The sequence below is a fragment of the Haloleucobacter ellipsoideus genome (assembly GCF_052491725.1).
This window is the reverse complement of sequence record NZ_JBQWAR010000011.1, coordinates 1-56,115: the sequence shown is the minus strand read 5'-3', so window position 1 is coordinate 56,115 and position 56,115 is coordinate 1. Positions and strand designations below refer to the sequence as shown.

53 protein-coding genes, 2 tRNA genes and 1 pseudogene (1 of these 56 only partly in view) are annotated in these 56,115 nt (G+C 62.0%); 28 read left to right on the top strand and 28 right to left on the bottom strand.

The window, feature by feature from the left end; all coding sequences use genetic code 11:
- Together ACT6QG_RS01460 and ruvX are read left to right on the top strand one after the other, a co-directional pair.
- Positions 1–414, top strand: partial view of a CinA family protein gene (locus tag ACT6QG_RS01460; protein ID WP_444975824.1) — the 3' portion only. The gene continues 96 nt to the left of window position 1, outside the view; only the last 414 of its 510 coding nucleotides appear in the window; its start codon lies beyond the left edge, outside the window; the stop codon is at positions 412–414.
- Positions 407–922 carry a Holliday junction resolvase RuvX gene (ruvX, locus tag ACT6QG_RS01455; RefSeq protein ID WP_444975823.1) on the top strand — a complete coding sequence of 172 codons (516 nt, stop codon included), beginning with the start codon at positions 407–409 and terminating at the stop codon, positions 920–922. The genes ACT6QG_RS01460 and ruvX overlap by 8 nt, the downstream gene beginning before the upstream one ends.
- Before the next feature lie 33 nt (positions 923–955).
- Here the strand turns inward: ruvX and ACT6QG_RS01450 are convergent, their stop codons facing one another.
- Complete coding sequence (locus ACT6QG_RS01450) at positions 956–1,300, bottom strand: hypothetical protein (RefSeq protein WP_444975822.1); 345 nt, start codon at positions 1,298–1,300, stop codon at positions 956–958.
- Positions 1,301–1,526: 226 nt separating this feature from the next.
- On the opposite strand from ACT6QG_RS01450, the gene ACT6QG_RS01445 reads away from it, so the two are divergent.
- The 4 genes from ACT6QG_RS01445 to dprA are packed head-to-tail and all read left to right on the top strand — an operon-like array spanning position 1,527 to position 5,580.
- Positions 1,527–2,474: an aspartate carbamoyltransferase catalytic subunit gene (locus ACT6QG_RS01445; protein WP_444975821.1), complete on the top strand. Its 948-nt coding sequence runs from the start codon at positions 1,527–1,529 to the stop codon at positions 2,472–2,474.
- Positions 2,467–3,762 carry a dihydroorotase gene (locus ACT6QG_RS01440; RefSeq protein ID WP_444975820.1) on the top strand — a complete coding sequence of 432 codons (1,296 nt, stop codon included), beginning with the start codon at positions 2,467–2,469 and terminating at the stop codon, positions 3,760–3,762. Before ACT6QG_RS01445 ends, ACT6QG_RS01440 begins: the two co-directional genes overlap by 8 nt.
- 25 nt (positions 3,763–3,787) lie before the next feature.
- Positions 3,788–4,396, top strand: a complete 609-nt coding sequence (gene plsY / locus ACT6QG_RS01435; RefSeq protein WP_444975819.1) for a glycerol-3-phosphate 1-O-acyltransferase PlsY — start codon at positions 3,788–3,790, stop codon at positions 4,394–4,396.
- A 26-nt stretch (positions 4,397–4,422) separates the two neighbouring features.
- Entirely contained in the window at positions 4,423–5,580 is a 1,158-nt protein-coding gene (gene dprA / locus ACT6QG_RS01430) for a DNA-processing protein DprA (RefSeq protein WP_444975818.1), read from the top strand.
- A 21-nt stretch (positions 5,581–5,601) separates the two neighbouring features.
- On the opposite strand, the gene ACT6QG_RS01425 is transcribed toward dprA, so the two are convergent.
- A complete protein-coding gene (locus ACT6QG_RS01425) occupies positions 5,602–5,817 on the bottom strand; it encodes a hypothetical protein (protein WP_444975817.1) in 216 nt (71 codons plus the stop codon).
- 343 nt (positions 5,818–6,160) lie between these two features.
- Here ACT6QG_RS01425 and topA point away from each other — a divergent pair, with 343 nt between their 5' ends.
- From topA to ACT6QG_RS01390, 7 genes are all read left to right on the top strand, one after another.
- Positions 6,161–8,899 carry a type I DNA topoisomerase gene (gene topA / locus ACT6QG_RS01420; protein ID WP_444975816.1) on the top strand — a complete coding sequence of 913 codons (2,739 nt, stop codon included), beginning with the start codon at positions 6,161–6,163 and terminating at the stop codon, positions 8,897–8,899.
- Positions 8,900–9,077: 178 nt separating this feature from the next.
- Entirely contained in the window at positions 9,078–9,518 is a 441-nt protein-coding gene (locus tag ACT6QG_RS01415; protein WP_444975815.1) for a hypothetical protein, read from the top strand.
- A 233-nt stretch (positions 9,519–9,751) separates the two neighbouring features.
- On the top strand, positions 9,752–10,789 hold the full coding sequence (gene hemB, locus ACT6QG_RS01410) for a porphobilinogen synthase (protein WP_444975814.1): 1,038 nt from the start codon (positions 9,752–9,754) through the stop codon (positions 10,787–10,789).
- Between the two features lie 33 nt (positions 10,790–10,822).
- Positions 10,823–12,070 carry a threonine ammonia-lyase gene (locus tag ACT6QG_RS01405; protein ID WP_444975813.1) on the top strand — a complete coding sequence of 416 codons (1,248 nt, stop codon included), beginning with the start codon at positions 10,823–10,825 and terminating at the stop codon, positions 12,068–12,070.
- Between the two features lie 92 nt (positions 12,071–12,162).
- The gene (locus ACT6QG_RS01400; RefSeq protein WP_444975812.1) at positions 12,163–12,708 is read left to right on the top strand and encodes an RDD family protein; all 546 of its coding nucleotides are present in this window, start codon (positions 12,163–12,165) and stop codon (positions 12,706–12,708) included.
- A 73-nt stretch (positions 12,709–12,781) separates the two neighbouring features.
- Entirely contained in the window at positions 12,782–13,543 is a 762-nt protein-coding gene (locus ACT6QG_RS01395; RefSeq protein WP_444975880.1) for an arginyltransferase, read from the top strand.
- A 133-nt stretch (positions 13,544–13,676) separates the two neighbouring features.
- Positions 13,677–14,357 carry a MarC family protein gene (locus ACT6QG_RS01390; protein ID WP_444975811.1) on the top strand — a complete coding sequence of 227 codons (681 nt, stop codon included), beginning with the start codon at positions 13,677–13,679 and terminating at the stop codon, positions 14,355–14,357.
- Between the two features lie 86 nt (positions 14,358–14,443).
- Here the strand turns inward: ACT6QG_RS01390 and eno are convergent, their stop codons facing one another.
- Positions 14,444–15,727, bottom strand: coding sequence for a phosphopyruvate hydratase (gene eno, locus ACT6QG_RS01385; RefSeq protein WP_444975810.1), 1,284 nt, complete (start codon positions 15,725–15,727; stop codon positions 14,444–14,446).
- A 259-nt stretch (positions 15,728–15,986) separates the two neighbouring features.
- Between eno and queF the strand changes: the two genes are divergently transcribed.
- A complete protein-coding gene (gene queF, locus ACT6QG_RS01380; protein ID WP_444975809.1) occupies positions 15,987–16,439 on the top strand; it encodes a preQ(1) synthase in 453 nt (150 codons plus the stop codon).
- Between the two features lie 101 nt (positions 16,440–16,540).
- Entirely contained in the window at positions 16,541–17,554 is a 1,014-nt protein-coding gene (locus ACT6QG_RS01375) for a hypothetical protein (RefSeq protein ID WP_444975808.1), read from the top strand.
- On the opposite strand, the gene recO is transcribed toward ACT6QG_RS01375, so the two are convergent.
- The 9 genes from recO to ACT6QG_RS01330 all read right to left on the bottom strand — a co-directional run bounded on the left by recO (position 17,543) and on the right by ACT6QG_RS01330 (position 26,552).
- A complete protein-coding gene (recO, locus tag ACT6QG_RS01370; protein ID WP_444975807.1) occupies positions 17,543–18,307 on the bottom strand; it encodes a DNA repair protein RecO in 765 nt (254 codons plus the stop codon). The genes ACT6QG_RS01375 and recO overlap by 12 nt on opposite strands.
- A 35-nt stretch (positions 18,308–18,342) precedes the next feature.
- Positions 18,343–19,284 (bottom strand): GTPase Era, encoded by a 942-nt coding sequence (era, locus tag ACT6QG_RS01365; protein WP_444975879.1) that lies wholly within the window; start codon positions 19,282–19,284, stop codon positions 18,343–18,345.
- Between the two features lie 182 nt (positions 19,285–19,466).
- Positions 19,467–20,204 carry a ribonuclease III gene (rnc, locus tag ACT6QG_RS01360; protein WP_444975806.1) on the bottom strand — a complete coding sequence of 246 codons (738 nt, stop codon included), beginning with the start codon at positions 20,202–20,204 and terminating at the stop codon, positions 19,467–19,469.
- Positions 20,174–20,929, bottom strand: a complete 756-nt coding sequence (gene lepB, locus ACT6QG_RS01355) for a signal peptidase I (RefSeq protein WP_444975805.1) — start codon at positions 20,927–20,929, stop codon at positions 20,174–20,176. The genes rnc and lepB overlap by 31 nt, the downstream gene beginning before the upstream one ends.
- A 151-nt stretch (positions 20,930–21,080) precedes the next feature.
- Complete coding sequence (gene acpS / locus ACT6QG_RS01350) at positions 21,081–21,482, bottom strand: holo-ACP synthase (protein WP_444975804.1); 402 nt, start codon at positions 21,480–21,482, stop codon at positions 21,081–21,083.
- Positions 21,479–22,252, bottom strand: coding sequence for a pyridoxine 5'-phosphate synthase (locus tag ACT6QG_RS01345; protein WP_444975803.1), 774 nt, complete (start codon positions 22,250–22,252; stop codon positions 21,479–21,481). Before ACT6QG_RS01345 ends, acpS begins: the two co-directional genes overlap by 4 nt.
- A gap of 45 nt (positions 22,253–22,297) precedes the next feature.
- A complete protein-coding gene (locus tag ACT6QG_RS01340) occupies positions 22,298–24,520 on the bottom strand; it encodes a RelA/SpoT family protein (protein ID WP_444975802.1) in 2,223 nt (740 codons plus the stop codon).
- Positions 24,521–24,691: 171 nt separating this feature from the next.
- Positions 24,692–25,666: a quinone oxidoreductase family protein gene (locus tag ACT6QG_RS01335; RefSeq protein WP_444975801.1), complete on the bottom strand. Its 975-nt coding sequence runs from the start codon at positions 25,664–25,666 to the stop codon at positions 24,692–24,694.
- Positions 25,667–25,787: 121 nt separating this feature from the next.
- Positions 25,788–26,552 carry a TerC family protein gene (locus tag ACT6QG_RS01330; protein ID WP_444975800.1) on the bottom strand — a complete coding sequence of 255 codons (765 nt, stop codon included), beginning with the start codon at positions 26,550–26,552 and terminating at the stop codon, positions 25,788–25,790.
- A gap of 233 nt (positions 26,553–26,785) precedes the next feature.
- Here ACT6QG_RS01330 and ACT6QG_RS01325 point away from each other — a divergent pair, with 233 nt between their 5' ends.
- From ACT6QG_RS01325 to hspQ, 3 genes are all read left to right on the top strand, one after another.
- The gene (locus ACT6QG_RS01325; RefSeq protein WP_444975799.1) at positions 26,786–27,964 is read left to right on the top strand and encodes a UbiH/UbiF family hydroxylase; all 1,179 of its coding nucleotides are present in this window, start codon (positions 26,786–26,788) and stop codon (positions 27,962–27,964) included.
- A gap of 126 nt (positions 27,965–28,090) precedes the next feature.
- Positions 28,091–29,131: an HpcH/HpaI aldolase/citrate lyase family protein gene (locus ACT6QG_RS01320; RefSeq protein ID WP_444975798.1), complete on the top strand. Its 1,041-nt coding sequence runs from the start codon at positions 28,091–28,093 to the stop codon at positions 29,129–29,131.
- Between the two features lie 445 nt (positions 29,132–29,576).
- Positions 29,577–29,879, top strand: a complete 303-nt coding sequence (hspQ, locus tag ACT6QG_RS01315; RefSeq protein WP_444975878.1) for a heat shock protein HspQ — start codon at positions 29,577–29,579, stop codon at positions 29,877–29,879.
- 186 nt (positions 29,880–30,065) lie between these two features.
- On the opposite strand, the gene ACT6QG_RS01310 is transcribed toward hspQ, so the two are convergent.
- Entirely contained in the window at positions 30,066–30,770 is a 705-nt protein-coding gene (locus ACT6QG_RS01310; protein WP_444975797.1) for an invasion associated locus B family protein, read from the bottom strand.
- A 227-nt stretch (positions 30,771–30,997) separates the two neighbouring features.
- Here ACT6QG_RS01310 and ACT6QG_RS01305 point away from each other — a divergent pair, with 227 nt between their 5' ends.
- From ACT6QG_RS01305 to ACT6QG_RS01295, 3 genes are all read left to right on the top strand, one after another.
- Positions 30,998–32,863, top strand: a complete 1,866-nt coding sequence (locus tag ACT6QG_RS01305) for an extracellular solute-binding protein (protein ID WP_444975796.1) — start codon at positions 30,998–31,000, stop codon at positions 32,861–32,863.
- A 220-nt stretch (positions 32,864–33,083) separates the two neighbouring features.
- Complete coding sequence (locus ACT6QG_RS01300; RefSeq protein WP_444975795.1) at positions 33,084–33,833, top strand: SH3 domain-containing protein; 750 nt, start codon at positions 33,084–33,086, stop codon at positions 33,831–33,833.
- 71 nt (positions 33,834–33,904) lie between these two features.
- The gene (locus tag ACT6QG_RS01295; RefSeq protein WP_444975794.1) at positions 33,905–34,258 is read left to right on the top strand and encodes a hypothetical protein; all 354 of its coding nucleotides are present in this window, start codon (positions 33,905–33,907) and stop codon (positions 34,256–34,258) included.
- Positions 34,259–34,704: 446 nt separating this feature from the next.
- On the opposite strand, the gene ACT6QG_RS01290 is transcribed toward ACT6QG_RS01295, so the two are convergent.
- A tRNA-Leu gene (locus ACT6QG_RS01290) sits at positions 34,705–34,789 on the bottom strand.
- A 200-nt stretch (positions 34,790–34,989) separates the two neighbouring features.
- Between ACT6QG_RS01290 and lipB the strand changes: the two genes are divergently transcribed.
- Positions 34,990–35,709 (top strand): lipoyl(octanoyl) transferase LipB, encoded by a 720-nt coding sequence (gene lipB, locus ACT6QG_RS01285; RefSeq protein ID WP_444975793.1) that lies wholly within the window; start codon positions 34,990–34,992, stop codon positions 35,707–35,709.
- 493 nt (positions 35,710–36,202) lie between these two features.
- Entirely contained in the window at positions 36,203–37,243 is a 1,041-nt protein-coding gene (locus tag ACT6QG_RS01280) for a tetratricopeptide repeat protein (RefSeq protein ID WP_444975792.1), read from the top strand.
- Positions 37,244–37,318: 75 nt separating this feature from the next.
- On the opposite strand, the gene ACT6QG_RS01275 is transcribed toward ACT6QG_RS01280, so the two are convergent.
- The 4 genes from ACT6QG_RS01275 to trxB form a co-directional block, all read right to left on the bottom strand.
- Positions 37,319–37,993 (bottom strand): M15 family metallopeptidase, encoded by a 675-nt coding sequence (locus tag ACT6QG_RS01275; protein WP_444975791.1) that lies wholly within the window; start codon positions 37,991–37,993, stop codon positions 37,319–37,321.
- Between the two features lie 73 nt (positions 37,994–38,066).
- Complete coding sequence (locus ACT6QG_RS01270) at positions 38,067–38,588, bottom strand: peptidoglycan-binding domain-containing protein (RefSeq protein WP_444975790.1); 522 nt, start codon at positions 38,586–38,588, stop codon at positions 38,067–38,069.
- Positions 38,589–38,773: 185 nt separating this feature from the next.
- Positions 38,774–39,664, bottom strand: a complete 891-nt coding sequence (locus ACT6QG_RS01265) for a LysR family transcriptional regulator (RefSeq protein WP_444975789.1) — start codon at positions 39,662–39,664, stop codon at positions 38,774–38,776.
- 134 nt (positions 39,665–39,798) lie between these two features.
- Positions 39,799–40,755 carry a thioredoxin-disulfide reductase gene (gene trxB, locus ACT6QG_RS01260; protein WP_444975788.1) on the bottom strand — a complete coding sequence of 319 codons (957 nt, stop codon included), beginning with the start codon at positions 40,753–40,755 and terminating at the stop codon, positions 39,799–39,801.
- Between the two features lie 235 nt (positions 40,756–40,990).
- Here trxB and ACT6QG_RS01255 point away from each other — a divergent pair, with 235 nt between their 5' ends.
- Positions 40,991–41,473, top strand: coding sequence for an Lrp/AsnC family transcriptional regulator (locus ACT6QG_RS01255; protein ID WP_444975787.1), 483 nt, complete (start codon positions 40,991–40,993; stop codon positions 41,471–41,473).
- Positions 41,474–41,483: 10 nt separating this feature from the next.
- Here ACT6QG_RS01255 and ACT6QG_RS01250 read toward each other — a convergent pair whose 3' ends face one another.
- The 3 genes from ACT6QG_RS01250 to ACT6QG_RS01240 form a co-directional block, all read right to left on the bottom strand.
- On the bottom strand, positions 41,484–42,797 hold the full coding sequence (locus tag ACT6QG_RS01250) for a replication-associated recombination protein A (protein ID WP_444975786.1): 1,314 nt from the start codon (positions 42,795–42,797) through the stop codon (positions 41,484–41,486).
- Between the two features lie 7 nt (positions 42,798–42,804).
- The gene (locus ACT6QG_RS01245) at positions 42,805–44,211 is read right to left on the bottom strand and encodes a DegQ family serine endoprotease (RefSeq protein ID WP_444975785.1); all 1,407 of its coding nucleotides are present in this window, start codon (positions 44,209–44,211) and stop codon (positions 42,805–42,807) included.
- A gap of 157 nt (positions 44,212–44,368) precedes the next feature.
- Complete coding sequence (locus ACT6QG_RS01240) at positions 44,369–46,858, bottom strand: hypothetical protein (RefSeq protein WP_444975784.1); 2,490 nt, start codon at positions 46,856–46,858, stop codon at positions 44,369–44,371.
- A 276-nt stretch (positions 46,859–47,134) separates the two neighbouring features.
- On the opposite strand from ACT6QG_RS01240, the gene ACT6QG_RS01235 reads away from it, so the two are divergent.
- Positions 47,135–47,211 (top strand) — tRNA-Met (locus ACT6QG_RS01235).
- 285 nt (positions 47,212–47,496) lie between these two features.
- Here ACT6QG_RS01235 and ACT6QG_RS01230 read toward each other — a convergent pair.
- On the bottom strand, positions 47,497–48,813 hold the full coding sequence (locus ACT6QG_RS01230; protein ID WP_444975783.1) for a recombinase family protein: 1,317 nt from the start codon (positions 48,811–48,813) through the stop codon (positions 47,497–47,499).
- A gap of 13 nt (positions 48,814–48,826) precedes the next feature.
- A complete protein-coding gene (locus tag ACT6QG_RS01225; protein WP_444975782.1) occupies positions 48,827–49,072 on the bottom strand; it encodes a hypothetical protein in 246 nt (81 codons plus the stop codon).
- A gap of 268 nt (positions 49,073–49,340) precedes the next feature.
- Here ACT6QG_RS01225 and ACT6QG_RS01220 point away from each other — a divergent pair, with 268 nt between their 5' ends.
- Positions 49,341–49,640: a type II toxin-antitoxin system TacA family antitoxin gene (locus ACT6QG_RS01220; RefSeq protein ID WP_444975781.1), complete on the top strand. Its 300-nt coding sequence runs from the start codon at positions 49,341–49,343 to the stop codon at positions 49,638–49,640.
- 3 nt (positions 49,641–49,643) lie between these two features.
- A complete protein-coding gene (locus ACT6QG_RS01215) occupies positions 49,644–50,156 on the top strand; it encodes a GNAT family N-acetyltransferase (RefSeq protein ID WP_444975780.1) in 513 nt (170 codons plus the stop codon).
- Between the two features lie 235 nt (positions 50,157–50,391).
- On the opposite strand, the gene ACT6QG_RS01210 is transcribed toward ACT6QG_RS01215, so the two are convergent.
- From ACT6QG_RS01210 to ACT6QG_RS01200, 3 genes are read right to left on the bottom strand one after another with little or no spacing between them, the layout of a single operon-like run.
- Positions 50,392–52,308, bottom strand: coding sequence for a hypothetical protein (locus tag ACT6QG_RS01210; protein WP_444975779.1), 1,917 nt, complete (start codon positions 52,306–52,308; stop codon positions 50,392–50,394).
- Positions 52,309–52,333: 25 nt separating this feature from the next.
- Positions 52,334–54,262, bottom strand: coding sequence for a coiled-coil domain-containing protein (locus ACT6QG_RS01205; protein ID WP_444975778.1), 1,929 nt, complete (start codon positions 54,260–54,262; stop codon positions 52,334–52,336).
- Positions 54,259–54,912 carry a hypothetical protein gene (locus tag ACT6QG_RS01200; protein ID WP_444975777.1) on the bottom strand — a complete coding sequence of 218 codons (654 nt, stop codon included), beginning with the start codon at positions 54,910–54,912 and terminating at the stop codon, positions 54,259–54,261. Before ACT6QG_RS01200 ends, ACT6QG_RS01205 begins: the two co-directional genes overlap by 4 nt.
- A 148-nt stretch (positions 54,913–55,060) precedes the next feature.
- Between ACT6QG_RS01200 and ACT6QG_RS01195 the strand changes: the two are divergent.
- A pseudogene (locus tag ACT6QG_RS01195) lies at positions 55,061–55,343 on the top strand (transposase); the annotation flags it as partial.
- Positions 55,344–55,607: 264 nt separating this feature from the next.
- On the opposite strand, the gene ACT6QG_RS01190 reads toward ACT6QG_RS01195, so the two are convergent.
- On the bottom strand, positions 55,608–55,850 hold the full coding sequence (locus ACT6QG_RS01190) for a transposase (RefSeq protein ID WP_444975776.1): 243 nt from the start codon (positions 55,848–55,850) through the stop codon (positions 55,608–55,610).
- Between the two features lie 41 nt (positions 55,851–55,891).
- Positions 55,892–56,115: transposase (locus ACT6QG_RS01185; protein ID WP_444975775.1), on the bottom strand; the 224-nt coding region annotated here is incomplete at its 5' end.

Genomic DNA, 56,115 nt, shown 5'->3' with positions numbered 1-56,115 from the left:
GGGCTGGTTGCCGGCGCGCTGACAGCCATTGCCGGCTCTTCCGATGTGGTGGACCGGGGATTTGTCACCTATTCCAATGCCGCCAAGATGGCGATGCTGGGGGTGGAGAGCGCCACTCTGGACGCATATGGCGCCGTAAGCGAGCAGACGGCCCGGCAGATGGCGCAGGGCGCATGCAGGGCGGCGGGTGTCGATGCCGCGGTTTCCATCACCGGCATTGCCGGACCGGGCGGCGGATCGGACCAGAAGCCCGTGGGCCTTGTGCACTTTGCCTGCGCGCGCAGGGATGGAAAAATCATGCACCGGGAAAAGCGGTTTGGCGATATCGGCCGGGATGCCGTGCGCCATGCCTCCGTTCTCGTGGCGCTGGATATGCTGGCGGAAGCGGCATTGGGAGAGATCACCCATGGCTGATGCCGCCCCTGCCATCGTCGCCCCATTGAGGGAGATTGCCCCTCTCCTCCCCGCGCGCGGCGCGTTGCTGGGGCTGGACCCCGGCACCAAGACCATCGGCGTTGCCTGCTGTGACCCGGAGCGGCGCCTCGCCACCACTGTGGAAACAGTGAAACGCACGAAATTCACGGCGGATGCCGAGCGCCTGCTCCTTCTTGCGACGGAGCGCAGGGCCTGCGGCTTCGTTCTGGGCCTGCCACTGAACATGGATGGCACGGAAGGGCCGCGCGCTCAGGCCAGCCGCGCCTTTGCCCGCAATCTTGCCAGACTCACATCGCTGCCCATTGCCCTGTGGGATGAACGCCTCTCCACCGCTGCGGTGGAACGCGCGCTCATTTCAGCAGATGTCAGCCGCGCCAAGCGCGCTGCGGTGGTGGACCAGCATGCCGCCGCCTATATCCTGCAAGGCGCGCTGGACTTTCTGGACCGCCAGATGGAGGGCGGGAACGGCCTGGATTTTCCGGACTGATTCGCCAGCTCTCCCCTCCCCCTGCCTGCCCGTTCAGGGGCAGCGCGCCCAATATCCCTTCTGCCCCGCCCCGGCCTCCACCCAGCAGTTCATGCCCTGTGGCGGCGGCTGGTCAAACAGTTCCGGCGGCGGGGCCACGGGCGCGCGGGCAAATGGTGCAAGCACAGCGCCAAACATCCCGGCGGCGGCATCCGCCAGCCCCTGCCCCACCTGCTCTCCAGCCATAACCCCGGTTCCACTCGGGCAGTTCACACAGGCGCCCACACCATAGGCCCGCGACCAGCCCCGGGCCTCCTCCCGCGCATTCTCTGAAAATGCTGCCGGAACCATGCCCAGCATCACCCCCGCGAAAGCCAATGTCGCCAGTGGTGCTCTCATCGCCTCCTCCAGAACCCTCGGATCAGACCAAAATCCGGCCCTTTCAGCGTGATGCCGAAAACGGGCAGAATATGTGCGCCCTGCCGCGGACATCACCATTCCATGGAAAGCAAGGTTCCACCTGCTTTTGTGGCGAGCGCCCGGTTTGGGCCGGATCAAAATAACCACACCACCGGCCCATACAGCTTGCCGGATCACGACGCGGGCTTTATGCCTGCGGCTTGCCATGCCAGCTGCTCCCGCATTCACATTTTCGGGCCGAGACCTTCTCGGTATCGAAAGCCTCGCCGCCAGTGAAATCACCGGCCTGCTTGACCTTGCCGAAGAGTTCGTGGAACTCAACAGGCAGGTTGAGAAAAAGCGTTCCACTCTGCGTGGCCGCACGCAGATCAACCTGTTCTTCGAGAACTCCACCCGCACGCAATCCTCGTTCGAGATCGCCGGAAAGCGACTCGGTGCGGATGTGATGAACATGTCGGTCGGCTCCTCTTCCGTGAAGAAGGGCGAGACACTGGTGGACACCGCCATCACGCTGAATGCGATGCACCCGGATATTCTGGTCGTGCGCCATCAGTCCTCCGGCGCCGTGGCGCTGCTGGCGCGCAAGGTGGATTGCTGCGTCATCAATGCCGGCGACGGCTCGCACGAGCATCCCACACAGGCGCTGCTGGATGCGCTCACCATTCGCCGCAACAAGGGCCGTCTGGAGGAGCTGACCGTCGCCATTTGCGGCGATGTCCTGCACTCCCGCGTCGCCCGCTCCAACATGCTGCTGCTGGCGAAAATGGGCGCACGGGTGAGGGTCGTCGCGCCCTCCACCCTGCTGCCGGCCGGGATAGACAATTTCGGCGTCGAGGTTTTCCATAATATGGAAGAGGGACTGGCAGGAGCCGACATCGTCATGATGCTGCGCCTTCAGCGTGAGCGCATGAGCGGCTCCTTCATTCCCTCCATCCGCGAATATTTCCACTTCTACGGGCTGGATGAGGCCAAGCTGCGCCATGCCAAGCCTGATGTGCTGGTGATGCACCCCGGCCCCATGAACCGGGGTGTGGAAATCAGTTCCAATGTCGCCGATGGTCCGCGCTCGCTCATTCGCGAGCAGGTGGAAATGGGCGTGGCCGTTCGCATGGCCGTGCTCGACACCCTTGCCCGGAAGTTGCCCAATGCGTAATCCGCGCCCCCTGCTGCTGACCAATGCCCGTGTCATCGACCCTGCCCGCGGGTCGGATTTTCACGGTGATGTCTTTCTGGCCGAAGGTGTTGTGAAGGATGCCGCCACCGGCCTTGCCGCCGCCGGCATTCCCGAGGGTGCCGAGGTGATCGACTGCCGTGGCTGCATTGTCGCGCCCGGCCTTGTCGATATGCGCGCCTTTGTCGGCGAACCGGGCTTCGAGCATCTGGAAACCCTTGCCAGCGCCAGCCATGCGGCGGCTGCGGGCGGGGTCACCACGCTGGTCTGCCAGCCGGATACGGCCCCGGTGGTGGATGAGCCGGCGATGGTGGATTTCATCATGCGCCGGGCCCGCGATACCGCTGTTGTGCGCATCCACCCCATGGCCTCCATCACCAAGGGGCTGAAGGGGGAGGAGATGACAGAGATGGGCCTGCTGAAGGCGGCCGGTGCTGTTGCCTTCACGGATGCCCACCGTTCGGTGATGAATGCCCGGGTGCTGCGCCGCGCCCTTGCCTATGCGCGTGATTTCGACGCCCTCATCGTCCACCATACGGAAGATGTCACGCTCTCCGGCGGAGACATGAACCAGGGCGAGTTTGCCTCGCGCCTTGGCCTGTCCGGCGTGCCGAAATCTGCCGAAACCATTATTCTGGAGCGCGATGTCCGCCTCGTGGGGGATGCGCGCGGCCGCTATCATGCAGCGGCCCTCACCTGTGCCGAGTCCCTTGAGGTGCTCCAGCGGGCCAAGGAAGCCGGCCTGCCGATTACCGCTTCAGCCACCATCAATCATCTCAGCTTCAACGAGCTCGATATTGCCGGCTACCGCAGCTATTTCAAGGTCCGCCCCCCTCTGCGGGCGGATGCGGACCGGCAGGCCCTGATCCAGGCTGTGGCCTCCGGCCTGATTGATGTCGTGGTTTCCGATCACACCCCGCAGGATGTGGAAGGCAAGCGTCTGCCCTTCTCCGAGGCGGAGCATGGGGCTATCGGCATAGAAACCCTGCTTTCCGCCGGTTTGCGGCTTGTGCATGCGGGCGCTCTGGATCTCATCACCCTGCTGCGCGCTCTTTCCACCCGGCCGGCCGAGCTGCTGGGGCTGGATGCCGGCTCCCTGCGTCCCGGGGCACCAGCGGATGTCATCATATTCGATCCGGATCTGCCCTATGTTCTGGATCTGACCACGCTCAAATCCCGCTCACGCAACACCCCCTTCGATGATGCCCGCATGACTGGCCGCGTCTTGCGGACCATCGTTGCAGGTGATGTCGTCTACCATTACGCTTGAGCCTTTCAGGGGGTGAAGGACACTCATGCTTGCTGATCTCTCGCCCTTGCTGATTTGGCCGCTCGCGCTGGTATTCGGCTATCTGCTGGGCTCCATCCCATTCGGCCTGCTTCTGACCCGCTCGGCCGGGACGGCAGATATCCGGGGTATCGGCTCCGGCAATATCGGCGCAACCAATGTGTTGCGCACGGGCCGGAAGGATCTGGCCGCGGCAACCCTGCTGGGCGATGCCCTGAAGGGCACGGTTGCCGTGCTGGTCGCCCTCTCGGTCTTTGGTCAGGCGGGGGGAATAGCCGCCGGGCTTGGCGCCTTTGTCGGGCATATTTTTCCGGTGTGGCTCAATTTCCGGGGCGGGAAAGGTGTCGCCACATTTCTGGGCGTGACACTCGGGCTGGTCTGGCAGGGGGCGGTAGCCTTCGCCATTGCATGGCTTCTCGTGGCCTTCCTCACCCGCTATTCCTCCCTTTCCGCGCTGGTGGCCTCTGTTGTCACGGTCATCATAGTGGGGCTGCGCGGCGAGACGGACATCATGCTGCTCCTGCTGTTCCTCACCGCGCTGCTGTGGGCCAAGCACCACCAGAATATTCGTCGCCTGCTGAATGGCACTGAAGGCAAGATCGGCGCGAAAGGGTGAAGTCATCCACGCCTGAGGGGGCCGAGGTGCAAACCTCCCCGCACATCCTTCTCACCCCGGCCCAGCGCGTGGACTGGCTGCGCCTGATCCGCACGGAGAATGTCGGCCCACGCACATTCCGTGCGCTGATCCATCAATTTGGCAATGCCGCAGCCGCGCTTGAGGCGCTACCGACCCTTTCGCGACGAGGTGGACGACTGCTGCCGCCCCGCAGCCCCACCCGCGCAGAGATTGAAGACGAACTCTCCGCCCTGGAGGCCATGAATGCCTCCCTCGTGGCGCTTGGAGAGGCGGATTATCCCCTGCCGCTGGGCATGCTGGATGATGCCCCGCCCCTGCTGGCCGTGCGTGGCCGCAAGGAGATGCTGCGCGCACCCATGATTGCGCTTGTCGGCTCACGCAACGCCTCGGCCGCGGGTCGCACCATGACAGGCCATCTGGCGCGGGATCTGGGAGCAGCCGGATGGTGTGTTGTCTCCGGCCTTGCGCGCGGGATCGATACCGTTGCGCATGAGGCAAGCCTGTCCTCTGGCACGGTTGGGGTTTTCGCCGGGGGACTGGCCAGACCCTATCCGGCCGAAAATATCCGGCTGATGGAGAAAATTACCCAGTCCGGCGTTCTGGTTTCGGAAATGCCGGTGAAGTGGGAACCGCGTGCACGGGATTTTCCGCGGCGCAACCGGCTCGTATCCGGCATGTCCTACGGGGTGGTTGTCGTGGAGGCCGCCCTGCGCTCCGGCTCACTGATCACGGCGCGGCTGGCTGCGGAACAGGGGCGTGAGGTTTTCGCGGTCCCCGGCTCCCCCCTCGATCCACGCGCAGCCGGAGGAAACCGACTCATCAAGCAGGGCGCAACCCTTGTGTGCGAGGCGCAGGATATTCTCGAAGTGCTGAACCCGATGGTGGACATGCGAGGGTTTTCGCGGTCCGGGAGCCCTGCCCCCATGCCGCGACAGGCGGACATGTTCCTTGCGGAAGAGTCGCATTCCATATCGCCTCCGGGCTCACCGGCGGAGGATGTGCGGGCAAGGGTCAATGCCCTTCTTGGCCCCACGCCCATTGCGATCGATGATCTTGTTCGTCATGCTGAATGCACGGCAGCAGAGGTTCAGGCCCTTCTGCTGGAACTCGATCTTGCCGGGCGACTGGACAGGCCGGGGACCGGACTTGTCGCCCTGGTCTGACCCGGCCTCGTCAGATTGTACTTATCCATGCATGGCAGAGCGCTGTGCCTGCTGAACGGTTTCAGACTCTTTCAAAGACATGTTTCGCGCTTCAAGGCGCGCCATCTCAAGGATATAGGCCAGAGTTGGCAGTCCGTTTTCGCGAGACAGCCGCGCAAGCTCACCGCTGATCGATGCCACATAAGAGGCAAAGGCAGCGGGATCGTCCGAAGGCTGGGGCGTCGGGATTTTTTCCATGGAACGATCCTGTCGGCTACAACTGATGGATAACAAGCTAACTTCTTATAGGTTGTCATTCATTATGAAACATACCAAAGGTTGTATAATCTAGGAACCCCCGCCGGTCCTCCGGTGAGATCTCATTTGACAGGCGCGGCGCGCCTGACCATGTTGCCCCGGCCCTTCGAAACCCAAGCCGGAGCCTTGGCTCACTCCTTTGAAGAGTCTCCATCACCGGAGAACCCCTCGCTGGAAGAGCATGAAGGTCTTGTCGCCGCTGGGCTGACAGGCTGGCGATGGAGCGGGGCGTTCATGAAAACAGACCGTGCCGCGGCAGGGTCTATGAAGAGACAGAGACGCTATGCAGGTCGTCATCGTCGAATCGCCGGCTAAAGCGAAGACGATCAACAAGTATCTGGGTCCGGGCTATGAGGTCATCGCCTCCTATGGCCATGTGCGGGACCTGCCCTCCAAGGATGGATCGGTCGATCCGGACGCGGACTTCCGCATGCTTTGGGAGGTGGACCCCAAGGCGCAGAAGCGTCTCAGCGAAATCGCCAGCGCCGTGAAGGGCTCCGATGGCCTGATCCTCGCCACCGACCCGGATCGCGAGGGTGAGGCGATTTCCTGGCACGTGCTGGAAGTGATGCGTCAGAAAAAGGCGCTCAAGGACCAGAAGGTCTCGCGGGTGGTGTTCAATGCCATCACCAAGCAGGCCGTGCTCGACGCGATGAAGGCCCCGCGCGATATCGACGTCTCGCTGGTGGATGCCTATCTGGCCCGTCGTGCGCTGGACTATCTGGTCGGCTTCAATCTTTCCCCCGTTCTGTGGCGCAAGCTGCCGGGCGCGCGTTCGGCCGGGCGCGTGCAATCCGTGGCGCTGCGTCTGGTCTGTGACCGGGAGAGCGAGATCGAGAACTTCGTTGCGCGCGAATACTGGTCCATTGTCGCCCGGCTGGCGACACCGCGCGCCGAGGAGTTCGAGGCCCGGCTTTCCGGCGCCGATGGCAAGAAGATCACCCGCCTCACCGTGGGCAATGGTGAGGAGGCCGCGGCCTTCCGGGCCGCGCTGGAAAGCGCCAGCTTCCGCGTGCGCGGCATCGAGGCAAAGCCGGTCAAGCGCCATCCGCAACCGCCCTTCACCACCTCCACCCTTCAGCAGGAAGCCAGCCGCAAGCTGGGCCTTGCCCCGGCCCGCACCATGCAGATCGCCCAAAGACTGTATGAGGGCATTGATCTGGGTGGCGAGACTGTCGGCCTCATCACCTATATGCGAACCGATGGCGTCGACATGGCTCCTGAAGCCATCGCCGCCACGCGCGGCGCCATTTCCAAGCAGTTTGGCGAGCGTTATCTGCCGGGCGTGCCGCGCAAATATTCCGTGAAGGCCAAGAATGCGCAGGAAGCGCATGAAGCCATTCGCCCCACGGACCCCAACCGCCATCCGCGTGACATGGCCCGGCATCTGGATGCCGAGCAGGCCCGGCTCTATGAGCTGATCTGGATCCGCACCGTCGCCAGCCAGATGGAATCGGCCCTGCTCGAACGCACCACAGCCGATATCGAGGCAAAGGCCGGCCCCCGCACGCTGGACCTGACCGCCACCGGCACGGTGGTGAAGTTCGACGGCTTCCTCACCCTCTACCGTGAGGGCAAGGATGATGAGGACGAGGACGAGGAAGGCCGCCGCCTGCCCGCCATGAGCCCGAATGAGGCGCTCGACCGTCGCGACATCACCACCACCCAGCACTTCACCGAGCCGCCGCCGCGCTATTCGGAAGCCTCCCTTGTGAAGCGCATGGAAGAGCTGGGTATTGGCCGCCCTTCCACCTATGCCGCCGTTCTCGCCGTTCTGCGCGAGCGCGAATATGTGAAGCTGGAAAAGAAGCGGCTTGTGCCGGAGGACAAGGGCCGGCTCGTCACCGCCTTTCTCTCCAGCTTCTTCAAGCGCTATGTGGAATATGACTTCACGGCAGGGCTTGAGGAAAAGCTGGATGAGGTCTCCGCCGGCGAGATCGACTGGAAGGACGTGCTGCGCGCCTTCTGGGAGGATTTTCACGCCGCCATCGAGGCGACCAAGGAACTGCGCGTTTCCCAGGTTCTGGATGCGCTGGACGAGATGCTCACCGCGCATGTCTTCCCGCCGCGAGAGGATGGAACGGACCCGCGTCTGTGCCCCACCTGTGGCGCTGGCCGCCTGTCCCTGAAGATGGGCAAGTTCGGCGCGTTCATCGGCTGCTCCAACTATCCCGAATGCCGCCACACCCAGCCGCTTTCCGCCAGTGACGATGCTCCGCAGGGTGATGGCAAGCGCGTGCTGGGCACTGATCCGGAGACGGGCGAGGAGGTCACCGTTCGGGTTGGCCGCTTCGGTGCCTATCTCCAGCTGGGAGAGGCGAAGGACAAGGAGAAGCCCAAGCGCTCATCCCTGCCCAAGGGGCTGGCTCCGGCGGATGTGGACCTTGAAACGGCCCTCAAGCTGCTGGCCCTCCCGCGCGAGATCGGCCTGCATCCCGAAGATGGCACACCCATTCTTGCGGGTATCGGGCGCTACGGTCCTTATGTGCAGCACGGGCGCACCTACGCCAATCTTGAGGACGCGGATGACGTTCTCACGCTTGGTCTCAACCGGGCGGTGGTGCTGATTGCCGAGAAGGCCAGCAAGGGCCGCGGCGGACGTGGCGCGGCAGCCCCCGGGCGCACTTTGGGTGATCACCCGGTTCATGGCGGCCCCATCACCGTGCGTGCCGGGCGGTTCGGCCCCTATGTCAACCATGGCAAGGTGAATGCCACCCTGCCCAAGGCGACAGACCCGGAAGCGCTGACGCTGGACGAGGCCGTGCAGCTCATCGACGCCAAGGCCGCGAGTGCGCCGGCAAAGGCGCGCAAGGCTCCGGCCAAGAGCACGGCCAAGGCCAAGGCAAGCACCAAGGCCGCGGCGGAGGATGGCGAGAGCGCGCCCAAAAAGGCCCCGGCCAAGAAAACGGCCACCAAAACCACAACCAAGACGGCCGCGACCAAAAAGACCACCGCCTCCGCGGAAAAGAAGGCTCCGGCAAAAAAGGCCGCCACGAAGAAGGCCGCGCCCCCGGAGTCGTGACGGTCTGAAGCCATCTGTAAAATGATGAAACACGCAGCCCATGAAAGGCCGCGTGTTTCATCAATCCTTCGTGGACAGGGCGTATCAGCCCTCAGGAGCATGCCTCATCCCGCTTCGGGAAGAGCTCCAATGTCGTGCATTTCTCCACGCTCTTATTCACACGGCCTGAAGGCTCACCATGAAAATCTCTCTCGGTGCTCTTGGGGCCATCGCCCTTCTCGTTGGCCTTTCATCTGCCGCGCAGGCGCAGGGGCATTCCTGCATGCTGGATACAAGAAAGGCTCTGGAGGCAACGATTGCGGGCCTGCCCATGAGCAAGGAAATCCTTGAATCCATGAAGGGTGAGCCAGAGCAGACCTGCTATGAATATGGCGGCGCCCTGAGCACAGAAGATCTCAAGGACGCGCTGGAAAGCTGCCAGACCATATCCGGCACGCGCGTCGCCAAATGCTCGCCCGATTACAAGGCCGCGTGCCAGGGCATCTATGGCAAGCCTGTCAATATTTACTATTATGGTGCCTCCGCCAGCACGTTCGGCACCCATAAGGCGGCCTGCCTGAACCCTCCCGCAAATGACGGTGAAGGCGAGGCCACGCCCGGCAAGTGGATTGAAAAATAGGCATTCTTGGATTGCTGGCCGGTAGCGCGGCACGGGGCCACATGACAGGGTCTCCGGGCGGCCCCGGCAAGGCCGGAAACATTCCAACCTGTTGTAATTCTGAATATATTTCCCCATTCGCGGTAATTTTTACCGGGAATGGGGCTCGCCTCCACCCCATACACGTTATATGAAGGGCATCTCTCATGCCGGGCTGGCCCCTATTGCGCCAGCCTTAGCGATTCGAGTGTGCCATGACCTTATCTTCGTCCGACCGTTCCACCCGCTCCGGCGTTTCCCCTACGCTTGATCTGGTTCACCGCCCCCGCCGCAACCGCAAGAATGACTGGGCGCGACGGCTGGTGCGCGAGAACACGCTGACGGTGGATGACCTGATCTGGCCCGTCTTCGTGATGGAAGGCGAAAAGACCCGGACCGAGATCCCCTCCATGCCGGGCGTCGAGCGCCACACGGTGGATGAGCTGGTGCGCTCGGCGGAGCAGGCCGCAAAGCTGGGCATTCCGGCCCTTGCCCTTTTCCCCTATGTGGACCCGAACCTGCGGGACCCTGACGGTTCTGAAGCCCTCAAATCGAACAATCTCATCTGCCGCGCCCTGCGCGCCATAAAGGCGGAAGTGCCGGATATCGGCCTGATCACCGATGTCGCCCTCGATCCCTATACCAGCCATGGCCATGATGGTCTGCTGGAGGACGGGCGCATCCTGAATGATGAAACGGTGGATGTTCTGGTGCGGCAGGCGCTGGTTCAGGCCGAGGCGGGTGCCGATGTCATCGCCCCCTCGGACATGATGGATGGCCGCGTGGGCGCAATCCGTGCCGGGCTGGACGATGCCGGCTTCCAGGATGTGCAGATCATGTCCTACGCCGCGAAATATGCCTCGGCCTTCTATGGCCCCTTCCGCGATGCCATCGGCACGGCCAAGACCCTTTCCGGCGACAAGCGCACCTATCAGATGGACCCGGCCAATGGCCTTGAGGCCCTGCGTGAAGCCGAGCTGGATGTGAATGAAGGCGCGGACATGCTGATGGTGAAGCCCGGCCTGCCCTATCTGGATATTGTCTGGCGCCTGAAGGAGACCTTCGGCCTGCCCACTTTCGCCTATCAGGTCTCCGGCGAATACGCGATGATCGAGGGTGCGGCCCGCAATGGCTGGGTGGATGGCGAGCGGCTGATGCTGGAAAGCCTCACGGCCTTCAAGCGTGCGGGCGCCGATGGCATCCTCACCTATTTCGCCCCCCGCGTGGCGGCACTTCTCAACTCCGGCCGCTGAACCTCTCGCGCCCTCCGACGACAAGGATCGATCATGACCCAAGCCGCCAAAGGCGAGCTGCCATTGACCCTTGCGGATGTGGAGGGCGCGCGAGCCCTGCTGGAAGGGGCCATTCTGCGCACCCCGACCCTGCCCGCCCCGCGCCTCTCGGCGCTGACGGGCGCGAATATCTGGGTGAAATATGAGAATTTCCAGGTCACCGCCTCCTTCAAGGAGCGCGGCGCCCTGGCCAAGCTCGCACGCCTGACCCCGGAGGAAAGAAAGCGTGGCGTTGTCGCCATGTCTGCCGGCAACCATGCGCAGGCTGTAGCCTATCATGGCCGCCGCCTCGGCATTTCCACTCTCATCGTCATGCCTGTCACCACCCCTCAGGTGAAGGTGATGGCGACAGAGGCCCATGGGGCCAAGGTGGTGCTGTATGGCGATACTGTCGCGGATGCCTTTCTGGAGGCCGAACGGATCACCCATCTTGAAGGCCGCGTCTTCGTTCACCCCTATGATGACCCGGATGTGATTGCGGGACAGGGTTCCATTGCCCTTGAGATGATCGAGGACGGCCCGCAGTTCGATCAGGTTGTGGTGCAGATTGGCGGTGGCGGCCTCATCTCCGGCATGGCTCTGGCGTTTGCCGGGCTTTCTCCCCGAACCGAGGTGATCGGGGCCGAGGCCGAACTTTATCCTTCCATGTGGAATGCCCTCAACAATGTCGCCCGCCCCAGTGGCGGGCCAACTCTGGCAGAGGGAATTGCCGTTTCCACAGCAGGTGGCCTGACAGCACAAATCGTCCGCAAGCTGGTTCCCAGCATCATGCTGGCGAGTGAAACCGCGCTGGAGCGCAGCGTGAATGCCCTGCTGATGCACCAGAAGACGCTGGCCGAAGGGGCCGGTGCTGCGGGTCTTGCTGTCATTCTTGCCCATCCCGAGCATTTTCGCGGGAAAACGGTTGGGCTGGTGGTCTCCGGCGGAAATATCGACGAGCGCGTTCTGGCTGGTATCCTGTTGCGGGAGCTGGAGCGGGAATCACGCATCGTCTCCTTCCGATTCACCATTCTGGACCGGCCTGGCATGCTCGGCCGCATCTCCACCGTGTTGGGTCAGCTGGGGGGCAACATTCTGGATGTCCATCACAGCCGCACCTTCCTGGATGTGCCGGCGAAGGGCGCAAGGCTGGACCTGACCGTGGAAACCCGGGACCGTATTCATGCCGATACGATTCTGGCGGCGCTAAAGGATCTGGGCCTTGAAGTGGAGCGGTTGAACGAGGCCGGGCTGGACTGGTAAAATCATCGGCATCTGAGCCCCCGGGCGGGAACCCGCCCTTGCGTCACGCGTTGCAACACCTACTTTCATGATGGGGCAAAGGAGGATTGAGCGTGACCTATGATGCCAATGGAGCATCCCGCGAACGGCCATACGGCAGCTATCCGGATGGCGTGCGCCCGCATGCCTATGACCCGCTCACCCAGCCCGAATATTTCGAGGGCGTGCTTTCCCGCCGCATCATGGCCTTCCTTGTGGATGCGCTGATGATCATTGGCCCGATCATTCTGCTGGCCATTTTCATCTTCATTTTCGGCATCGTCACGCTCAGCTTCGGATGGATGCTGTTTCCGCTGCTGGGGCCGGCTTTCGTGGTCTGGGCCATTCTTTATTATGCCATCACCCTCGGCTCCCCCGCCTCGGCGACCCTTGGCATGCGCCTGATGGATATCGAGTTGCGCACCTGGTATGGCGCGCCTTGCTACAGCGTGCTGGGGGCGGTGCATGCGGTGTGTTTCTGGGTTTCGGTGAGCGCGCTCACCCCCCTCATCCTTCTGGTCGCCCTGTTCAATGATCGCCGCCGCCTCGCCCATGATTTCCTGCTGGGCACGGTCATGGTCAATACTGAAAGCCGGGCCGCCATGTTGCGCCGGCCCTGAGCCACGGTGAACAGAAGGGCGTATCCGCGCGCCCCTGATGATGACCTCCAAGGGAGACGAGGACAGGAACAAGGTGAGTGAGCACCCCCGCGATACGCCGCAATTCTATCTGACGGCGCCTTCCCCCTGCCCCTATTTGCCCGGGCGGGAAGAGCGGAAGGTTTTCACCCATCTGGTGGGGGAAAAAGCGCGTGCCCTGAATGATGTGCTCAGCGAGGGCGGGTTTCGTCGCAGCCAGTCCATTGCCTATCGCCCGGCTTGTGAGGGCTGCAAGGCGTGCATCTCCGTGCGCATTTGTGTCGATGATTTTCGCGAGGGGCGAAGCTTCAGGCGTGTCCTCTCGGCCAATGCCGATCTGCTGGGAAGCTTCCGCCCGCCCACCCCGACATCAGAGCAATATGCCCTGTTCCAGTCCTATATCAGCAGCCGGCATGGCTCGGGCGGCATGGTCGACATGAGCGCGCTTGATTATGCGATGATGGTTGAGGACACCCACGTCAAAACCTATCTGGTGGAGTATCGCAAGCGCGTTCCTCCGGGCGCGGAGCCGGGGCAGCTTCGCGCACGCGGAGACCTGTTTGCCGTGGCGCTGACGGATATTCTCAGCGATGGCCTTTCCATGGTCTATTCCTTCTTCAACCCTAACATTCCGCATCGCTCCCTTGGCACGCATATCATTCTGGATCACATCGCCAAGGCCCGCTCCATGCAGTTGCCCTATGTGTATCTGGGCTATTGGGTGAAGGGTTCACGGAAGATGGATTACAAGCAGCGCTTCATGCCACAGGAACGCCTCTCCCCCCAGGGCTGGGAGCGCGTGGATAGCGCCAGTTGAAATTTGCTGTTTCAAAGCATTTTTCTGCCCTGAATGCTTGAACTCAACTTCCTGTCCATGCCCTATGGGTCCAACCGGCCGTCTGCACCTGCAATCGGTCACGCTTCTCCATTGTGTGAACGGACCCGACAGGATGAGCTCCTCATTTCTGCATATTTTTCTAACCGTCTATGCAGCGCTGTTTCCCATTGTGAACCCGCTGGGCGGTGCTCCCATCTTTCTCTCCTTCGTACGGGGAAGCTCCACTAAAATTCAGGAGCAGATGGCACGCAAGATCGCCATCTATGGGTTCACCATCCTGATGTGCGCCATGCTGTTCGGCGCGCAGATCCTGATGTTCTTTGGGGTTTCCATCCCTGTGCTGAATGTTGCGGGCGGGCTGGTCGTCGCCTCTCTGGGCTGGAACCTGCTTCATCAGGGCGGCGACCCGGACAAGAAGGAAGATGCCAAGGAGCTGCGTGAGGAAGACATCATGGGCAGCGCCTTCTATCCGCTGACCATGCCCCTCACTGTCGGACCCGGCTCCATTGCAACCGCCATCGCCCTTTCGGCCGGCCACACCATTCAGCCGGGCGCATCATGGGCCAATCTGGCCATCTCCTTTGGTGGTGCCGCCTGCGGTTTGCTGGCGATGAGTCTCACAATCTATTTCGCCTTCCGGGAAGCGAACACCATTGAGCGCGTTCTGGGGAAGACCGGCACCAATGTGCTGGTGCGTCTGTTCGCCTTCATCCTGCTTGCCATCGGCCTGCAGATGTTGTGGGGCGGCATTCATGAGCTGATCGATCAGGTGGCCAAGCAGCATCTGGGCTGATCCGTGGCTCCAGACCGGCTGGCTCTGAAAACAAAACGCCCGGCTCTCGCCGGGCGTTTTTTCATTCCAGACTGAAAGGCTGAGGATCAGGCCAGAGCCTTCAGGGCAGCCTTGCCGGCATAACGGGCCTGATCGCCCAGTTCCTGCTCGATACGCAGAAGCTGGTTATATTTCGCAGTGCGGTCCGCACGGGCCAGAGAGCCGGTCTTGATCTGCCCGCAATTGGTCGCCACCGCGAGGTCGGCAATGGTCGAATCCTCGGTCTCACCGGAGCGATGGGACATCACGGCGCGATAGCCGGCCTCGTGGGCCATTTCCACCGCATCCAGCGTCTCAGTCAGGGAGCCGATCTGGTTCACCTTCACGAGAATGGCATTGCCAACGCCCTCACGGATGCCGCGGGACAGACGCTCCACATTGGTCACGAAGAGATCATCGCCCACCAGCTGGCACTTGTTGCCAATCGCGTCGGTCAGCTTCTTCCAGCCGGCCCAGTCATCCTCACCCATGCCGTCTTCAATGGTGACGATGGGGTAGCGCGAGACGAGATCCGCCAGATAGGCAACCTGCTCATCAATATCGCGCACCTTGCCCTCACCCTCATAGTGGTAGGCGCCATTCTTGAAGAACTCGGTGGAAGCGCAATCAAGGCCCAGATACACATCCTCACCCGGCTTGAAGCCCGCCTTTTCAATGGCGGTCATCACGAAGTCCAGAGCGGCATCGGCGGAAGGCAGGTTCGGGGCAAAACCGCCCTCGTCGCCCACATTGGTGTTGTGGCCGGCAGCGTGCAGCGACTTCTTCAGCGTGTGGAAAATCTCCGCACCCCAGCGCAGACCCTCGGAGAAGGTTTCAGCACCCGCGGGCAGGATCATGAATTCCTGGAAGTCGATCGGGTTATCGGCATGCGCGCCGCCATTGATGATGTTCATCATCGGCACCGGCAGCACGCGCGCATTCACGCCGCCCACATAGCGATACAGCGGCAGGCCGGATGCCTGTGCGGCAGCCTTGGCCACGGCCAGAGAGACGCCCAGAATCGCATTCGCGCCGATACGGCCCTTGTTCGCCGTGCCATCCAGCGCGATCAGGGCGCTGTCGATAGCCGGCTGGTCTTCTGCATCGAAGCCGCCAATGGCGTCGAAAATCTCATCATTCACGGCATCGACCGCCCGGCCGACACCCTTGCCGAGATAGCGTGCGGCATCATTGTCGCGCAGTTCAACAGCCTCATGGGCACCGGTTGAAGCGCCGGAGGGCACCGCTGCACGGCCCAGAGAGCCATCTTCCAGCACCACATCCACTTCGACCGTCGGGTTGCCGCGGCTGTCGAGAATCTCGCGGCCGATAATATCGACGATGGCGGTCATGAACGGTCCTTCCCTGTTCTTCCAATGGCGCGGAGGCCGCAGCGCGGACAATTCCGCAAGCTGTCCTGCCATCCTGTAAGCGTGCGATACATGGCCTTTGCAGGCTGCTCGCTTCTAGCGCGATCCATAGCGCATGCGAAGGGGAAAGCGGCAATTTGGCTCCATTATGGTTGAAGAAGCCGGACGGGGAGGCTATGCCCCATCCGGGCCGGCCTCTTCCGTTTTCTCCTTCCGGCCCGCAAGCTCCCCGAGGCCCGACATGACAGACAGCACGCTACAGCTCGGCGTCAATTCACCCATGCCAGACTCCCCGGAGAAGGCCGTGCTGGACAGGGTGCCGAATCCGCATAGCGATACGGATTATGTGGCCCGTTTCACCTGCCCGGAATTCACCTCCCTGTGCCCTGTCACCGGCCAGCCGGATTTCGCGCATCTGGTGATCGATTATGTGCCGGACAGGTTTCTGGTCGAATCCAAGTCCCTGAAACTGTATCTCGCCAGCTTCCGCAATCACGGGGCTTTCCATGAGGATTGCACCGTGGCCATCGGCAAGCGGCTGGTGGGCCTGCTGGAGCCGCGTTTTCTGCGTATTGCAGGTTATTGGTATCCGCGCGGCGGTATTCCCATCGACGTTTTCTGGCAAACTGGTACGCTGGCCGAAGGCGTTTGGCTGCCCGAGACGGGCGTCGCGCCATATCGCGGCCGCGGCTGAGTCTGCCTCGCACCCCAGGCAGGCCCTTTCGTGCCAACAGCCCATGACGAAGGCTGGAGCCGCACTCCCGGAAATGTGGAATGCTGCTGGAGACAAGGGATATGCCGAAGCTCATCGTCACCAACGGGGATGTCGCGGTTGAACGCCTGAAGGAAGCGGACATGTCAGGGCAAATCCTGCCCTGGCAGGATATGCTCCATGACGGCCCCGTGCCGTCCAGTGATGTGCTGGATGAGGTTTCGGATATTCGCGCGACCTTTCTTTCCGAGGCGCTGGGCCTGCCGCTGGATGAGGTGCGCGCCAATTTCGCCCGGCGTGACGGTGTGCTGGACATCCATCCGGCCTATGCCGAGGTTGAGCTCTGGTTCGAGCATGATCTCTATGACCAGCTCCAGCTCATCCAGCTTCTGCATTATTTCTCCAACCAGCCCGAGCGGATGGGACTCTTTCTGGTTCAGGCGCAAGACTATCTGGGCCTGCTGGAGGTTTCCGATATCCGCGCTCTTGGCAAGAGCCGCAAACCTGTCAGCCAGATCCAGCTCGAAACGGGCCGCAGCGCATGGGAGGCCTTTACAGCGCCCACCCCCACGGCCCTTGCCGGCTTCGCCACCACACCCCATGCCTGCCTGCCCTATCTGGCGCCCGCTTTTCGTCGCCTGCTGGCGGAATTGCCGGCCCCGCATTCCGGCCTCTCCCTGACGGAAGAGCGCATTCTCCAGCAGCTGCTGGAAGGCCCACGCAAGGTGGCGCATGTGTTTGCCGCCGTGAATGCGATGGATGAAGATGCGCAGTTTCTTGCCGATCTTCCTTTTTTCCTCCGTCTTGACGGACTGGCCTTCACGCACGAGCCTCTGGTCACCGGCCTGCCCTTCAGCTGCAATGAGTGTGGCAGCATGGCGTTTGAGCAAGGTGAGAAAAGTCAGGCGGAAATGGCGTATCGCGCCTATGCGGGTGCGGAAATCTCCCTCACTGAGGCGGGGCTTGCCGCATTGCGGGGCAAGTTCGATCATGCCTGCCAGAACAGCATAGAACGGGCGATTGGTGGCTTCAGGCTGATGCCGGGCGCCATGTGGCGCTATGATCGCGCCCGTTCGGAGCTGGTTTCACCGAACTGAGAGCATGGCGGGGCGGGCGGATGGAGCGGACTGCACCTGCCGCCAGCGCTTCCAGGCGGCAATGAAGCTTGAGCGGGCCTCGGAGAAGCTTGTCCCGCGCGGCTCCATCACCCGGTTGGAGAGAAAATATCCCGTGAGGCGAAATGCCTCCTCCACATCCATCATTTGTGGAGAACGACTCGTATCAACCAGAAAGGGCGGCAGGCCAAACAGGCGGTCAGCATAGGGTGCCCCTGCCATGCGGCTGACAGCACGGCCGCTGCGTGGCGAGACATAGATCAGGTCATCACGCTGGCCTGTGGCCGCGCAGCATTCCAGCTCCAGTCCGAAACCGAGTTCGCGCAGTACGGCCAATTCAAAGCGCGCCAGCAATATTCCTGCCGCCTCAACATCGCCAAAGGCATCCAGAATGGCGCTGAAGGCCTGATAAAGGCCCGGTTGCGGGTCCCGCTCCGGCAACAGGCGCAGAAGCTGGCTCATATGGGTGATGCCGAAAACGGCATGCGGCAGCCCCATCATCGCCTCTGTACGCAGGGCCACCGCCTCCAGCGTATAATTGCCCATATGCTCTTCCAGCCGCGCCCGCCAATGGGCCGAGAGCGTATTGCCCGGCTGAAGAAGGGGCGCAAGACGACGTGAACCGCGCACCATGCCCAGATGACGCCCCCGCTGGCGGGTGAGCAGTTCCACAATGGCACTGCCCTCGCCATGGCGGCGCACCCCGATCACGATGCCTTCATCGCTCCATTCCATGGCGATGCGTCACCCTCATCCTGTCTGAACGGGCCTTATCCGCCGCGCGGAAACTCCAGCCCCATTTCCCGGTAGCGTTCCGGGTCATCCGCCCAGTTCTCGCGCACCTTGACGAACAGGAACAGATGCACCTTCGCCTCGATGATCTCCGAGATTTCGGCGCGGGCCTCGGATGAGATCATCTTGATGGCCTGCCCGCCCTTGCCCAGCACGATTTTGCGCTGGCTGTCACGTTCCACGAAAATGGTCTGCTCGATGCGGACAGAACCATCCCGCAGTTCCTTCCAGCTGTCCGTCTCCACGGTGGAGCGGTAAGGCAGCTCGTCATGCAGGCGCAGGAACATCTTCTCGCGGGTGATTTCAGCCGCCAGCGTGCGCATGGGCGCATCGGAAACCTGATCTTCCGGATAGAGCCAGGGGCCGGGCTGCACGGTCTGCGAGAACCAGTTGCGCACATCATCCACGCCGGAGCCGGTCAGGGCCGAGATCATGAACACCTTGTCGAAAGGCATGAGCTCATTGATCTTGGCCGCCAGAGCCAGAAGCTTGTCGCGGCGGATCAGGTCGATCTTGGTGAGGATGAGGGCGCGTGGGCGGCGAATATCAGCCAGCGGCTTGAGCAGCGCCTCGATATCGGCATCCAGCCCGCGCTTGGCATCCACCAGCAGCGCCAGAACATCGGCATCGGCGGCATGGGTCCATGCGCTTGTCACCATCGCCCGCTCGAGCCGGCGCTTGGGTGCGAAAATGCCGGGGGTGTCGACGAGGATCACCTGCGCCGGCCCATCCATCACAATGCCGCGCATGATCGCGCGGGTCGTCTGCACCTTGTGGGAGACGATCGAAACCTTGGTGCCGACCAGCGCATTGGTCAGTGTGGACTTGCCAGCATTGGGCGCCCCCAGAAGAGCGACGAAACCGCAGCGGGTCGGGCCATCCGGGGTCTGGGAGGGGGCGAAGACAGAGGCGGGGTCCATCCCCTCCCCATCCTCATCCTCAAAGTCATCTTCATCGAGATCTTCATCAAGATCATCGTCGAAGTCGTCTGCCAATTCGTCCGTCAGCAGGGCGGGGTCCTTTTCCAGCTCGCTCCCGGGAGCGCCGGTCTGCGGCGTCGCGGCATCAGGGTTCGCGCCAGCCGTTTCCTGTGGCTTCTTGCTCATATCTCAGTTCCGTTCCACACACCTTCCCGTACCAGGAAGGCTGCCGCCGCCGCTTTCTGGGCGGCCTGTTTCGATGGGCCATCGGCCTCAGCCGGGATCTGGCCGGGCAAATCCACAGCCATGGTAAAATGCGGAGCATGGTCCGGCCCGCTTCGCGCCACCTCCCGGTAGGAAGGAGGCGGAAGGCCGCGCGCCTGTGCCCATTCCTGAAGCACCGTCTTGGCATCACGCAAGGGCCGGCGCGGGGCTTCCAGCCGCGGACGCCAGAAGCGCTCCACCAGCTCATTGGCCGCCGCATAGCCTCCATCCAGAAAAACGGCGGCAACCACGGCTTCCGCCACATCCGCCAGAATCGCTCGGCGCTTATGGGTGCCGGACTGCGCCTCGCCGGAGCCGAGGCGAATATGCGGGCCAAGATCCATATCCGCCGCGACATCGGCACAAGCTTCTTCCCGCACCAGCTCGGCAAGGCGGCGGGAAAGCTCCCCCTCCTCCGCCTTGGGGAAGGCTGTATAGAGCATGTCGGAGACCACGGCACCGAGCACATGATCGCCCAGAAACTCAAGCCTCTGATAGGAGCGGATGCGGGGCGAGGGCCCCTTCACCGCACTGATATGCGAGAGCGCCAGCACCAGATGGGAGCGGTCCTTGAACCGATAGCCGATCCGCTCCTCGACAACGGAAAGATCTGTGACACGCACCTTCAGTTCACCGTCATGAACAAGCGATCCCATCGCACGGTCCAGGGCCAGTTCCATACCTGCCAGGCAGAGGCACCCTCGTCTATGGAGAAGAAGATGACCTGCGCCTTGCCGATAAAGTTCTCGTACGGAATATAGCCAACCTGGCTCAGAACGCGGCTATCGGCCGAATTGTCGCGATTATCTCCCATCATGAAGTAATGACCAAGCGGCACTTCATAGACAGGCGTATTATCGTAGAAACCGTTATCGACCATATCGAGCGTGGTATAGGAAACGCCGTTCGGCAGCGTCTCGCGCCAGCGTTTCACCTTCACCATCTGGCCGGTGCCGTCATCCTGCTCGATATCGGAGAGGCGCTCGCGCTTGACCGGCTGGCCATTGATATGCAGCCAGCCATCAATCATCTGGATCTTGTCACCCGGCAGGCCGATGACCCGCTTGATATAATCCGTCTCATTATCGCGCGGCAGCTTGAACACGGCCACATCGCCCTGCTGCGGCGGCGCACCCCAGATACGGCCGGAGAACAGGTCTGGCGACAGCGGCAGCGAGAAACGCGAATAGCCATAGGTATATTTGGAGACGAACAGATAATCGCCGATCAGCAGCGTATCCTTCATCGATCCGGAGGGAATGTTGAAAGGCTGGAACAGGAAGGTGCGGATCAAGAGCGCAATCAGCAGCGCCTGCACGACCACCTGGACGGTTTCCATGAAACCGCCGTTCTTTTTCTTTGAATCGCTGCTTGCGGTCATTCGGGGTCCGAAAATCACGATGATGGCGCAGGAAACAAGAGACTGCGCCAAAACTGAGGTGCAGAACGCATGCGCGCCACCTCATACTCATCGCTTCCTATAAAGACTTCAGGCGCAGACAGCAACGCGGCCCTGCGCCCTGCCCTTCGGGTTACGCACGCGGAATGGCTGAAATCACGACATAAGCGGCGCAAAGAGGGCCTTCATCCGTTATGGAAAGATGGATCACCGCATCATGGCCCGGCGGGGTCATCTGCGCCAGCCGCTCGGCGGCACCGCCTGTCAGCCTCATGGTCGGCGCACCGGAAGGCAGGTTCACGACTCCCATGTCACGCCAGAAGACGCCATGGCTCAGCCCCGTTCCCAGCGCCTTGGAGCAGGCCTCCTTTGCGGCGAAGCGCTTGGCATAGGTTTCAGCCCGTCGGGCGCGTGCATCCGCTTTTACCCGCTCCTCCGGCGTAAAGACACGCTCCAGAAACCGCTCGCCATAGCGCTCGATTGAACGGGCGATGCGCCGCGCATCGGAAAAGTCCGAACCGATTCCCAGAATCATGCGCCATTCTCCTGTGCGAGCCGGGCGCGACCGCGCTCAATGGCGGCGCGCATGGTGGCGATGGCCGCTTCAAGGCCCACAAATATGGCCTCCCCCATCAGGAAGTGGCCGATATTGAGCTCGGCAATCTGCGGCAGCATCGCCATCTGCTCGGCGGTTGCATAATCGAGCCCGTGGCCGCCATGCACCTCCAGCCCCAGTCCGGCGGCCTGCGCCGCGCCTGTACGCAAACGCTCGAATTCGGCTGCGGCTTCATCAAGCCGGCCTTCCGCCAGCGCATCACACCATGCGCCGGTATGCAGTTCCACCACCTCGGCGCCAAGGGCATGGGCTGCGGCGATCTGCCGGTCATCGGCCGCGATAAAGAGGGAGACGCGGATCCCTGATTCTTTCAACCGGGCAATGCGCGGGCGCAGGTCATGGCTCTGCCCGGCCACATCCAGCCCGCCTTCCGTCGTCCGTTCCTCGCGCCGCTCGGGCACCAGACAGCAGGCATGGGGGAGAATACGCAGCGCAATGGCCACCATTTCCTCCGTTGCCGCCATCTCGAAATTCAGCGGCACCTGAAGCTCTGCCTTCAGGCGCTCCATGTCCCGATCGCGAATATGGCGGCGATCCTCCCGCAGATGGGCGGTAATGCCATCCGCCCCGGCGCTCTGCGCCAGAAGAGCCGCGCGCACCGGGTCCGGCAATGCACCACCGCGCGCATTTCGTACGGTCGCCACATGGTCGATATTGACCCCAAGCCGCACCGTTCGCTCATGTGCCATGTGTCACTCCCAAGGCGGGGGAACCCTCAGCGCGGGGCCGTCCGCTCACCCATTCACGCGTTCAACGGCCGAGACCATTTCCCGCGACTTCAGTTCTGAAATGATGCTGGTGAGGTGACGCAGGTCGAACACCTCCACATCGATCATCATCTCGGTAAAATCGGCCGAACGCGACCGCATGGTCAGCCCCTCGATATTACCGCCATGGTCGCCCACCGCACTGGCCACCTGCGCCAGAGCGCCGGGCTCGTTGCGCGCGGTGACGATGATGCGGGCGGGGAAGCGGACATCAGACAGCTCGTCCAGATCCCAGCGCACATCCAGCCAGTGTTCGGGGGCATCCTCGAAGCTCTGGAGCGCCGGGGACTGGATCGGGTAAATCGTGATTCCCACCCCCGGCGAGAGGATGCCCACAATCCGGTCTCCCGGCACCGCCCCTCCATCCGGGGCAAAACGCACCGGCAGGTCTGTATTGATGCCGCGAATGGGGAGTGCGCCCTCATTCTCATTCGGATCATCCGGGGAATCCGGGATCTTGAACTTGAGATTGTGACCGCGCTTGAGCTCGAACCACCCCTCGCCATTGGGGGCCCGCCCTCCTTGCAGCCGGTCTTCCGGGCGCGGCGGCAGCCATTCGGGATAGGCGGCGCGGATCACGTCATCCGTCTTGATCTCCCCCCGGCCAATGGCGGCGAAGACATCCTCCGGTGCAATACGGGCCAGCCGCGGGGTCGCCCGCGCCATCACCTCATCCGAGAAGGACTTGCCCGCCTTCGCAAAGGCCCGCTCCGCGATCTTGCGGCCCAGCCCGGCATATTGGGCGCGCACGGCCGCCCGCGTTGCCCGCCGCACGGCCGCCCGGGCCTTGCCGGTCACGGCAATGGTTTCCCATGCTCCGGGCGGGGTCTGCGCCTTGGAGGTGATGATTTCCACCTCATCGCCGCTTTTCAGCTCCGACACCAGAGGTGCAATGGAGCCGTTGATCTTGCAGCCCACCGCCGTATTGCCAACGTCGGTGTGCACCGCATAGGCGAAGTCGATCGGCGTGGCCTTGCGCGGAAGGGTGATGAGGCGCCCTTTCGGGGTGAAGCAGAAGACCTGATCCTGAAACAGCTCAAGCTTGGTGTGCTCCAGAAACTCTTCGGGGGAGAGGCCCTGAGAGAGGTTCTCGATGGTCTTGCGCAGCCAGGCATAGGCGCGGCTCTCGCTGGAAAGGGTCGCCCCCGGTGCGCCGGAGGCATCCTTGTAGAGCGCGTGGGCGGCGATACCATATTCGGCGATCTCGTCCATATCCCGTGTGCGGATCTGCAGTTCCACACGCTGGCGGCGCGGGCCGATCAGCGTTGTATGCAGGGAGCGATAATCGTTCGGCTTGGGAGTGGAGATATAATCCTTGAAGCGCCCGGGCACGATGGGCCACTTGGTATGCACGGCCCCCAGGGCGCGATAACAGTCATCAATCGAGTTCACGATGATGCGGAAACCATAAATATCCGAGAGCTGCTCGAAGCCGATGGCCTTGCGCTCCATCTTGCGCCAGATGGAATAAGGACGCTTCTCACGGCCCTTCACCTCTGCCGGGATATCCCGCACGGACAACTCCGCTCCCACCTCGCGCTCAATATCCTCCACCAGCGGCCCATTGCGCTGGCGCAACGCGGCGACGCGATCGGCAATCGACTGGTACGCCTCCGGCGAAAGCTGGCGGAAGGAGAGATCCTCCAGCTCCTCGCGCATGTCCTGCATACCCATACGGGCTGCGAGGGGGGAGTAGATATCCAGCGTTTCCTGCGCGATGCGGCTGCGCTTTTCCGGCGGCACCCATTTCAGGGTGCGCATATTGTGCAGCCTGTCCGCCAGCTTCACCAGCAGCACGCGCACATCATCGGCAATGGCCAGCAGCAGCTTGCGCAGGTTTTCCGCCTGCTTGGCCTGCTTGGACACCAGATCGAGCTTCTTGATCTTGGTCAGGCCCTCCACCAGCGTGGCGATCTGCGCCCCGAACAGGCGCTCGATCTCGGCCCTGGTGGCGTCCGTATCCTCGATCGTGTCATGCAGAAGCGCGGCGACAATGGTCGCATCATCCAGCTTCAGGTCGGTCAGGATCGCGGCGACTTCCAGCGGATGGGAAAAATAGGGATCCCCTGATGCGCGCACCTGATTGCCGTGCGCCATCATGGCGTAGACATAGGCGCGGTCCAGCAGCGCCTCGTCGGTGTTCGGGTTATATCGTCGAACGCGCTCGACGAGTTCGTATTGGCGCATCATGCCGGGAACGATCCGTCACAGCACGGTGGAGCGTGTGTGCTCCATCCTTCTTGTTCATTGAAATATCATCGAAAAACAGGTGGGGCGCAAGGTGTGGATGCCACATGGCCATTGCACTGTGGAAGTGTTCCACCGCGCAATGGCCTTTTTGCGACACAGGCCCCGCAAGCCTCAGGGCAGCAGCAGGGTCGAGCCCGTGGTTCTGCGCCCTTCAAGATCCTCGTGGGCAGTCCTTGCATCCTTCAGGGCATAGGTCTGGTGAACGGGGATTTTCACCGCCCCGGAAATCACCACCTCGAACAGCTCATTCGCCGCCCCCACCAGTTCCTCACGTTTGGCGACGAAGGTGTTGAGGGTTGGACGCGTGGCATAGAGAGACCCCTTCTGCGAGAGCAGAAGCAGGTCGAAATCCTTCACCGCCCCGGAGGCATTGCCGAAACTGACCCAGAGACCGAGTGGACGCAGGCAATCCAGCGAGGCGGGATAGGTTGCCTGCCCCACCCCGTCATAGACCACATCGCACAGCTTCCCGGACGTGATCTCCCGCACCTTCTTCGCGAAGTCCTCTTCCCGGTAGAGGATGACATGGTCCGCGCCATTGGCCCGCGCCATCTCGGCCTTCTCCCGCGAGCCGACCGTGCCGATCACCGTTGCGCCCAGATGCTTGGCCCACTGGGTGAGAATGGCGCCAACCCCGCCAGCCGCCGCATGCAGCAGAATGGTGTCTCCAGGCTTCAGCACATGGGTGCGTCGCACCAGATAACGGACGGTCAGCCCCTTCAGCATCATGGCCGCGGCGGTATTGTCATCAATCGCATCGGGCACATGCACCAGCATGGCGGCCGGCACGTTGCGCACCTCGCTATATGCGCCAATAGCGCTGGCATAGGCGACCCTGTCCCCCTCATGGAAGCCTTCCACGCCGGGGCCGACAGCCACCACCTCCCCCGCCCCCTCATTGCCGGGAATGAAGGGCAGGCTCGCCGCCTTGTAGAGGCCGGAGCGGAAATAGGTGTCGATGAAATTGACGCCAATCGCCCTATGGCGAATCTGCACCTCGCCCGGCCCGGGGGCTGGTACGGAAACCTCTTCCCAGGTCAGAACCTGCGGCCCGCCCGTGCGGTGAACCCGAATTGCATGCACCATGATCCGGCCCTCTGGCTGTGTGTGTCAGATCTGGCGGATCTCTGCCGCCTGCGGCCATGATCATATGATGAGGCCACGGCCCGCAAGCACCCTGCCAAAAGGGGGAGCGGAACGCCCGGCACTATTTGCCTTTTCGCTCCATCCGCAACCGCGCGCGGCGGCCCGAGGCCACCACATTCAGCACCTCCACCCCCACGGCAAAGGCCATGGCGGCGTAAATATAGCCCTTGGGAATTTCCACCCCGAACGCCTCCGCCACCAGCGTGACGCCGATAAGCAGCAGGAAGGCAAGGGCCAGCATCTTGGTGGTGGGATGGCTGGCGATGAAGGCGGCAAGCGGGCCGGAAGCCACGAACATGATGCATACGGCAATGATGACAGCCGCGATCATCACTTCCAGATGCTGCGCCATGCCGATGGCCGTGAGGATGGAATCCACCGAGAAGACCAGATCCAGAATCACCACCTGCCCAATGATCCATGCAAAGGCGCGCCCGGCATGATGGCGCATTTGCCCCGATTTATCGGCTCTGCCATCTTCTTCCGGCGCATCCTCCATCGCCATGTGCATCTCGTGGGTGGCCTTGGCGATGAGAAACAGACCGCCACAGGCGAGTATGATGTCGCGCCAGGACCAGTCATGGCCGAAAGCGGAAAACAGCGTCTGCCGCATCCCGATCAGGGATGTGAGGGCAAACAGCAGGCCGATGCGCAGCACAAGCGCAAGGGACAGGCCGATCTGTCGGGCTCTGAGCGCCTCCCGTGCGGGCAGCCGCTGCACCACGAGCGAGATGAACACGACATTATCAATGCCGAGCACGATCTCCATGGCGGTGAGGGTGACAAGCGCCGCCCATGCTTCCGGAGACGTGAACACTTCCAGCATCTGTCATCCCCCCTGCGGTGACCGGTTCATTTCTTGCGCCGTTGAGCTACAGCTTCAAGCCTCCGGCCGTGCACGTCTGCCATGCTGAGGCAAGAGACCGCGCGCAAAAGTATCGAACCTTGTCTAGAATGGCGCGCATGCACCGGCCCGGAGCCGCAGGCCCGTGGAACAGCCATTGCCAAGAGGCATGGGCTCCGGCTATCGGCTGTGCAGCCAGAGCGTGGGAGGATGAAATGACAGCGCGGAAGATCCATGATGTCGCGGTTGTCGGCGCAGGCCCGGCCGGCCTTGCCACCGCGCTTGGCCTGCTGGCACAAGGCATTTCCACGGCCCTCATCACCGGCCCCGAACGCAGGGCGGACCACCGCACCACGGCCCTGCTGGATGGCTCCGTAAGGATTCTCGAGGGGTTTGGCGTCTGGGACAAGCTGGTCCAGGAGGCCGCTCCCCTACGCGACATGCGCATTGCCGATGCCACCAAAAGGCTGGTCCGCGCGCCGGAGGTCACCTTCCGTTCCGCCGAGATCGGGCTGGAGGCTTTCGGATACAATCTGGAGAATGACAAGCTCCGCAATGTTCTGCTGGAGGCGGCACAGGGCTATGAGACCCTCACCTTGCTGCGCACCTCGGTCACCAGCCTTGAAGTGGGGCCGGATGCGGCAACCCTTCATCTGGAAGAGGGCGAGCCGGTTCTTGCGCGTCTGGTGGTCGGCGCAGACGGGCGCTCTTCCATCGTGCGGAAAACCGCCGGCATTTCACTGCGCAGCCACGCCTACCCGCAAGTGGCCTTCACGGCGACGGTTGCCCATACTCGCCCCCATGAAGATACCTCCACGGAATTTCACACGCCCACCGGCCCCTTCACGCTCGTCCCCCTTTCGGGTGATCGCTCCGGCATCGTGTGCGTGGTGAAGGAAAGTGATGCCCACCACCTGATGAGCCTTGATGACACCGCCCTTGCACAGGAGATGGAGCGGCGGGCCTCTTCCATTCTGGGCGCCTTCACCATGCTGCCGGGTCGCGGCAGCTTCCCTCTTGGGGCAGAGACGGCCGTTTCCCTCCATGCGCCGCGCATTGCGCTGGTGGGCGAGGCGGCCCACATCATGCCGCCAATCGGGGCGCAGGGGCTCAATCTCGGCCTGCGTGATGCGGATGTTCTCGTTCGCCTCGTCTCACAGGCCGCCCGCAAGGGGCAGGATGTCGGCGCGGTGGACCTGCTGAGCCAGTATGAGCGCGAGCGGCGCGGCGATATTGAAGGCCGCATGCGCGCGGTGGATCTGCTCAATCGCTCTCTGCTCTCGGATTTCCTGCCCCTTCAGGGCGCGCGCGGGTTTGGCATGTATATGCTCGACCGCGTCGGCCCGCTGCGCCGCTTCCTGATGCGCATGGGCGTGGGCGAGCGTGCGGCCTGAACCGGCGAAGGTATGAGGCCGGGGAGCATTTCTGCGGATTGCGCAATGCGGCAAGCTATGCTGCACTGCCACCATAACCATCCGCGATAATGGGCGCAGCCCACACGGGGAGATCAGGGGAAACGCATGAAGCTTCCACGTCAATTCTTCAAGCCGCTGGCCATCGGCGCACCGGCACCCTACCGCGAACTGCCCGTGCGGCTGGAGCGCATGATTCACTTCGTGCCCCCGCATGTCGAGAAAATGCGCGCCAAGGTGCCGGACATCGCCCGGCAGGTGGATGTGGTTCTGGGCAATCTCGAAGATGCCATCCCCATGGATGCCAAGGAAGCCGCGCGCAAGGGCTTCATCGAGATGGCGAACGCCACAGATTTCGGCACCACCGGCCTGTGGACCCGCATCAACTGCCTCAACAGCCCGTGGGTGCTGGACGACATTACCGAAATTGTGGGCGCTGTCGGCGCCAAGCTGGATGTCATCATGCTGCCCAAGGTGGATGGGCCGTGGGACATCCACTATCTCGACCAGCTTCTCGCCCAGCTTGAGGCGAGGCATGCCATTGGCAAGCCGATCCTCATCCATGCGATTCTGGAAACCGCCGAGGGCATGAACAATGTGGAGGCGATTGCCTCCGCCTCCCCGCGCATGCATGGCATGAGCCTTGGCCCGGCAGACCTTGCCGCCTCCCGCGCCATGAAAACCACCCGTGTGGGTGGCGGACATCCCGATTATCAGGTGCTTGCCGACCCCGACGGCGACAAGGCCCGCGCCGCCTATCAGCAGGATCTGTGGCACTACACCATTGGCCGCATGGTGGATGCCTGCATGGCCAATGGCATCAAGCCCTTCTATGGCCCCTTCGGTGATTTTGCCGATCTTGCCGCATGCGAAAGCCAGTTCCGCAATGCCTTCCTGCAAGGCTGCGTGGGTGCATGGTCCCTGCACCCGACACAGATCGAGATTGCCAAGCGGGTCTTCTCCCCCGATCCGGCCGAGGTCGCATTTGCCCTGCGCATCCTCGAAGCCATGCCCAATGGTGCCGGCGCGGTGATGATCGACGGCAAGATGCAGGATGACGCCACATGGAAGCAGGCAAAGGTCATTGTCGACCTGGCCCGTATCGTGGCCGCGAAGGATGCGGATCTGGCGAAGGTCTACAATCTCTGAAGCCATGACTTTTCCCGGCCCATAGCGGAAATGATATGGGCCGGGCACGTCTTTTATTTGCCATCGCCCGGCATGAGAGGCTGAGGGCAAGCAGACTTCAGCTGCACATATATGTTCTGAAATCCATGCGGGCTTTCATGCCGCTTTTTTGCATTTCCGCCTTCCGGATTGATCTGGAAAAACCATCATCGGAATGGGCCGCGCAGTTTTCCATTTCGCATATGCAGAAAAATGGTTATTTTGCCGACATCCATCACACTCACACCTGCTGGCACTTCAGTGCACCATCAGGATTGCACGAGAGGAGGCGGCCATGGGGATCTACAGGACGGGAACGAGCCCTCTCGTGACCAATGAGCGCGATGCGCTGAGCGAGGCTCTAGTTTCTCCCGCAGAGGAAGACCTTGGTCTTGAGCGCCCTCTCGTCCGGCAGGCCCAGTTCAATGTGGGCGATGTTGTGCGCCACAAGCACTTCCCCTTCAGGGGCGTGGTGTTTGATGTTGATCCGGTGTTTGGCAATACCGAGGAATGGTGGCTCTCGATTCCCGAACATATCCGCCCGCAGAAGGACCAGCCCTTCTATCACCTGTACGCAGAAAATGCGGAGCAGGAATATGTGGCCTATGTTTCCGAGCAGAATCTGGAGCGGGATATTTCAGGTGAACCTGTCCGTCACCCCAAGGTGGCCGAAACCCTGCGCGAGGATGCCGCGGGAATGTGGCGCATTCACCCGATTCGCCTGAACTGACGCTTTCAGGCACTTTCAACATCATCTGAAAAACAAATGGCGTGCCTTCCAAGGCACGCCATTTCTGTTCATATCGCTCAAAAGCCGGGGCAGCCACAGCATTGAAACCGCACAGCGCCCGTGCAGATGACTGACGGGGCGAACCCGCGCCAGCCATCTCACAGCAAGATCACGTCTTGAGAAGGATCACTTGCCGGACTGGGCCCGCTCAAGCTCCTGGCCCTTCTTCATCAGGGCGGCCTTGTTCTGCTCTTCCAGGGCCTGCTGCTTGGCGCGGGCCTCTTCCATGCGCTTCTGCTCCTGCTCCATGGCAACCTTGGCATCCACGCCGGGGCTGTCATAAGCCTTGCCGAAATCGCCGTTGGAAATCGGCAGGCTCAGGGTGCGGCCCGGGCCGTTCACCATCTGCAGATAGACCGCATTGGCCTTCTTGAGCTTGGCCACAAAATCATTGGTGACTTCCACATCACCCAGGCAGGTCGCGCCGCCGCCCTGAATGGGCTGGCAGATCACGAACGGAATGGCGATCGGATCCTTGTCGAGCGTGATGCGCATGCCAGGCTGAAGACGCATGCCGAGCGGCACGGAAACATTCAGGCGCTTCTTGGGCTCACCTTCCATTTCGACAAGGTCAACCTTGGCGATGGCCTGATCCTCGACGCCCAGGATCTGGCTGAGCACGCAGACCTTCTTCTTGTTCTGCGGATTTTCCTGACAGATCTTCTGCCAGGGAGAAGCCGTGAAGTTCACCTTCTCTTCTTCAGCATTTCCCTGAGCTGCGCCCTGGGCCGCCGGCGCTGTCTGGGAAAAGGCCGGCCCCGCAAGCGCTACCGAGAACAGCGTTGCAATGAACCCCAGCTTGAGCTGCGCGATGGAATGGGTCTTGGTCATTGTGGCCTTTCCTGTGGTGCTTTCCGCTGCCCGCATATCCTGTCACGGCAGTGCGTCAGCCCCGATTCAACTTCGGCTCTCTCATCATCAATTGAGGCGGAACGGAGGCATTTCCCGTAACCGTGATCCTCTAAACATGCAAGGCGTGTTATTTGCCGATAAATGAGGCCAATACACGACATTCTCTCGATTCGCGCGAAAGAAGCATGATCCGGACGAGGGCTCTGATGAAATATGGTTTCAAGGCTCTGATGATCGCCCTGCTTGCCCTTTCGGCAGGCGGCATGCCTTCGGCCAGCCAGAGCGTTCATGCCGAAGAGGCCAGGCCGCCAGCCGCCGAGACGCATGAAGCGCCCGGAAATGGCATCTTCACCTCCTTCGCCATTTCCATGCATGGCCAGCCGGCCCTGACGCCGGATTTCCGCTCTTTTCCCTATGCCGACCCTGATGCCATCAAGGGCGGGACCCTGACCCTGTCCCAGCTCGGCACATTCGACAGCCTCAATCCGTTCATCGTGAAGGGCACGGCCCCCTCCTCCCTCGGCAAGTTCGTGTATGAACCGCTGATGGTGCGCAGTTATGATGAGCCCTTCACGCTCTATCCCCTGCTGGCCGAAAGCGTGACTACAGACGCGGTGCGCAGCTTCGTTGAGTTCAGGCTGAACCCCAAGGCCCATTTTTCTGATGGCACGCCCATCACCAGTACAGATGTGCTGGCGGCCTTTGACCTTCTGCGCAAGAAGGGGCGTCCCAATTTCCGCCTTTACTACAACAAGATCGCAAAGGCGGAAGCACCGGATCCGCAAACGGTGCGGTTCACCTTTTCCGAACCGGACCCGGAACTCGCGCTCATCATGGGCCTGATGCAGGTATTTTCGACCAAGGGGGTCGACCCGGAAAGATTTGATGAAACCGGCATGATGCCACTCATCGGCTCCGGCCCCTACCGCCTGGACGGGATCGATCCCGGCGCACGCATCACGCTGAAGCGTGATCCCGCATATTGGGGGCGGGATCTGGCGGTCAATCGCGGCCTCTATAATTTCAACGAAATCCGTTACGTCTATTTCCGCGATGGCAATACGGAATTCGAGGCCTTCCGCAAGGGCCTGATCGACGCGCGATTCGAAACGGACCCGACCCGCTGGGTCACCGGCTATGATTTCCCCGCGGTGCGCGAGGGAAAGGTGAAGCGCGAGACCATTCCCACCGGCACCCCGAAGCCCTATTCAGCACTGGTCTTCAACACCAGACGCGAGATCTTTGCCGATATCCGCGTCCGCAAGGCATTGATCGAGCTGTTCGATTTCGAATGGCTCAATCGCAATCTCTATCACGGCCTCTATCAGCGCACCGGCAGCTTCTTTCACGGCTCCTCCCTCTCATTCCTCAACCGCCCCATAGATGCGGACGAGCGGGAATTGCTGGACGGATTTCCCAACACCATTCTGCCAAACGTGCTGGATGGCACCTATCTGCCCCCCGTTTCAGATGGTTCGGGGCGGGACAGGCAACGGCGCAGTATTGCTCTCGGCCTTCTTGAGGAGGCCGGCTGGATTCTGCGCAACCGCGCGCTGGTGAAGGTAGGCACTGGAGAGCCGTTTCAGTTTGAAATCATGGTTGCGACACGGGACCATGAGCGCCTTGCCTTGGCTTATGCCAGCCAGCTTCGCCGGGCCGGCATCACGGCACAGGTGCGCTATGTGGACAGCGTGCAGTTCTACAGCCGGCGCAAGAATTTTGATTTCGACATGATGCCCTTCACATGGGTCCAGTCTCTTTCGCCGGGACATGAGCAGGCCTTCTATTTCGGCTCGGTCGCCGCCGACACGCCCGGCTCCCGCAACTATATGGGCGCGCGAATCCCGGCGCTGGATGCCGCGATTGCTGCCCTCATATCCTCCAAGGACGAGCTGCAGTTTGTTTCAGCCGCACGGATGGTCGATCGTCTGCTGATCTCCGGTTCTTATGCCGTGCCGCTGTTCCACACCCCCGGCCAGTGGCTGGCGAGATGGACCAGGATCCAGCATCCGCAAATGCCTTCGCTCTATGGCACCCTGCCCGAAACATGGTGGCGTGCGGAGGAAAACTGAGCGCGCGGCATGTGAGGGATTGATTAACCATAAGAGGAAATTCAAACCGTACAGATGGCCCATTCATCATGAACGGGGAATCATGAATCTCGGCAACCAATTGAATTTGCGTACATTCTTCCGCTGACGACCGGCCGGCCAGCGCTTTCGGCTTCACCAAACATCAACTGCCGGCCGATACCTCTTTGCCAGAAAGCGGTTCTGGAAAGAGGTAAGTGCGATGGTGGCCCTCCACCCACAAAGGCTGAACGGGGCAGGTTTTGCCTACGGCAATAACGCAGTTGCTGCGGCATCTCCCCTGCCCGCACTTCAGGCGATCCAGCCGCGCTTTGGGATGGGTCCGCGCAAGCCGGAAGGCACCCTTCAGCCGCCTGTTCCCTGCAAGAATCACAATATTTTCTGGCCCGCTGTCGGCAGTACGCTGGCCGTCGCCCTTCTGGCATCCGCAACCGTTTTCGGCCTTCTGAGCCAACCTTCGGATGAGCCCGGAACCATCGTGGCCGCGAAGGTCGACATCTCCACCCAGAGCCCCGTTGCGGCGCATACGGTGGCCGCGCTGGTGCCCCCGGCCAGCATGATGGAAGATGATGTGGATGAGACCGGCTCCATCACCCCGCGCCCCTCGGCGGCAGCCCGCATCATGCCAACTCCCGCTTCCGTTCTTCAGGTCTCGGCCGACCCGCTTCCGCCGGATGAACTCTCCTATAATCCCGATGATGAACCCATGTCGGATATCGCCGCACTGGATGAGGCGCGTGAGAGTGGCCGCTCCTCAACGGCTTCCGGCAGTGCACGCACCATTCGCATTTCGAGCTCCGCACGCCTGCGCGCCCGGCCGACCACAAATGGCAAGGTGCTGACGACGCTGGGAAAAGGAACGCAGGTTACACTTTATGGGTGTAAGGGATGGTGCGAGGTGGAAAGCGGAGGCCAGCGAGGCTATGTCTATGCCAAGGCGCTCGGACGATGAGCGCTGATCGCCTCATGATCGCCGTTATTAAGTGGCGCTCATGCAGGGCATCAAATTGGAAAGGATCGGCCATGAAGACGACTATTCTGGCAGGCACTGCTGCTCTTGCTCTCGCTCTTGCTCCCGTCGCCGCCTCGGCTCAGGGCATCGTCAAGGGTGCTGCCGATGGCGCCACCAAGGGCGCTGCTGCGGGTGAAAAGGCTGGCCCGGTCGGCTCCGCAGTGGGTGGCACGGTTGGCGGTGCTGTCGGCGGCGTCGCTGGTGGTGTTGTCGGCACGGTGAAGGGCGCCAAGGATGGCGTGACTTCCGGCGCTGCCGCTGGTGAGAAGGCTGCCGGCCCGGTTGGCGCCGTGGTTGGTGGCGCTGTTGGCGGCGTAACCGGCACCGTCAAGGGTCTGGTTGGCGCTCCTGAAGAGACCAAGTGATTTTTCAGGGCAGGAGTGAAACACCCCTGCTCTGTTCTATCGGCCCGCACCCTTAAGGGGCGCGGGCTTTTTTGTGCCTGGCGGCCGGCCTCCCCCTGCCCTGTCCGCACTAAAGCGCCGCTTTAAAGCACTTGCAGGCCGATATGTGTGGCCACGGGAATGATGCGATTCCGGCTTTTCCAGATTCGGGACGGTGCCGGAAACTCAAAACAGGCGGGTGCCCATGATTCCGGGCAGCCGGGAATCAAGCGGCTGATTCCTGCCCCTGAGCCCTCATCCACAAAAATGGAGAAGCAGGCTGTAGAAGATTGGGAAGAGCATAGGGGTGGACAGAAAAGCACGGTGCAGTGCGCACCCGCCCGATATTCCCGGCATGGCACGCCAGAAACGAAAAGCCCCCCAGAAACGAAAAAAGGCGGCACAAGGCCGCCTGTTTTCACATACACTGGTGCGGACGAGAGGACTCGAACCTCCACGGGTCTCCCCACTAGCACCTCAAGCTAGCGCGTCTACCAATTCCGCCACGACCGCAGTCAGTGATATGATCTGTTCGCTTCAGCGCTGCCGTCCCGAACAGGAGCCATCGTCTAACAGATCACTTCTCGCGCTACAAGTCCTGAGGCGTCTCACAAGCAAAAGAGAGCTCAGCCTGTGGATGACTGCATCTCCACATGGGGGGCTGGACGTGCCGGATATATGCTTTATCCCTTGCCTCCATGAGTTTAGCCAGCATGCCTTCAGCCAGCTCCGCCCCCACGCGGGACAGTCTCGCCGCCACTCTTTTCCCGCAATCGGCCGCCTCGGCTCCTGTGGAATGGAGCGTGAGCGAGGGACTCGTGCCTTATCCGGATGCCCTTGCGGCGATGGACCGGCGCGTTGCCGCAATCGCGGATGGAACGGCCCCCGAAGCCGTCTGGCTGCTGGAACACCCGCCCCTCTACACCGCCGGCACCAGCGCCCAGCCGGAAGATCTGGTTGATCAGCGCTTCCCTGTTTTCGAGGCAGGCCGCGGGGGGCAGTTCACCTATCATGGGCCCGGGCAGCGCGTGGCTTATGTGATGCTGGACCTGAAGCGCCGCACCCCGGATGTGCGCCGCTATGTCAGCGCGCTGGAAAGCTGGCTGATCGGCACCCTGTCCGCCTTCAACATCACCGGAGAAAGACGGGAAGACCGTGTCGGCGTCTGGGTGCCCCGCCATGGGGCGGAGGACAAGATCGCCGCCATTGGCATACGCTTGCGGCGCTGGGTCACCTTCCACGGCATTTCATTGAATGTGGAGCCAGACCTCAGCCACTTTACGGGCATCGTGCCGTGCGGCGTGCGGGAACACGGCGTGACCAGCTTTGCCGATCTGGGCCTGCCCGTGACCATGCCCGAGGTGGATGCCGTTTTACGCGTCGCCTTCGAGGAGGTGTTCGGCCCCACGGTTCTTGCCCCGCCTCTTGTGTGAAACAGGTCCTTTTCGTCAAAATACAAACGAAAATTTCACATACAGACGGGATGATGACCTCACATGGTGCCCGGCTCCGGTTTCAGTCATGGGCGAAACCTTCTGCGGCGCCATATGTGGATCTGGAGTGCTGATGCCCGCTTATGGTTCCAAAGACCGGACCATGACAGGCTCGACACAGACAGGCCCCGGCCCTGAAATGCGCCACGAAGGATGAGAGATCCGGTTTTCGTGTGTTTCAGAAGGGGTTAGTCTGGATTCGCTGCCCAGCTCCATGGTCAGTGAGTCGCATTGCTCACTGCCCCTTGGGGTAAACCTGTTTCGCTGGCCTGGACTGTTCCGGGTTTGATGAGGAAAGCATGATGATTCTTTCTGGGTCTCTTGCGCATGCGGGGCTGATGCCTTTCACGCCCGCTCCATCTGCCCGTCTCATGCCGGCCCCACTTTGCGCCATCCGGCCTGTGCCGATGGACGATACACCGGGAGAAGCCTGATGAGCTGGCTGGATCGTCTCAAGGGCAAGTCTGGAGAGGATTCTGCGCCAGATACGGCGCAGCAGGCCGAGACCGAGGAAGGTCGTCCGATTCTCGCGCCGCGCGAGCGGGCTTCCGCACCCGCGCCTTCGCCTGAGGATATTACGCTGGAGCTGGAAGAGGAATTGGAACGCGCTCTTGAAATCGACCTCGGCAATGTCATTCCGCTGGCCGAGGCCAGACAGGAAGCGCCGATCGAGAACCCTGACCTTCCGGAGCAGACGGAAGAGGATGATTCCGACCCCACAGAGGCCCTGATGCAGGAGGCCCTCACGGCCGTTCAGGCGAAGGATTATGAAACAGCACTCTCGATCTGGGAGCCGCTGGCCCGCGCCGGCAATAGCCGTGCGCAGAACAATATCGGTGCCTGCTTCATCGATGGGCTGGGTGTCGAGCAGGATTATGAGCTGGCCCGCCAGTGGCTTGAGCTTGCCGCCGAGGATGGAGACCCTGTCGGCCGGCGCAACCTCGCAAATCTCTGCCTGAAGGGACAGGGCGGGCCGCAGGATGCTGCACGCGCCCTCGAACTGTATCGTCAGGCGGCCACGGACGGGGATTCGCTCTCCCAGGACATGCTGAGCTGGCTTCTGCTGAATGGCGAAAATGGCGTGCCTGCCAATATGGTGGAAGCACGCCGCTGGGCGCTGGCTGCGGCCGAGCAGGGCGTGGCATCTGCCATGACCCGCCTTGGCATGATTGCCTATAAGGGCATTCCCACAGCCCGCCTTGCAGCCAATCCTACCGAAGCCGTGCAGTGGTGGACCAAGGCCGCCAAGGCTGGTGATGTGGATGGGCAGGCCATGCTCGGCGCGGCGCATCATTCTGGCGTGGGCCTGCCGCGGGACCGCGTGGCCTCCTATGCGTGGCTTCTGCGCGCGAAGGCGGGCAAGAGCCCGCTTGCGGATGAATTCATGGCCATGGTTGAGCCCACTCTCAGCCCTGAGGAGCGTGCAGCCGCCAAGCGACGCGCCAGCATGCCCCTGGACGAAGCAGAGGCGTAAGCAGCAGCTTCAGGTCAAAGCCTGAAAAGGGCAGAGAGCCGGAAACGGCCCTGCCCTTTTTTATTGGCCTGTTCCCTATGTGATGGGGAAATCGAAATAGGTATCGGGAAAGGGCTCATCCTTCAGGGTGAAGTGCCACCACTCCATGAAGAAGGGCTCGAACCCCGCTGCCATCATATAATCAGCCAGCAAACGGCGATTGGTCCGGGCGGCGGGGCTCACCTCATCCGATTGCGGCCAGGATCTGTGACAGAACAGATCAAAAGGCGTGCCCATATCCAGCTCTCGCCCACTTTCCCTCTCCACCAGGGTCAGATCCAGAGTGGAGCCGCGGGAATGGCCGGAGCGTGCAGCAATATAGCCCAGGGTGAAAAGTTCGTTTTTCTCAAGATCCGGGTAATAGACAGACTTGGTTCGCAGATCTGACAGATCCGCCGCCCAGCGCGCAAAATGCGCAACCGCACGCACCGGCCGATAACAATCGAAAAGCTTGAGCAGAAAACCATCCTGCCGCGCCTGCAGGGCAACCTTTTGCACGGCTTCCGCAGCCGGCTGTGTCAGCCAGGCGCGTGAAGCGCTGTAGCCGTCAACGGGCGCACCCACGAAATTCTCTGCCGTGGCATAGCGAATATCCAGCAACACATCCGGCACATATGTTGCGACATCGACAAAAATGTCCGGCTTTACAGTACTGGCATGGGTTGCGAGAGAAGGTGCGCCAGCAGAGCCCTTCCGTGAAGCGTCATCCATTGTGCCCGCACCCTGAAAACAAACAAAAGCAGCCCCGCGCAAGCGGAGCTGCCTTGGTATTGTGGAGAAAGAATCAGGAGAAGATGCTGGTGATGCTCTTCCAGATGCTCTTGGCCGGAGCTTCGGCTACTTCGTCGCCGGCCGGCTTGGCGCCAGCGGCAGGGGCCGTCTCATCGCCAGACTGGGCCTTGGCAATCGCCTCATCGGTGATGACAGCCGAGAAGCCCTCGATCTTGGCAAGCGTGACCGGACCGGCCATGCCATCAGCGGTCAGGCCGTTCTTTTCCTGGAATTCCTTCACAGCCTTGGCCGTGCCGGCGCCATAGATCCCGTCCGCACCAATGCCGAGCGCGGTCTGAAGGGTCTTGACGGCTTCGCCGCGGGTGCCGACGGTCAGCAGAACCAGCTCGGGCAGGCCCATGGCCAGGAAGGTATCGGGACCGGCAATACCGTCAGCCGCAAGATTGTGCTGCGTCTGGTAAGCTTTCAGGGCAGCCTCTGTACCCGGCCCGAACTGGCCATCGGCATTAACGCCAAGCTTGGCCTGAAGAATTTTCACCGGTTCTCCGGCGAGCCCACGCTTCAGAAGTGCCATTTTATCCCTCTTTCAAACAGAAAGCCTACCAATAGGCCCATCATTATACGCAGACATGCGACTGAAACATGGTGATTTCAGCTTCAAGGCGGAAAAACGGACCTGAATTGGAAATTTACCCGGCACTCAACGCCGCATTCCATCTCTCAATAGGCGGAATGTCCTGCGTCACCCTGTTTGCCACCTTAATAACTCCAGCGCTGCGCCTTGGAGATCAGGAAGTCCCGAAACACTTGGATCCGCGCGACAGAGCGCATCTCCTGCGCATATGTGAAATAGGCCTCCAGCTTCGGCGCCTCGCCATCGCTGAACAGTTTCACAAGGGAGCCACCATCATCGGCCAGATAATCCGGCAATGTGCCGATGCCGACCCCGCATTCCACGGCGCGGCGCAGGCTCAGCACATTGTTCACCTCAAAGGCCGGGATACGTGGCGACCCACTCTGCCGCCCCGCATATTCAAGCCAGTTCAGGCCCTGATAGAAATGCGGAATGGGACCACCCATCAGCAGAATGCGATGATCATCCAGCTCTTCCAGCGTGCGCGGCTGGCCGTGGCGTTTGATATAGTCGGCTGAAGCGTAAGCGTGATAATTCACGGTGAAGAGCTTGCGCTGCACCAGATCCGGCTGCACAGGCTGGCGCATGCGAATGGCGACATCGGCCTCGCGCATCGCCAGATCCAGCTCATCGTCCGTGAGAATGAGCTGGATACGGATATCCGGGAACATTTCGCTGAACTCGCCCACCCGCGCGGTGAGCCAGTGCGTGCCAAGGCCCATGGCCGTTGTCACGCGCAGCTCCCCATTGGGCTTCTCGCGGCTGTCTGTCAGTTGCGCGCGGGCAGCCTCCAGCTTGAGAAACACATCATGCGCGGTGCGGTAGAGAAGCTCGCCCTGCTCCGTCAGAATGAGGCCGCGCGCATGGCGGTGGAACAGTGGCACCTTCAAATCGGTTTCCAGTGCCGAGACCTGACGGCTGACCGCTGATTGAGAAAGCCCCAGCGTTTCTCCGGCATGGGTGAAGGACCCCGCCTCCGCAGCGACATGAAAGACCTTCAGCTTGTCCCAATCCATGGGGCATGGCTCCCTGAGCGGGTCCGGCAGGTGCCGAACTCTCCATATAAACGTTTGAAAAAGCCCGCGATCCGGCCTTTTCGCATCCATCATCCGAAACAGGCGACATGCTGGGCCACCTGTTTCGGGAGGTCTCAGCCTTCTGCGGTCGCAGGCAGATGCGCCAGGAAGCGCTCTGCCTCAAGGGCTGCCATACAGCCGCGCCCGGCAGCCGTCACAGCCTGTCGATACACATCATCCGCCACATCGCCGGCGGCGAAAACGCCGGGCACCGAGGTGGCCGTGGAATCGGGAGCAGTCCAGACATATCCGCTCTCCTTGAGGCGGATCTGATCCTTGATCAACTCTGTTGCCGGCGCGTGGCCGATGGCGACAAACACCCCATCAGTCGCCAGCTCGCGCGTCTCGCCGGTCTGCGTATCGCGCAGAACGACGCCGGTGACACGGCTCGGGTCCTGCTCGCCCTTCACCTCATCAATCGCCGCATTCCAGATGATCTCGACCTTGGGATTGGCGAACAGACGCTCCTGCAGGATCCGTTCGGCCCGGAACCCCTCACGCCGGTGCACCACCGTGACCTTGGAGGCGAAATTGGTCAGGAACAGTGCTTCCTCGACCGCCGTATTCCCGCCACCAACCACGACCACCTGCTTGCCGCGATAGAAGAAGCCGTCACATGTTGCGCAGGCTGAAACGCCGAAACCGCGATAGGCCTGTTCCGAATCCAGCCCCAGCCAGCGTGCCTGCGCGCCGGTCGCCAGAATCACCACATCCGCCGTCCACTCCTCACCCGACTCGGTCGTGAAGCGGAAGGGGCGCTGGGAGACATCGAGCGAGGCCACATGATCCGAAATGATCCGCGTGCCAACATGTTCTGCCTGCGCCCGCATCTGCTCCATGAGCCAGGGGCCCTGAATCGGATCGGCGAAACCGGGATAGTTTTCCACGTCCGTCGTGATGGTGAGCTGCCCGCCGGGCTGGATGCCCTCGAACAGGACCGGCTCAAGCATGGCACGGGCTGCATAGATGCCTGCAGTGTAACCAGCCGGACCGGAGCCGATGATGACGACCTTGACGTGTTGGGCGCTCATGATGTCCTCGAAACAGCGATGGTGCGCAATGGCCTGTCGGACTCAGCCATTCGCACAGCGCAACGTAAGCTATGCGCAAATGTAGGAGCTTCCCCGCATTGCCACAAGGTGTTGGCGGAAAAGTCCATGGGATCACTGAACAAAAGCGGACAGGGACTGAAACGAAAGATTATTTCGTTGCCTTGCCGGATTCATTCACTAAGGTGCCGGCATATTCTGATATGGAGATGAAGCCTTGACCGTCCGCCTTGATGCTGTCGACTGGAAGATCCTCGACGAGCTGCAACGTGACGGGCGCATCACCAATGTGGAACTCTCCCGGCGAGTCGGCATTTCCGCCCCGCCCTGCCTGCGCCGCGTGCGGGCGCTGGAGGAGGATGGAATCATCCAGAGCTATCGTGCTCTGCTGGATGAGAAGCGCCTTGGTTATGATCTCATGGCCTTTGCCATGGTCCATCTCATCAGCCAGGCCGAAACCGACCTTGAGGCGTTTCAGCAACGCATTTCACAATGGCCCATCGTGCGTTCGGCATGGATGCTCTCGGGTGATGTCGATTTCATCATGCTCTGCGTCGCGCCAGACCTGCGGACCTTCCAGACCTTCGTTCTGGAAATGACCGCCGCACCCAATGTGCGCAATGTGAAAACAGCGCTGACCCTGAAGCAATCCAAGAATGCCCCGGTTGTGCCGCTGGAAACCGGATTGCCCGAGTTCTAGGAAGCCGGATTCAGGGTTTGCGGTTCCGCTCGGCCCGCAGGCGTGCCCAATACTCCATGCGCTTGCGAATATCCCGCTCGAAGCCCCGTTCAACAGGGTGATAGAAGCTCTGGCGGCCAAGACTCTCGGGGAAATAGTCCTGGCCCGAGAAGGCATCCGGCTCATCATGATCATAGCGGTAGCTGTTGCCGTAGCCTTCCTGCTTCATCAATTTTGTCGGCGCATTCAGAATGTGCTTCGGCGGCATGAGGGAGCCGGCCTGCTTGGCAAGGGCGCGGGCGGCCTTGTAGGCGGTGTAGACAGCATTGGATTTGGGCGCGGTGGCGACATAGACAACAGCCTGCGCCAGCGCCAGCTCGCCCTCCGGTGAGCCGAGGAAATCATAGGCGTCCTTCGCGGCATTGGCGATGACGAGGGCCTGCGGATCCGCATTCCCCACATCCTCGGATGCCATGCGCACAATCCGCCGCGCGAGAAAAAGAGGGCTTTCCCCCGCATCCAGCATGCGCGCCAGATAATAAAGGGCGGCATCCGGGTCCGACCCCCGCACGGATTTGTGCAGGGCAGAGATCAGATTGTAATGCCCGTCCTCGCTCTTGTCATAGATCGGGGCACGGCGCTGCACGACACTGGCAAGACCCGCAATATCAAACACCTCTCCCGGCCGCGCGGCGCGCCAGACCTCTTCAGCCAGCGTGAGGGAGGCCCGCCCATCCCCATCCGCCATATTGGCCAGAGCCTCCCGTGCCTCGCCAGTCAGGGGCAGGGGCTTGCCCTCCACCTCCTCGGCACGGGTCAGCAGCCGCCCTATGGCCTCAGCATCCAGTGACTGGAAGACCAGCACCCGCGCCCGGGACAGCAAGGCGGCGTTCAGCTCGAAAGAAGGGTTCTCGGTGGTCGCGCCGATGAGAGTGACGGTGCCATCTTCCATCACCGGCAGGAAGCTGTCCTGCTGGGCGCGATTGAACCGGTGGATCTCATCCACGAACAAAAGCGTGGCCTTGCCGGCAAGACGTCGCGCCCGCGCCTGCTCGAACACCTTTTTCAGATCCGCGACCCCTGAGAAAATGGCAGAGATCTGCTCGAAATGCAGATCCGTTTCATGGGCCAGCAGGCGCGCCACCGTGGTCTTTCCGGTGCCCGGCGGCCCCCACAGGATGAGGGAGCCGAGAGAGCGGTTCTCAAGCAGGCGCGTCAGGGCGCCATCCGGCCCGACCAGATGATCCTGCCCCACAACCTCAGCCAGTGTCGTGGGGCGAAGCCGGTCTGCCAGCGGACGCGCGACGCCCTCTCCCAGCCCGGCATTTTCAAACAGATCGGCCATTTTGTCCTCAGCCCGGAAGCAGGGCGTTGATGAGGCGTCCGCCCCGGTCTACCGCAATGCGCCAGCCGCGTAGCGGTGTGCTGGTGATGCGCTGCATTTCGGCGGTATTTGCGACCTTCTGGCCGTTCACATCCACAATGATATCCGCCGGGCGGAAGCCTGCGCGGGCAGCCGGGGAACCGGGCTCGACCGCGGCAATCACCACACCCGAGGCATCCACATCCAGCCGCAGCTCCTCGGCCACCGCCGGGGAAAGATTCACCACCCGCGCGCCGGCGAAGGGCGAGCGGGACTGAATGAGCACTTCATTTCGGGGCGGGATTTCCGGCGCGGCCTCCAGCACCAGAACCAGGCTGACCTGCTTGTTGCCGCGCTGGACCCGCAAAGCCGCCTTGCTGCCGAGTGGTCGGGTGGCAATGCGGTAATGCAGGGCCGGAGGATCTTCCACCCCCTGCCCCTCAACCGCCATGATGAGGTCTCCGGACTGAAGGCCGGCCCTGTCTGCCGGGCTGCCCGGCATCACCTGCTGCACCAGGGCGCCCATGGGCCGTTCAAGGCCCAGCCCATCGGCAATATCGGGGGTGACCTGCTGCAACTGCGCCCCCAGCCAGGGCCGCTTGACCGAGCTGCCCCCTGCCTTGGCCTGCTCCAGAACGGTGCTGACCATGTTCACCGGAATGGCGAACCCGATCCCATGCGAACCGCCCGAGCGCGAATAGATGGCGGTGTTGATTCCGACCAGCCGGCCCGACATGTCCACCAATGCACCGCCTGAATTGCCGGGATTGATGGCCGCATCCGTCTGGATGAAGAACTGGTAGTCGGAAACCCCGACCTGCGTCCGTGCAAGGGCGGAGATGATGCCCTGTGTCACGGTCTGCCCCACGCCGAAGGGATCGCCAATGGCCAGCACGATATCTCCCACCGCAAGCTGGTCCGAATTGCCCAGAGGCAGGGTGGCGAAGGTTTCATCCCCATCACGCCGGATCCGCAGAACGGCAAGGTCGGTCCGCTGATCGCGCAGCAGAATGTCCGCCGGATATTCGCGCTTGTCATTCAGCGCGACGCGCACCTCATCCGCGCCCTCGATCACATGGAAATTGGTGACGATAATGCCGGATGCCTCGACAATCACACCGGAGCCGAGGGAGCGCTGCATCCGCTCCTGCCCTTCCGGCGCACCGCCCTGCCCGCCAAAGAAGCGGCGGAAGAAGGGGTCTTCCAGCATCGGGTTGCTCACACGGCGGGTCTTGAGCGCGTATACATTGACCACAGCCGGAGCGCTGCGCGCCACGATGGGCGCGAAAGAAAGCTTCACTTCCGCATTGGATGAGGGGACCCGCAGTTCCTGTGCCCCCGCCGTGGATGCCAGCGTTGCCAGCATGATCGCGAGAAGAGAAGCGGTCTTCAACATTGCACGCCCCATGGAAACTCCTTGAAACTGCCACCAGCCCTGCATGATGCGAACCGCATCTTATCGAACATCCGCACGCTGTTTCCAACCGCGGACCGCTCCGGTTCTGGAGAACCGGAAAACGGCATAGCCATGGCGAGAACGGTGAAGGGCGCGCTCACCGCCCCTCAAGCGCCTGCCTGAGGCGGGTGGCCTGCATATTCTCGTCCATCTCCGGCTGAAGCACACGCAACATCTCGCCAATCGTTTCAGAAAGAGCATCCGCTTCCGGCAAAATCCTCTCCACTGGTCCAAGAGATGAAATGACCCACGCCTGCGGAAGAACCGGCAGGTCTGCCGCGAGCATGAGCGCCAGCCCGGCCTGCTCCAGCTCATCCCGGCTGGCGGCATGTACGGGATGAACCGTCCCGTGCCGCATGGCCGGATGCGCCAGCACACCATTCAGCCCCTGCCGCAGCCGCTCCACCTCATCCGCATATATGGGGCTGGCCGAGGAAGAGAGAAGACGGTGACGCACGGCCGCAGCCAGCCAGACATCTGCCTGCCGCTGCGAGAAGAGCGCACGGGCCGTTTCGCCATAAAAGACATGCGCGGGATTCTTCACCTGCGCCGCGACCAGCAGGCCCAGTACGAGGAAGAGCATATCCTCATGGGTGGCATTCAGAAGCTGCGCAAAGAGCGTGCCCGGCTTTTCGCCAGAAGCATGATCCGCCCTCTGGCCCACCTGCTCCCAGTTCAGGCTCACAAGATCCTGCAGGATGCGGGGCGAGACATCATGGTGATGGGCATCCACACCGGCCTTGCGCAGCACATCCTCGCTCCAGCGCAGAAGGGAGGCCATGAAGAGCTGAGCGCCAACCTCATCCCCATTCTGGACAGCGTGGATCAGGCTGCGTGCGGTTTCCGCAAGATGCTGCCAGAGAAAGGGAAATGCCGCGCACAAGGCTGCCCAGTGCCGGGCCTCGCCCTGCCCTGCCGCATCGCGCCAGCCATAGAGCACGGGCACCTCATGCAAGGGCGCTTCCCAGGACTGGATGAGCCCCGACATCACATCATGATGTAGGGCCGCATCTATTCCCGAGAGACGCACGCAGGAGACATCCTGCTGGTCACCGCCCGCTGCCGCTGACCGCAACCCCACCCAGCCCTCCAGACTCTGTGTGAGCATTGGTCCAAGCCGGAACAGCTCACGCACCAGATCATCCGGCAAGGGCTGCTCGCCATGCCGGGGCAACAGCCGGTTGGGCGTTTGCGCCAGTGCATTGAAGAAATGCGTATCCTCGCCCACCACATCGGCCCCCCGGCGGAACAGGCGGCGATACTGGGTGCTCCAGGGGCGGTGGGGCGGGTGCCAGCCGAAACCCGGCACTTCCGCAAGGCTGAAACGCACACCATCCACCCCCTCGGCGACACTCAGCCCAAGCAGGAACTGGTGATAGCGGGTCACTTCCCCGAAGGCGCTGTCAAAAGCCACCGGCGAGAGGCCATCCACCTGCGCGATCGCATTCTCGATCAGCCCCTCAAGAATACGGGAAGGCGTGGGCGCCTGATGCGGATGGTTGACCGCCCTGAAACGGAAAGAACAGCGCAGGACGAGCCTTTCCAGCCCGCTCAAAGGCACGCCGCCACGGCGGCGGCACCATGCGCGCATGCCATGTACCGGCTCATCCATGAGTGGCGGGAAGATCAGGCATGGCCGCATTTCAGCCGGCATGCCCTCCACCGGCGCTCCCGCCGCCTGCGCGCTGCGGGCCAGCCAGCGCCGCAAAACCCAGCGCACCCCAAGCGTATGCACATCAACCAGAGCGCTCGTGCGATGGAAATGTGAGGCGAGCTCAACAGTCCCCTCGCCATCCGTGCCGCATTCCATGCCGGATATGGCCAGAGGAGACCCTGCCCGCCCGATCCGGAGATAAAGCTGCTGGCGGAAATGGCGCCGCAAATCACGCGGCAGCACCACATAGGCCGTATAGCGATCCCTAAACCGCTCGCGCGAGGCCTGCTCCACAAACCGGAAGGTGACGATGATGAAATAGGCGGAAACGCACAAATTCACCAGAAGCCAGAACAGATGCAGCGAGAACAGCGTGAGCTTGTAAAGCTGCATCCCGGCCCCGAGGCCCACATGATAGAGCAGCAATTGCAGCGGCCACACAAACTGCATGCACAGCACAACCGCCAGCGCCACGCAGCTTGCCACCAGCTCCAGCGCCAGGGACTCGTGATAATAGAGCTGGATATCGGTTGCCGAGCCTTCACGCTGCGCAATCAGCGTCACCAGCGTCAGGGAGAGTGAGATCACCCCGAGCAGGCCGATCTGGGCCCCCAGCAGATAGCTGGAGATATTGAGCATCAACTCTTCAATCTCCACCTGCAGTTCCGGCGGGTTGGGGGCCGCATTGGGCAACAGGTCCGGCAGGACATGGACACTGAAGATCTCCATGAAGCCCACGGCCAGATTGAGTGCGAGATAAAGCCCCATAAATCCGCCAAAGGTGCGGATGGAGAACAGGACACGCAGCAGCCTCTCGCCAGCGCCATAGCGCACCTGATGCATCTTGGGATGCGCATGCAACTGCCGCTGCGCCTCACCCCGCGCCCGGAAGTCGAGAGAGCCCGTCCATCCGCGCAAGAGCCTGTCAATCACAGCGCACCTCGCCGTGAAATCCACGTCCCATCCCCATCCCCCTGACAAGCTGCGTGAACGCGCACATTCTATCTGGCAACCTGCCCCAACCAGGCCCGACTTGCCAGCCTCATCAGGGAAAGACGGAACAATCAAGAATTGTGTTTGAGGCGATGATATCCACAGGGCGAGAGATACGACACTTTTTTGAAGCCAGGCCCTTCCCTTTTACAAAAGCGCTTGCTACATAAGCGCCACGCCAACGGGGCGGCCAACAGCCACCTCAACCGGCTTTGACGCGGGATGGAGCAGCCCGGTAGCTCGTCAGGCTCATAACCTGAAGGTCGTAGGTTCAAATCCTACTCCCGCAACCATATTTATTTGCGCATCACCCCGCCCTTCGGCGGGGTTTTTGCATTCCGCCGAAAGCGTAAGGATTCCAGCGAGATCACCGCGAACGTCGATCTCCACCTTGCCATCCACCGGCGTCAGCACAATGTCCTCGACCAGTGAGCGGATAACCTCGGCTGCCTCGGTCCGCCGCTCCTCGGAATTGTCCTGCAGCGTCTCATAAAGCTGCTGCACCCGCTGGCGATAGTGCTGTGCCATCGCCGGATGCAGAAGCGGAGGCGGCGCGTCGGCCGTCGCCAGGAAGGAGGTCAGTTCCGCCTTCGTGCCCGCAGCCTGTCACCGCGCTCCTTGACGTCATCCACTGAGAGCGCGTCCTTCAGGTAGAGGTCCATCAGCTTCTGGACCTCCCGGTCGATCCGTCCGATCTCGCTCTGGGCCGCGTCGATATGCGCACACGCCTCCATGCGCAGGCGATTGATCTCCCGCGTATAGGCGTCGCAGAACGCGGCAAAAATCTTCGGATCGAGCATCCGGTTGCGCAGCGCGTTCAGGACGCGCGATTCCAGCTCCTCGCGGCGGGTGTTGACCCGGTTGTCACAGGCGCCCTTGTTGCGCGCCGTCGAGCAGCCGATGAGGGGCGCCGAGATCATCGAATAGCCGCCACCGCAGCAGGCGCACTTCGTCAGCCCGGAAAACAGATACTTTGGGCGGCGGCGGGTGTTGACCCGCGCGACGTCGGGCTGCCCCTTGGCATCAGGCGCGATCCGGTTGCGGGCCTGCCGTGTCTTCACCGCCTGCCACAGTGCGTCATCAAGGATGCGCAGTTCCGGCGCCTCCTGGATTACCCAGTCCTCTTCCGGATTAGGCCGGGCCTGGCGCTTGCCGCTATCCGGGTCTTTGATGAAGCGCTGGCGGTTCCAGACGATCTTGCCGACGTACATCTCGTTGTTGAGGATGCCGTTGCCGCGCTTGGAATTGCCGTTGATGGTGCTGAACCCCCAGTCACCGCCGGAGGGCGCTGGAATGCTCTCCCGGTTCAGCGCAAAAGCAATTGTCTTGGCTGACTTGCCGGCGGCATAGTCGCGAAAAATGCGGCGCACGACATTCGCCTGCCCCTCGTTGACCGTGCGATCGCCGCGCACCGACTCGCCATTGGCGTCCAGCTTCCTGACCACATCATAACCATAGGCGTTGCCGCCGCTGGACTTGCCTGCCTCGACGCGGCCGCGCCGGGTCTTGTCGGCCAGGTCCTTGAGGAACAGCGCATTCATCGTGCCCTTGAGGCCGACATGCAGATGCGTGACCTCGCCCTCGGACAGGGTGATGATCTTCACGTCCGCATAGGACATGCGCTTGAAGATGCCCGCGATGTCCTCCTGATCGCGCGACAGCCGGTCCATTGCCTCGGACAGGATCAGGTCGAAGCGGCCTCGCGCGGCATCCGAGATCATCGCCTGAATGCCGGGCCGCAGCAGCGAGGCGCCGGAGATGGCGTGATCGGTGTATTCCTCGACGATGTGCCAGCCCTGTTTCTCCGCGTGCAGGCGGCACATGCGGAGCTGGTCGGCGATCGAGGCATCGCGCTGGTTGTCGGAGGAATAGCGGGCGTAGATCGCGACTTTCATCGGGCATGGCTCCTTACCGGGAGCGGCGCGACCCCCGCCTGGTTGTTTGCGCCGCGAAGTCCTGACGCGCCATCTGCTCGCCCAGCAGCCGGGCGAGGCGGACAAGACGCGGGTCGGGATCGCCGCGCGGTGTGAAGCTGAGTTCCGGCACGTCGACCAGCATCGCTTCGAGCAGCTCTTCGCGCTCGCTGCGTGCTATCGCCGTTGATGTGCGTGCCTTTTGCGTCATGAAATGAAGGATTGACGCAAGAGCCGTCATAAACAACTGGAATCAAAGGCATAAAATCGGCGCTGCAAGGCAGGATCACGCGTATCGCAGAACACGCCAGCGAAGCATGGCGCGCTCCGGCATAGTGAAATGACTGGCCCGAAATCTGTAAAACCGGCTCCAAGTGCATGGCAACTCCCCGGCGATCGCACCTTGAGACCATCACTTCGGGGTAAAGGATCACGTCGCCATCACCAGCGATAATAGCGTATTGCATTTAAAGCTACAAAGCGTTATGTTGCAGTCAAGGAGAAAACCAATGGCCAGCACTGCGGAACGCAAGGAATATCCGATCTCGATGCGCCTGCCCGAGGCGGACGTCGCAATGATCGATCGCGCCGCCAACCTGCGCGGGCGTTCGCGCACGGACTTCGTGCGCGACGCCGCCGTGCGCGCCGCCGAGGACGTGCTGATGGAGAACCGTCTGATCCGCATGAGCCCGGAAGGGTTCGCGGAGTTCATGCAGGTTCTGGCGGCACCGGCCGCCCCCGTTCCCGAAATGGTGGAGCTGGCGAGGCGTCCCGCGCCCTGGGAAGCCGGCTATGACGCGAAGCGCTGAAACGTGGCGCTCTTGGCTCCCGAACCGCTCACCGCGGAACATGATGTCTCGGCCTTTTCCTGTGGCAAGCCGACGCTCGATCACTGGCTGAAGACGCGGGCGCTCTCCAATCAGGAGAAGGGCTTCACCGCCGTCCTCGTCGTGCATGAGGAGGGGCGTGTGGTCGGATACTATGGCCTGGCGCCGACGGCCGTCGTTCCCGCCATCCTGCCGCGCTCGGTCCGCACCGGCCAGCCGCCCGATCCGGTTCCCTGCCTGCTGCTCGGCCAGCTCGCCACCGATATCGAATGGACAGGGCGTGGTATTGGCACGGGCCTAGTGAAGCACGCACTCCAGCGCTGCGTTCAGGCCGCAAACCTCATCGGCGGTCGGGCGCTGATGGTCAACGCCGTGGACGAGGAAGCGGCCCGGTTTTGGCAGAGGCGAGGGTTTGTGCCGTCAAAAGACGATCCGCTCGTCCTGTTCCGATCTATCGCCGCAATCGCCGCGTCGCTTGTGGAGGGGCAGAGAGCTTGAATTCTGGGGGAAGGTCACTTTCGCCCCATACTAGCCAGTCGGTCTCGCCCATGCTGCGTGGTAGCATGCCCGAAGCGGTCCTTTAGTTAGGCATGCAGAGGATACTCCTTCCTCATGAGCGAAGGACGTCCAGGGGCAGGTCACTGGAAACGGAGAAACCGATACTGAGTGGTTGCCTTAGTAACATTAGAGCTAGCATTATGCGAACCAGCGGAGCCGGGGGTAGACGCGCTAGCTAGCGGAGCGCAGATGGTGATTTCAGGCGTCCGGGAACCCTGAAGACTATGAGGTGTCGGGCGAGCGTGCTGCCCTCAGGAATATAGGCATTGTGCCAGAGACATTCCTCGATAGTCGGCACCGGCCCTGAGCGATCAACAAGTTCGAGAGCGCCGAGGAATCCGAGTCGGACATTGGTCGCCTGATAACTGGTTGCCTGCGCCAGGTAGCGGTTGGCAGCCTCCGGTGAAAACGCGCCCTCATGCTTCTTGAGTTCGATAACGAAAGCGGGACCGCCCAGACTGATGTAGAGATCTGTCCGCCCCGTCGCGATACCGCTCACCTCAGACAGGACCTCGGCGCTCACCAGATTACCCCTGAGGAAGTCGCGGAGGTCTGACTGGAGGTCGGCCTCGCTCGGATCGTGAGCACGCAGATAGGCACCTCGCGAACCGAGATCGCGACTACCCGCATTTTGCCGGTCACTACAGAAAATCAAAATCTGTTGGAGGACGGCGTCGAACATCCGCTGGACCTCGCCTGCATATTCGCTGCTGTCGGATAGCTGATCACGCAGCGACGCCAGCACACGTTGCAGGACCGGATTGGCAAGCTCGCGGTCATGCGCGACACGGCCGGCGAGCCCGGCCTCGAGAAAGCGCGCCATGTCGGAGGGAATCTGCTCGGTCGAGGTGCTCTCAGGGAGAATGCGCGCGAGCAGCGGATATTGCTCATTCTCCCCGGCTTTTCCCGGTCGGGCACCCGAGCGGTAAGCCTCATCCAATCTGGTGCGGAGATATTGCGCGATCGTTCGCTGTGCATCGGGCCATTGGCCTTCGCTGAGTAGATCGTCGAGATGGGCGGCGAGGCCGCGTTCACGTAGGAAAGAAGCCTCGATCCGGGGCCGCAGCACGGACCGCAGACTGTCACCGTGCGCAATGCTACAGCTTGCGTCATAGACGGCGAGGATGCGATCCATCGTCGTGGCGGCATTGATCCAGCTTGGACGGGCAAGATCGTCGGCCGCGCGCTGGACCGTCCGCGCGAGTTCGAACCATTCAAGATCCAAGTCCTGGCGGGGTGCGAGCCATGGCGCTACGTAGCCGGTGCGCAGTACCGCAGCACTTTCTCGCGCGGCTCTCACCAGATCGGTCATCGCCGCCTGCATGTCTGCAGCGCTCCGGTTGGCCGCAAAGCCGAGAACGAGATCAATCGCCGATCGATAGGCCCGCGCGTCCGACCGATCATCATCGACCTCGTGCGCCCGCTCGAAAAGCAGCCTCGCCGTGTCCAGGCCGGCAAGGATTGTTACCAAATCTTCGCCATCGAACGCGCGCGCAAGATGCGCGAGGCCGAGCTCGAACGCCGCCTCGCCTTCTGCTTCCTCATTGTCGAGCAGCCGGTGGAGCATAGTCAGCAGATCGTCATCTCCCCATGCATGGAAGGCGGCTCCGCCAATTTTCGCGACATGCTGGGCGAAGGGGCCCGGCACATCGGGAGCGATCTCGGCGAGTTCGAGCAGGGGTCGGTGGCGGCTCACATCGCCTTCCAACGCGAGGCGGAAAAGGCCTTCGAGCGCGTAGGCAGCGATTAGCGCCTCGCGCTCGGTCGCGTGTTCCCGAATTCGCCGCGTGAAGATCGCGACGACCGCCTGCGCCATGGCAGCGCGCAGCGTCGCGTTCCTGATGATGCGGTCGATCGCGTCGCGGAAGGATTGCGGATCGCGTGCAGCATCGAAGCCGCCAACCAAGAAATCATGCAGGCGCGCGCCTTCCGTGGGCGGGACCGCACTGATCATGTCGGCGAGAATGTCGAGGAAAGGCGCCGCATAGAGCCGATCAGAGTCGGCGAGGATTTCATCCACGCCGCCAAGATCATCGATCGTGATCGGCTGGTTGCTAGCCAGACGCGACTCGAGCAGATCAAGCGCGCTCATGCCGAGGAATGCGCTGGCGGCCGCGCTACCATAGATAATCGTCTCCTGTCGCGGAGCGGCACCATTGCTCGCCGAGCTGATCGACAATCGCGCTGGCATTGGCGCTCCCGATGATGATCTGCAGTCCCACGGTTTCACGCGAAATCGCCTGAAGCTCGCTGAGTACGGCGGTCAGGTCATCGGCGCTCACTTCTTCAGCAGCAGGGGAATCGACGATCAGGAGACCGGGATGACGACCGAGGCCCCGTTCCTGTCCGACCCGAAGCAGAGCCACCGCAGTCGCGATCCGCAACCGCAGTCGCTCGCCCGCCGTCACCTTGCTGAAGCTGGTCGGCTCGCCACCCTTGGTAAGATGGAGAGAGGCATTGGTGTTGAGTTTGACCTCTTCAAGCATCTGCACGCCGAGCCGTTGTCCTAGTGCCAGAATCTCCGTGTTCAACCGATCAAGGATGTCACCACGGCCAGCCTTATAGGCTTTCTCTGCCTCTGCATGAGCCGCGCTGACAAGCGCTACGTCAGGAGAAACAATGACGGGTGTCGTGGGTGCCTGGCGCTCATTCAGCGCCCCTTCCAGCCGCGCGACATCGAGTTCCGCCTTTCGACGCTCTTCGAATGTGGCACTCGTCGCCGCCTTGGAGAGCTCCTGGCGTGCATTCTCGAGCTCGTCGCCGCTCGACTTCGACTTCTCCCTCAGCACTTTGGTGTTGGCGCGTGCGCGATCGGCGGCAGCCTTGGCGGCCGCGAAACGCTGTTCGATCGCGTCCAGCCCGTCGCTCGCGCCCTCCATCTCATCGATTGGAATCTCCTCGGCGCAGAGCGAACAACTCAGATCAGCGCTTTCGCGCTTCAGCCGTTCGCTCGACACGCGCGTCTCGCAGCGCGGGCAACAAACAGGTTGCAGGCCGTTGAAGAATTGCGTCGCAACGATATTCTCGCGCAGATCACGCACCGCACGCTCGTCCTCGGTCGCGAGGCGTTCCAGTTCGGCCGTTTCGGCCTCGGCACGGGCTAGGCGCTGCGCGAGATCGAGCGCAATCGGCGATAGGCGAGCGACCTCGCCCGCAAGGCGCTCGAGTTCGGCGGCTGTTCCGGTCACCTGCGCGAAGCTGTCGAGAATCTTCTTCGCTGCCTGGAGTTCACCGTCGATCCGTGCGCGTGCCGTCTCCGCGGCTCTCGCCGCTGTCGTCGCAGCCTTGGACGCTTTCTCGGCTTCTTGTTCAAGCTCGCGCTTGACCGTGACCGCCTGCATCACCGTTGTCGCCCAAGGTATACCGATATACATCTGCAGCATGCGTGCTGGCAGGCCTGCCATCTGTACATCGCCGAGCAACTGCTTGTGGTCGCCGCCGAAGTAGAGGCCACCCGAGAGCGCGGCCCAGCCATGCTCAACAACCTGGCGTTCTTCCTCCTTGCCCTGCATCGCCTTGATCGGGTCAAAATCGAGCGTATTCATCATGAAGCGCGACATCGCAGCCTCGAAGCCCTCGTCCGAAATGAAGCGATCCAGTTCGTCCGTCTCTCCTGACACGCGGCGACGCGCCAAGCTGCCGCGCGGAACACGCTCCTCAACCGCGAATTCCACCACGTAACGCTGATCATCAACATCGAATTCGACGCACACCGAGGACAACCACCGGCGCACATCGTCCTGCAAGCCCTTAGGCCTGCCCCGCAGCGCCCACAGTAGGATTTCCAGCACGGTTGATTTGCCACGGAGGTTTCTCTGGCTCGTCACGGCCCAGACGCCGGCGGTCAGTTCCGCCCAGTCGAAGTCGATCGCACCCTGTGCGGTTCCGCGCTTTTCCCCCTTGAACGCGATACGGCGTATCGTCAACGTGCGCGCCGGTCGCAGCGGCCGGTCTGCCATAATTCCTCGCTTGCGCAGAGCCAACTCCGCTTCTGCGGGGCTCATACCGGCCTTTTCCGCGACCGTCTCCAGCCAGCTACCGCTCATTCGTCGAGCCCTTCCAAGATTGCTGCGAGCCGTGCCAGCACCCGATCGGTGATCGGCTGGATTACATGGCTAAGTTCCGTTCCCGCATATTCGGCCTGTAAATACTGTCGGTCCTTCAGCGCCTTGCCGCCCTGTGCGCCTGCCACCCGAGCCACGATACCGGCACGATCACAATACCAGCCAAGTTCGGGTGCTGCAGCGGCGATCCGCCCCAGCGCGTCTTCGCCTGCGGTGGTCAACAGATAGAGATGCTCGCGGATCTTGCCGCCGGGAACACCGTCGCGCTTGATCCGAATGAGGTCTGCTGCCCGCAGGATCGCCAGCGCGTTGTCGAGCGGTTCAAACGCCCCGAACAGATAGCGGACCATCGGTAAGCGCCGGAGATCGGGTTCGCGATCATCGAATATACGCTGTGCGACCGTCAGCAGATCGCGTTCGCCGGATGTCTCGAACTCCGTTAGGAGTTCGTTGGCGAGATAGTCTGGGTTACGCATCCAGAAGTCGAGCGCCTGCAGGCGCGACTGAGACTGCAGGACACACACAACATCACTTTCCCACCGGCGTGCATTACTCCTGTCTCCGGCAGCCTGAATGCAGGCGAGCAAGCGAATGGCTGTTTGTCTTTCGCTGGCAACAGCTATTTCTGTCACTTCGAATTCACCCTGCTACAGACTTTCTTCAGTTACCCCGCGTAGAAGATTATCCTCTTATTCCCTACCCGATTGCCCCGCAAAGACCAGCTGAAATCACTGTGTTCATACAAAATAAATACTAAGTTTAGAAGCGCGAGGTGTAATCCGCCAAGCCGATCTGGAGTGGCTGGTGATCGACAGTACCATCGTTCGCGCCCATCAGCACGCCGCTGGTGCGCGCAAGGTCAAAGGGGGGGATTGCCCAAAGCTTGTGCCGGTCTCGCGGCGGCCTGAGCACCAAGATCCATGCCGCCACTGAGGCGCATGGCCTTCCCGTCCGCCTGATCGCCTCGCCCGGCCAGCGTAGCGACATCGCCTTCACCCGTGACCTCATCGAGGCCATCGAGGCCGAAGCGGCAATGACCAACAAGGGCTACGACACCGACCATCACCGCCTTCATGGTCGATGCGGCAGATATGTCGCTGCAGCCTGAATGGCTGCCTTCCCCCGGTGGCTGCGGCCGTCATGCCGCACTGCCGTCAGGCAGCTTTCTGAAATCTATGTTAAATTATTACAATACATTAACGTAATTCTGGTCTCTGGTTCGTGCAAAGCACTGTTGTAATGGAATATTTCTGATCTGTGCTGGCACTATTACCACAATCAGTTGTTGCTGTCTGAAAACGCCCATCAAAGCGAATGAAGAAAAGGCTTAGGCTGTATCGACATTCAGAGGATTCCTGAGCTTGTATTTGGTGGCATCGAAGGCCCGTTTGCGAGGCATGCAGGTGCGCTGCGGGATGACAGGTTGGGCGCCGCTGGCTTCGATGTGGTCGAGGATGGCGTGGCTGTCGTAGGCTTTGTCGGCGATGACGTGCTCGGCATCGAGCCCCGCGAGCAAGGGGATAGCGAGCCTGGCGTCGCTGGCGTTGCCGCCGGTCAGGATGAAGCGCACCGGCCGGCCGAAGGTGTCGACCGCAATATGCCATTTGGAGGTCAGTCCTCCTCGGGAGCGCCCCAGAGCCTGGTCGCACAGCCCCCTTTTTGGCCCGTTGCCGCCTGGGCATGGGCGCGCACGATCGAACTGTCGATCATCAGATACTCATTGTCTCGGTCGCGCGCGAGCAAGGTAAAGATGCGTTCCCACACGCCCGCACGCGCCCAGCGGGTGAAGCGCTTGTGGACGGTCTTGTATTTGCCGTAGCGCTCGGGCAGGTCCG

Bases quoted from the DNA above. Each gene is read 5' to 3' on its own strand.
- ACT6QG_RS01275 (WP_444975791.1), bottom strand. From the start codon at position 37,993: ATGGATGACGCTTCACGGAAGGGCTCTGCTGGCGCACCTTCTCTCGCA.
- ACT6QG_RS01335 (WP_444975801.1), bottom strand. From the start codon at position 25,666: ATGGTGCATGCAATTCGGGTTCACCGCACGGGCGGGCCGCAGGTTCTG.
- ACT6QG_RS01265 (WP_444975789.1), bottom strand. From the start codon at position 39,664: ATGGATTGGGACAAGCTGAAGGTCTTTCATGTCGCTGCGGAGGCGGGG.
- ACT6QG_RS01310 (WP_444975797.1), bottom strand. From the start codon at position 30,770: ATGACCAAGACCCATTCCATCGCGCAGCTCAAGCTGGGGTTCATTGCA.
- ACT6QG_RS01415 (WP_444975815.1), top strand. From the start codon at position 9,078: ATGAAAATCTCTCTCGGTGCTCTTGGGGCCATCGCCCTTCTCGTTGGC.
- ACT6QG_RS01280 (WP_444975792.1), top strand. From the start codon at position 36,203: ATGAGCTGGCTGGATCGTCTCAAGGGCAAGTCTGGAGAGGATTCTGCG.
- ACT6QG_RS01220 (WP_444975781.1), top strand. From the start codon at position 49,341: ATGGCCAGCACTGCGGAACGCAAGGAATATCCGATCTCGATGCGCCTG.
- topA (WP_444975816.1), top strand. From the start codon at position 6,161: ATGCAGGTCGTCATCGTCGAATCGCCGGCTAAAGCGAAGACGATCAAC.
- ACT6QG_RS01325 (WP_444975799.1), top strand. From the start codon at position 26,786: ATGACAGCGCGGAAGATCCATGATGTCGCGGTTGTCGGCGCAGGCCCG.
- ACT6QG_RS01295 (WP_444975794.1), top strand. From the start codon at position 33,905: ATGAAGACGACTATTCTGGCAGGCACTGCTGCTCTTGCTCTCGCTCTT.
- ACT6QG_RS01270 (WP_444975790.1), bottom strand. From the start codon at position 38,588: ATGGCACTTCTGAAGCGTGGGCTCGCCGGAGAACCGGTGAAAATTCTT.
- ACT6QG_RS01210 (WP_444975779.1), bottom strand. From the start codon at position 52,308: ATGAGCGCGCTTGATCTGCTCGAGTCGCGTCTGGCTAGCAACCAGCCG.
- ACT6QG_RS01320 (WP_444975798.1), top strand. From the start codon at position 28,091: ATGAAGCTTCCACGTCAATTCTTCAAGCCGCTGGCCATCGGCGCACCG.
- ACT6QG_RS01345 (WP_444975803.1), bottom strand. From the start codon at position 22,252: ATGGCACATGAGCGAACGGTGCGGCTTGGGGTCAATATCGACCATGTG.
- acpS (WP_444975804.1), bottom strand. From the start codon at position 21,482: ATGATTCTGGGAATCGGTTCGGACTTTTCCGATGCGCGGCGCATCGCC.
- ACT6QG_RS01225 (WP_444975782.1), bottom strand. From the start codon at position 49,072: ATGACGGCTCTTGCGTCAATCCTTCATTTCATGACGCAAAAGGCACGC.
- ACT6QG_RS01405 (WP_444975813.1), top strand. From the start codon at position 10,823: ATGACCCAAGCCGCCAAAGGCGAGCTGCCATTGACCCTTGCGGATGTG.
- ACT6QG_RS01305 (WP_444975796.1), top strand. From the start codon at position 30,998: ATGAAATATGGTTTCAAGGCTCTGATGATCGCCCTGCTTGCCCTTTCG.
- ACT6QG_RS01330 (WP_444975800.1), bottom strand. From the start codon at position 26,552: ATGCTGGAAGTGTTCACGTCTCCGGAAGCATGGGCGGCGCTTGTCACC.
- ACT6QG_RS01445 (WP_444975821.1), top strand. From the start codon at position 1,527: ATGCCAGCTGCTCCCGCATTCACATTTTCGGGCCGAGACCTTCTCGGT.
- era (WP_444975879.1), bottom strand. From the start codon at position 19,284: ATGGACCCCGCCTCTGTCTTCGCCCCCTCCCAGACCCCGGATGGCCCG.
- ACT6QG_RS01300 (WP_444975795.1), top strand. From the start codon at position 33,084: ATGGTGGCCCTCCACCCACAAAGGCTGAACGGGGCAGGTTTTGCCTAC.
- rnc (WP_444975806.1), bottom strand. From the start codon at position 20,204: ATGGGATCGCTTGTTCATGACGGTGAACTGAAGGTGCGTGTCACAGAT.
- ACT6QG_RS01440 (WP_444975820.1), top strand. From the start codon at position 2,467: ATGCGTAATCCGCGCCCCCTGCTGCTGACCAATGCCCGTGTCATCGAC.
- ACT6QG_RS01340 (WP_444975802.1), bottom strand. From the start codon at position 24,520: ATGATGCGCCAATACGAACTCGTCGAGCGCGTTCGACGATATAACCCG.
- lipB (WP_444975793.1), top strand. From the start codon at position 34,990: ATGCCTTCAGCCAGCTCCGCCCCCACGCGGGACAGTCTCGCCGCCACT.
- ACT6QG_RS01390 (WP_444975811.1), top strand. From the start codon at position 13,677: ATGAGCTCCTCATTTCTGCATATTTTTCTAACCGTCTATGCAGCGCTG.
- ACT6QG_RS01375 (WP_444975808.1), top strand. From the start codon at position 16,541: ATGCCGAAGCTCATCGTCACCAACGGGGATGTCGCGGTTGAACGCCTG.
- queF (WP_444975809.1), top strand. From the start codon at position 15,987: ATGACAGACAGCACGCTACAGCTCGGCGTCAATTCACCCATGCCAGAC.
- plsY (WP_444975819.1), top strand. From the start codon at position 3,788: ATGCTTGCTGATCTCTCGCCCTTGCTGATTTGGCCGCTCGCGCTGGTA.
- hemB (WP_444975814.1), top strand. From the start codon at position 9,752: ATGACCTTATCTTCGTCCGACCGTTCCACCCGCTCCGGCGTTTCCCCT.
- ruvX (WP_444975823.1), top strand. From the start codon at position 407: ATGGCTGATGCCGCCCCTGCCATCGTCGCCCCATTGAGGGAGATTGCC.
- ACT6QG_RS01250 (WP_444975786.1), bottom strand. From the start codon at position 42,797: ATGGCCGATCTGTTTGAAAATGCCGGGCTGGGAGAGGGCGTCGCGCGT.
- ACT6QG_RS01425 (WP_444975817.1), bottom strand. From the start codon at position 5,817: ATGGAAAAAATCCCGACGCCCCAGCCTTCGGACGATCCCGCTGCCTTT.
- ACT6QG_RS01450 (WP_444975822.1), bottom strand. From the start codon at position 1,300: ATGAGAGCACCACTGGCGACATTGGCTTTCGCGGGGGTGATGCTGGGC.
- ACT6QG_RS01230 (WP_444975783.1), bottom strand. From the start codon at position 48,813: ATGAAAGTCGCGATCTACGCCCGCTATTCCTCCGACAACCAGCGCGAT.
- lepB (WP_444975805.1), bottom strand. From the start codon at position 20,929: ATGACCGCAAGCAGCGATTCAAAGAAAAAGAACGGCGGTTTCATGGAA.
- trxB (WP_444975788.1), bottom strand. From the start codon at position 40,755: ATGAGCGCCCAACACGTCAAGGTCGTCATCATCGGCTCCGGTCCGGCT.
- ACT6QG_RS01205 (WP_444975778.1), bottom strand. From the start codon at position 54,262: ATGAGCGGTAGCTGGCTGGAGACGGTCGCGGAAAAGGCCGGTATGAGC.
- recO (WP_444975807.1), bottom strand. From the start codon at position 18,307: ATGGAATGGAGCGATGAAGGCATCGTGATCGGGGTGCGCCGCCATGGC.
- eno (WP_444975810.1), bottom strand. From the start codon at position 15,727: ATGACCGCCATCGTCGATATTATCGGCCGCGAGATTCTCGACAGCCGC.
- ACT6QG_RS01245 (WP_444975785.1), bottom strand. From the start codon at position 44,211: ATGTTGAAGACCGCTTCTCTTCTCGCGATCATGCTGGCAACGCTGGCA.